Raw genomic sequence first — 57671 nt, 5'->3', positions numbered from 1 at the left:
AGCCGCTCGCTCACCTGCTGCTCCAGGTCGACCTGGTGGTCGTAGGCGTTCGCGAAGTCGGGCGAGGTGTCGACGGCGATGCGGACGAAGTGCTCGCCGCCGTCGGGCGTGTAGTCGACCTGCTGGAGGCCGTCGACCTCCTTGCCGACCACCTCCCGCTTCCAGCCCTTGGGCAGATAGAGGCTGAAGCCGAGCGGGTCGTCGACACGGACCCAGGACGCGGGCACCCCGCCCGCCGGGCCCTGGTCGTCCGTGGCGGAAGGGCTCGGCGAGGGCGAGGGAGGGGGCGTGGTCGTCGAGGCGGACGCGCCGGGGCTGTCCGGCCCCCACTTCTGCAGCACCACCGCGGTGCCCCCGCCGACGATCGCGGCGAGCGCGATGACGAGGGCGAACATGCGCAGCCGACGGCGCTTGGACGGCCGGGCGGCGCCGGTGCCTGTGCCACTGCCGGTGCCAGTCGTGTCGTACGGCCGCCCGAGCGCCGTGGGACCGGCCATCGGGGGATACGGCGTGCCCGTCGGCGTCGCCTGCCCGGTGTACGGCGTTCCTCCGGTGTGCGGTGTCTGCCGCCCGGTGTAGGGCGTTCCCCCGGTGTGCGGCGTCTGCTGCCCGGAGTACGGCGCTCCCCCGGTGTACTCGGGCCCGGTGCGCGCCTCCGGCTCGTACCGGGTGTGCTGTGTGGGCACGTATGCCTGCGCCGTGTTCGGCCTGCGGCCCTCCGCCGCCTCGGCGAGCATCTGCTCGGCCTCGGCCGCGTCGGGCCGGGTGGCCGGATCCTTGCGCAGCAGGGCGGTGATCACGGGCGTGAGCGGGCCGGCGTGCCGCAGCTCGGCGGCGTCCTCCTCGACCACCGCCTGCATGGTGCTCAGCGGCGAGGTCCGGCGGAACGGCGAGCGGCCCTCCACCGCGGTGTACAGCGTCGCGCCGAGCGCCCACAGGTCCGAGGAGGGGCCCGGGTCATGGCCGCGGACGCGCTCGGGGGCGAGGTAGTCGACCGAGCCGACGACCTCTCCGGTGCGGGTGATGGTGGTGTCGCCCTCGATCTGGGCGATGCCGAAGTCGGTCAGCAGGACGCGGCCGTCCTCGGCGGAGATCAGGACGTTGCCGGGCTTGATGTCGCGGTGCAGGACGCCGGCGGAGTGCGCGGCGCGCAGGGCCCGCAGTACCCACAGGCCGATGCGGGCGGCCTCGGTCGGCTCGATCCGCCCGCGCTCCTTGACCGCGTCGGCGAGCGAGTACCCCTCGACCAGCTCCATCACGATCCACGGCCGGCCGTCGTGCTCCAGCACGTCGTGCACGGTGACCACGGCGGAGTGGTTGATGCGCGCGGCGGCGCGCGCCTCGGCGCGGGTGCGGGCGAGCAGCCGCTCCTGGTCGCTCTCGGAGACGTAGAGCGCGGCGGTCAGTTCCTTGATGGCGACGGCCCGATGCAGCACCTCGTCGTGCGCACGCCAGACTCGGCCCATACCGCCGCTGCCGATCGCGTCGGCGAGCCGGTAGCGCCCCGAAACGAGCTGGCCCTGCATCTGATTCACGTTGCCCCGCAATGCTCTTGACAGGCTCAGACTAAGGACCGGCCGACGTGACCGGAACCAGGGGGGCACCAAGGAGACCCCACTGTGATGGTTGTCGCTTTCGAGAGAGCGAAGCAACCGTCACGCAGGGTTCGCGCACGGCGCCGGCAGGTGAGGTGACGGCCGCCGAAGGCAAGGAACAGGGCTCGTTGCCCGGGATCAACCGGTGACCTGTCCCCCGTATCACCCGGTGACCTGATAGGTCGTCGAGGCCTGCTCGAACAGCCGCGTCACCTCGTCCCGCTCGGCCTCCGGTCCGCGCAGCTGCACCACGTGGTACCGCCCGTCGATCAGGATCGCGAGATTCCGCACGAACAGCTCGCGTCCCTGGTCGTCGGTCCAGGTGAACTGCCCCTCGGCCATGGTCCGCTCACCGACCTGGATCGTCTTCAGCCCACTGGAGGAGGCCCAGCTGGAGTCGCGGTACGGCTGCAGCTCCCGCTCGTGCTCCCGCTGGTAGACCATCGGGTCGCTGCCGTACTCGTCCGCGGTGTCCCGCCCCGGTACGACGATGAGGTCGAAGTCGCCGTGCGCGTACACGACCTGCCCGCGTCCGTTCTCCGGCGTGCGGTTCCACCCGTTGGCCACGGCGACCTGGAAGCCGGCCGCGTCCTCACGCAGGGTGAACCCGTCGGGGACCTCGGGGTCGTTGGACTGTGCCTCGGTGGAACCGGCCGACTCCGAGGGGCTGTTGCCGGACTCCGGGGAGGTCTGGTCGGGCCGGGGCTCACTGCTCGCATCGGCGGACTGCTCGGGCGCGGTCGGATCGGCCTGGCCCGCGGCGCCGGTGCGATCGGCGTCGGCCGTGGCGCCGCCGCCCTGGTCGGCCTTCGGCATGAACAACATGGCGTACGCGATCGCCGCTGCCATGCCCAGCAGGACGAGCACCAGCAACGTACGCCCGAGCCTGCGTGGCGAAGGCGCCGCCTCCTGCTTGGCCCGCTTGTGCCGCCCGTGATGCGCGGGCAGACCGGCCCGCCGCCGGCGCACCAGCTCGCCCCGCCGCCGGACGATCGGCAGCCGGTTCGGGTCGGCCGGCGGTACGGCGACGACATGCGCACCGGCTTCCGGCTCGGGCGCCGACCGCACGAGGGAGCGCAGCCAGCCCCTCAACTCCTCGTAGTCGAGGCGCTCGGTGGGGTCCTGACGCAGCAGCGACTCCACGACCGGCCTGAGCGGCCCGCACTCCTCGGCGAAGGCGGGCGGCTCCGCGCACACCAGCTGCACCAGCTCGGCAGTCGACTCCTCCGGATACGGCGCATGCCCCTGCACGGCCCGGAAGAGCAACGCCCCCAGCGCCCACAGATCGGTCGCGGGCCCGATCGGCGCGGCCAACTGCCAGTTCTCATGCACCGGCCCGGCCTGCTCCGGCGCCCACCGCTCGGTCACGGGCCCGACCACAGCCATCCGCGCCTGCCGCGCCCGCTCCGCGGCGAGTGCGGTGGTGGGACCGCGGTGCGCGGCGGGGGTGCGGGCGACGAGGTCGTCCCAACGGGTCGGGGGGTGGGAGTTTTGGGCGGGGGGTGGAGTGGGGGTGCCATGGGGGGTGGGGGCGGGGATGCCGGGAGCCGAACCCTGCGTAGGGAAGCTGCCGATGCCGGGAGCGGGCAGGCCGCGGGTGGGGAAGCCGTCGGCGTCGGGAGCGGGCAGACCTCGCGTGGGGAAACCGTCGGTGCCCGGAGCGGGGGCACCCGCAGCCGGGGTCGCCCCGGGGGCGGCAGCGGGAGCGCCGCCGAAGGGGGAGCCACCGGCAGCGGGAGCGCCGCCGAAAAGGGAGCCACCGACGCCCGGTGGGGGCTCTTGGCCGGTGCCCGGTACGCCCGTGTCAGCACGTGGGCCGAGGCCGAGCTGGGCACCCGGGCCCGCCGGCGGAAGTGCCGTACGGTCACGGTCCTCGTCCGTCGGCGCACCGCCGACCGCCCCGCTTCGGGGCGCCGCACCGTGCCAGGGCGTGGCCTGGACGCCGTACGGGTCGGCGATCTGGCCCGAGGGCGTGGCGATGCCGTTGCCGGAGGGGTACGGCTGCTGCGCCGATCCGTTGGCCAGCGGGGCCGGGCCGCCTTCGGGCGCCGAGCGGGCCCCGGGCAACGCCGGCCGTCCGTTCTGCTGGGACTCCTGCACCCGGGCCGCCGCACGGGCCCCCGCCCGATACGCGGCGATCGCTCCGGCCCGCGCGGCCCTGATGTCCCCACCGGTATCGAGGGCATCGCCCGGTGCCGCACCGGACCCTCCAGTACCGTTGCCCGCGTCGGCCCCGGGCACCGGCAACCCTCCGGCTGCACGCGCCTCGATGGCGGCCCGCCGGGCAGCCTCGGGATCCGCGCCACCGGCACCGGACCCGCCGAAGCCGCCACCCGAAACCGGCCCGCCACCGAACGTCCCGGCCTCAGGCCCAGACCCGGCCCCGACCCCGCCGTCACCGTCCTCGACCGGCACCGGGTCATAGCCGCACAGTGCCTCCTCCGCGGCGCCGACCGCGAGCCCGGTGAGCATCACCCGGCCGTCGTCACAGATGAGCACCGTGCGCGCGGTGATGTTCCGGTGGACCCAGCCATGGGCGTGCAGCACCCGGAGCGCCATGAGGACGTCGGAGGCCACCTCGGCCGCCCGGTACGCCGTCAACGGCGCCTCGGCAAGCAACGCGGCCAGCGGACGCGCGCCCACCAACTCGCTCACTATCCACAGCGACCCGCCGTCGGCGAACACGTCGAAGACCTGGTCCAGCCGAGGATGGTCGGGGATCCGCGCCGCGGCCTGCGCCGCCTCCACCGCGCGCCGCACGGCGGGATCGGTCGGCCGACGCGCACTCGAACGCCCCGTGGGCCGTCGCCCGGCCCCGCGGTCCCGCGTGTCCCGTGCGGTGAACCCGTCGGGCAGCCCCTCGGCGTCGAGCACTTCGGCCTCGACGACCTCCGGCAACGGCACCTGCCGGACGAGGACTTCCTGCCCGCTGTATGTGTCGAAGGCCCGGGTCTCGGTGAGTTCGTACTCGTCGGAGGGCGGCAGCGGCAGGCGGTAGCGGTCGGCGAGCACCCGACCCGCATAGTCGTCCACGTTGCCTCCCCCGGCCGCCCGGTTGGTCATTCCCGTTCGCCTTGCGCCGTATTCCGAACGCACGACTGGATGCGTACGGTCCGCAATCATTCACGATACGTGCCAGAGGCAACCCGCAAAGAGGGTTGCCGGATCTCACGGCTCAAACCCGGCTGTCGCAACCCCCGGCCGTCACCACCCCGGACCGGGACCAGCTCACTTCACGACTTCGGCCGGAAGGAATCCGCCAGCGTCCGCCACGTCTCCTTGCGCAGCTCGCTGCCCCAGTTCGCGCCCTTCGCGGTGTACATCAGCGCATATCCGAGTTGGTCGTTCACGACGAACCCCCGGTCGATCGTCCGGTACTTCGTCCCGTTCTCGACATAGGTGAACTCCCAGTCGGCCGTGTTCCAGCTGCGGTAGTCCACCTTCTCTATGCGGATCTTCTTGTACTGGGAGCGCGTCATGTACTGCTCCTGGTCCTTCCAGTCCGCCACCGGGTCGCCCTTCGGCGTGGTCGTCCAGGCGACGAGCAGCTTCTGCCCGTCGGGCCCGGTGAACCGGTCCCCCGCCGACCCCGCGGTCTGGAACTTCCATCCCTCGGGCAGCCCGATCGAGTACCCCTGGCTCCCCTTGTGGGTCGACGCGACCCCGCTGTCGCTCCCGGATCCCGCCTCGGCCCCGCTCCCACCGGTCGCGCTCGCCCCGGCACTCGGCGTACTCCCGGCCTCCGCCCCGGAACCGGACCCCTTCTCCGTGCTCCCGGACTCAGCACCGTCCGTATGCGTACCGCTGCCCTTGTCCTGCTTGGTGTCGGCACTCGCGTCGGCCGAAGCCTTGGCGGAGCCGCCACCGCTCGCCGACGCCTTCGAGCCGTCATCACCGTTGAAGGCAACGGCCAGCACCACTCCGATCACGGCGAGCACCACGACCACCGCGATGATCACCAACGTCCGCTTCGGCACCACATCGGTCAGCGGCGCCCTCGGCGCGGGGCGCGGTGGCAGATCCGGCGGCGTCATCACGGGCCACCCCGAACTCCGCCCCTCTGCCTGCCCGTTCGCCGCCTTGCCATCCCGCCCACCGCCACCGGCACTACCGCCGCCACCCGCACTCACAGCAGCGCCAGCACCGGCACCGGCACCGGCACTTGCAGCGGACCCGGCAGCCGACTTGGCCCCGGCCTCGGACGACCGGCCCGAAGCCCCCGCCCCCGAAGACGTCGTGGCCCCGCCCACTCCCGTGGACGACCCACCGGCCGCCCCCTCGCGGCCACCCTGCGCGCCCGCCCCCGAAGCAGCCGTCTCACTCCCGGACTTGGCACGAGCCGCAGCCGCCCCGGCCGCACCCGCACTCACCGCGGCCTTCCGCACGGACCTCAGCGCCCCGCGCAACCGCTCCCCGGCCTCCTCGCCCCGCTTGCCACCGGCCCCGGAGCCAGACCCAGATCCGGTACCCGCACCCGAACGCCTCTTGCCCTCAGGCCCATCGGGCTGCGGCGGCAACGGCACGACCTTCGTCGCGTCCAGCGGCTCCGGCTCGTCCTTGGGCTCGGGCGCATGGATGACGGCGTTGAGCATCGCGCGCGCACCGGCGTCGTCGAGCCGCTTGGCGGGGTCCTTGGTGAGCAGGCCGTAGATGACGTCCTTCAGCGGTCCCGCGTTCTTCGGCTCCTCCAGCGGCTCGGTCATCACCGCCGTGAGCGTGGCGATCGCGGAGCCCTTGTCGTACGGCGGCGCACCCTCGACCGACGCGTACAACAGCCCGCCCAGCGACCAGAGGTCGGCCGCCGGGCCCGGCTTGTGGCCGCGGGCCCGTTCCGGGGAGATGTAGGAGGGCGCGCCGACGAGCATGCCGGTCGAGGTGATGGACGGGTCGCCCTCGACCTGCGCGATGCCGAAGTCGGTGAGCACGACCCGGTCGGTGTCGGACTCCAGCAGGACGTTCGACGGCTTCACGTCGCGGTGCAGGATGCCCTCACGGTGCGCGGACCGCAGCACGTCGAGGATGGCCAGGCCGACCTCTGCCGCCCGCTTGGGCTCCAGGAGGCCGTCCTCACGGATGACCTCGGCGAGCGACTTGCCCTCGACGAGCTCCATCACGATCCACGGCCGGTCGTCCTCCTCGACGACGTCGAACACCGTCACCGCACTGTTGTTGCGGATCCGCGCGATCGCCTTGGCCTCACGCAACGTGCGCGTGATCAGCCGCCGCTTCTCGTCCTCGTCGATGTTCGACGGGAACCGCAGCTCCTTGACCGCGACCGTCCGCCCCAGGGTCTCGTCCTCGGCACGCCACACCGTGCCCATGCCGCCCCGGCCGAGCACACCGCCCAGCCGATACCGCCCCGCGAGGAGACGCTCGTGGTTGTCCTGACGAGTGTCCTGACGAGATGTCCCCGCCCGCTCCGCCTCCGACATGCGTCCCCTCATACAACCCGCCCTGACAGAGCCTCCATTGTCTCTCACCCGACAAGTGCCCCACGCCCAGGGTGCCCCTGGCCCCGCAACGCCACCGCACCACCCGACCCTCCCGTCCCCCGGTGCACCCGAGCCCCGCTGAATCGCACATTCCGCCGACCGGCATGATGGGCCACGGCAAGGGAAGGAACCCGCATGGCACGACCGGCGACACCCCTGTTTCGGACGCTTCTGAGCAGCTCTTTCGTGTCCGTGTCCCTCCTTAGTCTGGTGTCCGCGGCACTCCTCGGTCTGGCCCCGCTCGCCTCGTCGGCGCCTTCGCCCCGGCCGTCGGGCGCTCTCCTCCCGCAACTCGTCACCAAGGGCAAGGCCCCCGCCGCGGCCCTGCTGGCCCGCGACCAGACCGGCACCCGCTATGCCCAGGCCGGACAGGGCATCGCGCTCACCGACCACTTCCGCGCCGGCAGCCTCACGAAGAGCTTCATCGCGACGGTCGTCCTGCAACTGGCCGCCGAAGGACAGCTGTCCCTCTCCGACACGGTGGAGCGGTATCTACCGGGCCTGGTGCGCGGAGCGGGCAACGACGGGCGCGCGCTGACCCTTCGTTCCCTGCTGACCCACACCAGCGGCCTGTACGAATTCACCGCCGAGACCGGGGGCACCGTCCCCGTCACCCCGCTTCAGGCCGTACGCATCGCACTCACCCACCCCCCTGCCGAACGCGGCAGCTACTCCTACTCGAACACCAACTACGTACTGCTCGGCCTGGTCGTCGAGCAGGTCACCGGCCGCTCCTACGCCGCCGAGGCCGAGCGCCGCATCATCGCTCCGCTGGGTCTGACCGGCACCTCCTTCCCTGGATCCCGCACGTCTCTTCCCTTCCCGCACGGCCGTGCCTACGCCACCGACGGGACCGATGTCACCGAGCTCGACCCACGGGTGGCCGGGGCCGCGGGCGAGCTGGTGACCACGCTCACCGACCTCGACCGCTTCTACTCCGCGCTGCTCGCCGGCCGGCTGCTGCCCCCGCACTGGCTGCGCGAGATGCTCGACACCCGTGCCGCACATGGCGCGTACGGCATGGGGCTCTTTCCCGTGAAGTTGCCGTGCGGCACCGTCGTATGGGGGCACAACGGGCGCATCTCCGGCAGCTACGTGCGCTCCGCGGCCGCCGTCGGCGGTCGTCGCGTCCTGACCTTCCGGGTGAACACGACGGCGATCGCAGATCCCGGTCTCGAACCCCGGCTGCTCGCCGCCGAGTTCTGCCCTCGCACCAGATAGAACGGCCGAGGTCCGAGCAGAGATCCCCACTCCCGTCACCCATCCGAGTGACGTTCGCCCCGCGAGCCTCCAGCTCGGACCTACAGCGTCACGTCAGATTCACAGCGGCACCTCAGGCCTACAACGGCACGATGTCCGGCGCCCCCAACCGCGCCGCGTCCGCCGTCAGGTCGTCCGGCTGCCGCTGCGACTCCCGCTCGGCCTCCACCCGCTTCTCGTAGTGCTGGATCTCGCGCTCGATGTGGTCCTTGTCCCAGCCCAGCACCGGCGCCATCAGCTCGGCCGCCTCGCGGGCGCACCGCGTCCCCCGGTCGAAGGTCTCGATCGAGATGCGTGTCCGCCGCGTCAGCACGTCGTCCAGATGCCGCGCCCCTTCGTGCGAGGCGGCGTACACGATCTCGGCGCGCAGATAGTCGTCGGCGGACTGCAGGGGTTCGCCCAGTGCGGCATCGGCGGCGATGAGTTCGAGCACCTCCTCGGCCAGCGCTCCGTACCGGTTCAACAGGTGCTCCACCCGCACCACATGAATCCCCGTCCGCGCCGCGATCCGCGCCCGCGCGTTCCACAGCGCGCGGTACCCCTCGGCGCCCACCAGCGGAATGTCCTCCGTCACGCACTCGGCGACCCGCATGTCGAGACCGTGCACGGCCGCGTCCACCGCGTCCTTGGCCATCACCCGGTACGTCGTGTACTTGCCGCCGGCCACGACGACGAGCCCCGGCACTGGGTGCGCCACGGTGTGCTCGCGCGACAGTTGGCTGGTGGCGTCCGACTCACCGGCGAGCAGGGGCCGCAGCCCGGCGTACACCCCCTCCACGTCGTCGCGGGTCAGGGGCACCGCGAGCACCGAGTTGACGTGTTCCAGCAGGTAGTCGATGTCGGCGCTGGACGCGGCCGGGTGGGCCTTGTCGAGGTCCCAGTCGGTGTCGGTCGTGCCGACGATCCAGTGCCGGCCCCAGGGGATGACGAACAGCACGGACTTCTCGGTGCGCAGGATCAGGCCCGTCGTGGAGTGGATGCGGTCCTTGGGGACGACCAGGTGGATGCCCTTGGAGGCGCGGACGTGGAACTGCCCGCGCTCCCCCACCATCGACTGGGTGTCGTCGGTCCACACACCGGTCGCGTTGACGATCTGCTGGGCCCTGATCTCGTACTCCCCGCCCGCCTCGACGTCCTGCACCCGGGCCCCGACGACGCGTTCGCCCTCGCGCAGGAACCCGGTCACGCGCGCGCGGTTGGCGACCTTCGCGCCGTAGGCCGCCGCCGTACGGACGAGGGTGGCCACATAGCGGGCGTCGTCCATCTGCGCGTCGTAGTACTGCAGGGCACCGACCAGCGCCTCCTTCTTCAGGGCGGGGGCGACCTGCAGGGCGTGACGGCGGCTCAGGTGGCGGTGCAGGGGCAGGCCCCGGCCATGGGTGCGGGCCATCGACATGGCGTCGTAGAGCAGGACACCGCACCCCGCGTACAGCCGCTCCCAGCCCTTGTACTGCAGGGGATACAGGAAGGGGACCGGCTTCACCAGATGGGGAGCCAGCCGCTCCAGCAGGAGTCCGCGCTCCTTCAGCGCCTCCCGCACGAGCGCGAAGTCGAGCATCTCCAGATAGCGCAGGCCGCCATGGATCAGCTTGCTGGACCTGCTGGACGTGCCCGAGGCCCAGTCACGGGCCTCGACCAGGCCGGTGGACAGTCCTCGGGTCGCCGCGTCGAGGGCGGTGCCCGCACCCACGACGCCACCGCCCACGACCAGTAGGTCCAGCTCGCGCTCGGCCATTGCCGCCAGTGACTCGGCGCGCTCCGCCGGCCCCAGTGTCGCTGTCCTCACCGCTGCCTCCCGCTCATCGGTCGCGTAGGCCGCACCCGTCGGGCGAAGCCCGGTTCGTACCCCCCATGCCCAAATTCTGACCGGGTTGCCCGACTTCAGCCACCACTCACCCCCAGCCTGTGGACAACACACAAGGAAACGCGATCATTCAATCCCGCAAATCGGTCATATTTACTCCTAGTCTGACATTGCGGCCCCTCGTTCTGTCCACAGGGCTTGCGCACCTGCCCCGCTTCGGTTATTGGGAAGGACGGCCCACGCCATGCCCTCAGATCTCGCCGTCATCGGACTGGGCCCGTACGGCCTGCCGCTGGCCAAGGCCGCCGTCGCCGCCGGCATCCCCACGCTCGGTTACCGGATCGGGCCCGAGTCCGTCTCCCTCAGCCCCGCCGAACTGCGCCGGATGCTCTCGGGGGGCTTCCGGCACGCCACCAACCCCGCCGAGCTCGGCCGCGTACGCACCGCCGTCATCTGCCCGCCGACCCCGCGCGGCGCCGACGGCGGGCTCGATCTGAGCCAGCTGGAGACGGCCGCCCGCACCCTGGCCGAAAGACTCCGCCCGCACACCACCGTCATCCTGGAGTCGCCCGTACCCCCGGGCACGACCGAGGACGTCCTGCGCCCGCTCCTCGAAGAGGGCTCGGGGCTGCGCGCCGGCCGCGACTTCCACCTGGCCTACTCCCCCAGCCGCGTCGACCCCGGCAACCGTGACTTCACGCCCGCCAACACCCCCAAGGTCATCGGCGGCCTCACCCCCGCGTGCACCGAGTCGGCGGCGGCCTTCTACGGCCGTCTCACCGACAAGGTGGTACGCGCGCGTGGAGTGCGCGAGGCGGAGACCGTGCAGGTACTGGAGACCAACTTCCGGCACGTCAACATCGCCCTCGTCAACGAAATGGCCGTCCTCTGCCACGACTTGGGCATCGACGTGTGGGACGTCATCCGCTGCTCGGAGACCAAACCGTTCGGTTTCCAGGCCTTCCGTCCCGGGCCCGGCGTCGGCGGCCACGCCGTCCCCCAGGACCTCACCGGCCCCGCCGGCCGCACCCTGCGCATGGTCGAGCTGGCCCAGCAGGTCAACGGCCAGATGCCCCGCTACGTCATCCAGCGCGCCGCCACCCTCCTCAACGAGCACGGCAAGTCCGTGCGCGGCGCCCGCATCCTCCTCCTCGGCGTCACCTACAAGCCCGACGTCGCCGACCAGCAGTCCACCCCCGCCCACGAGGTCGCCACGCGCCTGCTGGAGCTGGGCGCCTGCATCAGCTTCCACGACCCCTACGTCGCCTCCTGGAGCGTCCTGGACCGCCCGGTACCGCGCGCGGACGCGCTGTACGAAGCCGTCGCGGAGGCCGACCTCACGATCCTGCTTCAGCAGCATCGGACGTATGACCTTCAGGGGCTGTCGGTGAAGGCGCAGCTGCTGCTGGACACGCGGGGGGCGGCGCCTACGGGGGCGGCGCATCGGTTGTGAAGGGGGGCGCGTGGGGTGCGCGAGCCTCCGGGGTTGGTGGCGTGGGGCATGCTGCGCCGGTACCGTGTGGAGAGGTGGAGCCCAAAGCAGCCGGTAATGCAGTACTGCTCAGGCTCCCGGGCGATTCACGAAGTGTCCGCCCCTAGCTTTCATAGGGGCGGCCGCTCACCGGCCCACCAAAGGGTGGAGCCCACCACAGTGGCCACTGCGATGGGCTCCGAACGGGTTACGGGTGTCCGCCCCTAGCTGTTATAGGGGCGGCCGCTCACCGTCCGTAGTACCACAAGATGCACCTCCTCCGGAACTTCACCAGCCGAAGCCAAGTGCGGTCCCAGCGGGTGGGCTTGCGGTGACGACCCATGGGTGCGCCCCCTTCCATGACGCCGCCCAGTGGCCCGGTGAACGGTTCATTGGATTTCGGTCCGGGCCCCGAGGGCGGGGTCCGGACCATGTCCTTGGAAGGGGGCGCCCCGAGAGCCGGGTCGCCGATCACCGACACTACCGCCCCCCTTCGCCCGTTCAGCCCACATTCGCCCCAAACGCAACCACGCGCCCCCTCCGGCACAACACGCCCCCGCCCAAGCCCACTTGGGCACACAAAAGGGCCGGTCACCCCACCCGGAGTGACCGGCCCTTCCCTGACGCAGACGCCGCAGAAGCAGCGGCGTAACCGCGTAACGCCTACCGCATGTGCTGCGAGTCCGCGACCGTCACCTCGACCCGCTGGAACTCCTTCAGCTCGCTGTACCCGGTCGTCGCCATGGCCCGCCGCAGGGCGCCGAAGAAGTTCATCGAGCCGTCGGGAGTGTGCGACGGACCCGTCAGCACCTCCTCGATCGTGCCGACCGTGCCCAGGTCGACCTTCTTGCCGCGCGGCAGATCCTCGTTGACCGCCTCCATGCCCCAGTGGTTCCCCTTGCCCGGCGCGTCCGTGGCGCGGGCGAGCGGGGAGCCCATCATCACGGAGTCGGCGCCGCAGGCGATCGCCTTGGGCAGGTCGCCGGACCAGCCGACGCCGCCGTCCGCGATCACGTGCACGTACCGGCCGCCGGACTCGTCCATGTAGTCGCGGCGGGCCGCGGCCACATCCGCGACGGCCGTGGCCATCGGGACGCGGATGCCGAGCACGTTGCGCGTGGTGTGCGCCGCGCCGCCGCCGAAGCCGACCAGGACGCCCGCCGCGCCGGTGCGCATCAGGTGCAGGGCGGCGGTGTACGTGGCGCAGCCGCCGACGATCACCGGGACGTCGAGCTCGTAGATGAACTGCTTCAGGTTCAGCGGCTCGTGCGCACCGGAGACGTGCTCCGCCGAGACCGTCGTACCGCGGATGACGAAGATGTCCACGCCGGCGTCGACGACCGCCTTGGAGAACTGGGCCGTGCGCTGCGGGGAGAGCGCGGCGGCCGTGACCACGCCCGAGTCGCGCACCTCCTTGATGCGCTGCCCGATCAGCTCCTCCTTGATGGGAGCGGCGTAGATCTCCTGGAGGCGGCGCGTGGCGGCCTCGGTGGGCAGCGCGGCGATCTCGTCGAGCAGCGGCTGCGGGTCCTCGTACCGCGTCCACAGGCCTTCGAGGTTCAGCACGCCGAGGCCGCCGAGCTCGCCGATGCGGATCGCGGTGGCCGGGGAGACGACCGAGTCCATGGGGGCGGCCAGGAAGGGCAGCTCGAAGCGGTAGGCGTCGATCTGCCAGGCGATCGAGACCTCCTTCGGGTCCCGCGTACGGCGGCTGGGGACGACGGCGATGTCGTCGAAGGCGTACGCCCGGCGGCCGCGCTTGCCGCGCCCGATCTCGATCTCAGTCACGTCTGTGGCCTTTCCCTGATGCGTTCAGCGTCTTCCAGTATCGCCGACGGGCACGGCAAGGGCGGCCCCGGTGCTTCCGGGACCGCCCTTCGCGACGCCTGGCGACTACTTGCTGCGGCTGTAGTTCGGCGCCTCGACCGTCATCTGGATGTCGTGCGGGTGGCTCTCCTTGAGGCCCGCGGAGGTGATCCGCACGAAGCGGCCCTTGGTCTCCATCTCGCCGATGGTCGCCGCGCCCACGTAGCCCATGGTCTGGCGCAGCCCGCCGACGAGCTGGTGCAGCACGTTGGCCAGCGGGCCGCGGTAGGGCACCTGGCCCTCGATGCCCTCGGGCACGAGCTTGTCGTCGGAGGCGACCTCGGCCTGGAAGTAGCGGTCCTTGGAGTACGACCGGCCCTGGCCGCGGGACTGCATGGCGCCCAGGGAGCCCATGCCGCGGTACGACTTGAACTGCTTGCCGTTGATGAAGAGCAGCTCGCCCGGGGACTCCTCGCAGCCCGCGAGCAGCGAGCCCAGCATCACGGTGTCGGCACCGGCGGCGAGCGCCTTGCCGATGTCGCCGGAGTACTGCAGGCCGCCGTCGCCGATCAGCGGGATGCCCGCGGGGCGGGCGGCGAGGGAGGCCTCGTAGATGGCGGTGACCTGCGGGACGCCGATGCCGGCGACCACGCGGGTGGTACAGATGGAGCCCGGTCCGACACCGACCTTGATGCCGTCGACACCGGCGTCGATCAGCGCCTGGGCGCCGTCACGGGTGGCGACGTTGCCGCCGATCACGTCGACGCCGACGCTGGACTTGATCTTCGACATCCAGCTGAGGGCGTTGCTGCTGTGGCCGTGCGAGGTGTCGACGACCAGGAAGTCCACCCCGGCCTCGGCGAGCGCCTGGGCCCGCTCCAGGGCCTCGGGGCTGGCGCCGACGGCGGCACCGACGAGGAGGCGGCCCTCGGAGTCCTTGGCGGCGTTGGGGTACTTCTCCGCCTTGACGAAGTCCTTGACCGTGATGAGGCCCTTGAGGACGCCCGCCTCGTCGACCAGGGGAAGCTTCTCGATCTTGTGGCGGCGCAGCAGCTCCATCGCGTCGCTGCCCGAGATGCCGACCTGGCCGGTGACCAGCGGCATCGGCGTCATGACCTCGCGCACCTGACGGCTGCGGTCGCTCTCGAAGGCCATGTCCCGGTTGGTGACGATGCCGAGCAGCTTGCCGGCCGGGTCGGTGACGGGGACGCCGCTGATCCGGAACTTGGCGCACAGGGCGTCGGCCTCGGCGAGGGTCGCCTCCGGGTGCACCGTGATCGGGTCGGTGACCATGCCGGACTCGGACCGCTTCACCAGATCGACCTGGTTGACCTGGTCCTCGACGGAGAGGTTGCGGTGCAGCACGCCGACGCCGCCGAGGCGGGCCATCGCGATCGCCATGCGGGACTCGGTCACCTTGTCCATGGCGGCCGAGAGGAGGGGGATGTTCACCCGGACGTTGCGGGAGATACGGGACGAGGTGTCGACCGCGTTGGGGAGCACCTCGGATGCGCCCGGCAGCAGCAGCACGTCGTCGTAGGTCAGCCCGAGTGTCGCGAATTTACCGGGCACTCCGTCGACGTTTGCAGTCATGACACCTTCCCCAAATGGCCTTGATCGGTGCGGATGTCCATGCTAACGGGAAGCACGGCTCGCAAATTCCACGGTTCTGTATGGCTCCGGGCTTCGTATGTTCGTACGGAACCGAGGAGAAGCCTGTTCATTTGGGGGCGCACGCAAGGGAGCGCTACCGGGAGCGCTACTGCTCGGCCAGCGCTCGCAGCCTGCTCAGCGCCCTGTGCTGGGCCACCCGGACCGCGCCGGGTGACATTCCCAACATCTGACCCGTCTCTTCCGCGGTCAACCCCACCGCGATCCTCAGCAGCAACAGCTCCCGCTGGTTCTCGGGGAGGTTGGCCAGCAGCTTCTTGGCCCACTCGGCGTCGCTGCTCAGCAGCGCCCGCTCCTCCGGGCCGAGGGAGTCGTCCGGGCGTTCCGGCATCTCGTCGGACGGAACCGCCGTCGAGCCGGGGTGTCGCATCGCCGCCCGCTGCAGGTCGGCCACCTTGTGCGCGGCGATCGCGAAGACGAACGCCTCGAAGGGGCGGCCGGTGTCCCGGTAGCGCGGCAGCGCGAGCAGGACGGCGACGCAGACCTCCTGCGCGAGGTCCTCCACGAAGTGCCGCGCGTCGCCCGGCAGGCGGGACAGCCGGGTGCGGCAGTAGCGCAACGCCAGGGGGTGGACATGGGCGAGCAGGTCGTGTGTGGCCTGCTCGTCTCCGTCGACGGCGCGATGGACGAGTGCACCGATCGCCCCTGCGGCACTCGCCGCCTCGTCGTCGCGCATCGGTCCATGGTGCCTTGCGGCCGTACGGTCCGCGGCATCGTGTCCGTTGTTGTGCACCGAAGCGTTATGAGCAAGTGCGCCGGAACTCATCCCCTGCGCCCTCCCCTTCCGCTCGACCGACTCGTCCCCGAGAGACTCCACATCTCAAGGATGCGGCATCCGCGCCGAAACGAGCACCGGGCACCGACAGAGCCACTTTGACCGACCCCGCAACCGCGCCCCCAAAGGGGCGCGGGGAACTGCGCGACCAGCCACATACGACCCGGACACAGCAACGGTCTGCAGGACCGAGCTCTCAGCGAACCAGACCCCAACGGAACCCGAGCGCCACCGCGTGGGCCCGGTCCGAAGCGCCGAGCTTCTTGAACAGCCGCCGCGCGTGCGTCTTCACGGTGTCCTCCGAGAGGAACAGCTCCCGACCGATCTCCGCGTTGGATCGACCATGGCTCATACCCTCGAGCACCTGGATCTCACGCGCCGTAAGCGTCGGCGCCGCACCCATCTCGGCGGACCGCAGCCGCCGCGGGGCCAGCCGCCAGGTCGGATCGGCAAGGGCCTGCGTGACGGTCGCCCGCAACTCCGCTCGCGAGGCGTCCTTGTGAAGGTAGCCCCGCGCGCCCGCGGCGACCGCGAGGGCCACGCCGTCCAGGTCCTCGGCGACGGTGAGCATGATGATGCGCGCACCGGGGTCGGCGGACAGCAGCCGCCGCACGGTCTCGACGCCGCCCAGACCGGGCATGCGTACGTCCATCAGGATCAGGTCCGAGCGGTCGGCGCCCCAGCGGCGGAGGACTTCCTCGCCGTTGGCCGCCGTCGTCACGCGCTCGACGCCGGGCACGGTCGCGACCGCGCGGCGGAGCGCCTCTCGGGCAAGCGGGGAGTCGTCGCAGACGAGGACGGATGTCATGGCCGCCCTCCGCAGCTGATGCACGTCACCTTGAGCCTCCAGGCTGGTACGAAATCGTCACCTGTGCGGTCGACCGTCTCGGACGCCTGCCCGAGCGTGTATTCCTTCGACCGCCTCCGCCCTCTCAACGACGGTCACTCGAAAGAGTTACGGGGCCGTGTGCCATCTTCGGCACTCTACGTGAGGGGGCGGACACGGTGCAGACATGCACGACGGACCCACAACGTTTCATCACAACCCATGCCCCATTCAGCCCTTTTTCTTCCCATTTGTTGGCGTCTGAGGCTAGATTCGCAATGAGTCATATTTTCATCTCCTTAGATCGTAGATGTACGGTCGTGGACACCGTATCCGCCCAGAACGGCTACAAGGGGTCACGCAATGGCAGATTTCTCCCGCCTTCCCGGACCGAACGCGGACCTGTGGGACTGGCAGCTCCTGGCTGCCTGTCGCGGGGTGGACAGCTCGCTCTTCTTCCATCCGGAGGGCGAGCGCGGTGCGGCCCGGAGTGCTCGTGAGAACTCGGCCAAGGAGGTCTGCATGAGGTGCCCGGTGCGCGCGCAGTGCGCGGCGCACGCGTTGGCGGTGCGCGAACCGTACGGCGTCTGGGGCGGCCTGACCGAGGACGAGCGTGAGGAGCTCATGGGGCGGGCGCGCAACCGGCTGGTCTCGGCGGCGACGACCGGCGGGGAGTCCGCCTCCCACAACTGAAGGAACGTTTCTTCAAGAGGGCACGCGCACGTGTGCACCTACGTTCACTAGCGGGTGGCCGCGCGCGCCAGCTGCTCCAGCGTCACCGCCACGGCCGGCACCTGCGCCAGGTCGGGCAGGGTGAGCGCGACGATCTCCCGCCGGACCGCCGGTTCCAGCCGCACCATGCGCGCCCCCCGCGGTCGTACGGACTCGACGGCGAGCTGGGGAAGGACGGCCACGCCCAGGCCGGCGCCCACCAGGCCGACGACCGCCGGATAGTCGTCGGTGGCGAAGTCGATGCGGGGCGTGAAGCCGGCGCTCTCGCACACCTCGATCAACTGGCCCCGACAGCGCGGGCATCCGGCGATCCATGGCTCGGCCGCGAGCTCCCCGATGGCGATGGAACCCGACGGCGCGGTGCGCGCGAGCCGGTGACGTTCGGGTACGAGGGCGACGAGCCGGTCGGTCAGCAGGGGGCGTACGACGAGGTCGTCCCACTCTCCTTCCTGGGCAGCGCCCTCGTACCGGAAGGCGAGGGCCACGTCGCAGTCGCCCTCGCGCAGCAGCTCGACGGACTGCGGCGGCTCGGCCTCCTCCAGCGAGACTCGGGTGCCGGGGTGTGCGGCGCGCAGCGCGGCGAGGGCGGTCGGGACGAGGGTCGAGCTGCCGCTGGGGAAGGAGACGAGGCGGACGCGTCCGGCGCGCAGACCGGCGATGGCGGCGACCTCCTCCTCGGCGGCGGTGAGCCCGGCGAGGATCCCGGCGGCGTGCCGCACCAGCGCCTCACCGGCCTGGGTCAGCCGCATCTCGCGACCGCTGCGGATCAGCAGGGGCGTGCCGACGGACGCCTCCAGGGCCTTCATCTGCTGGCTGACGGCGGGCTGGGTGCAGCCCAGTTCGCGGCCCGCCGCGGAGAAGGAGCCGGTGGCGGCGACGGCGCGCAGCACACGGAGATGACGAGCCTCGATCACAGGTCGAGCATAAGCGGGCCTTGGACATGTCGCCGAAGAGCACATGGGCGCTTTGACTGCCGGTCGCCGGAGGAAAGCGGATGTCCACAGTCCGGGTCACTAATCTTGCGCCATGACAACGGCATTGATTACGGGATCGACCGCGGGCATCGGCGCCGCGTTCGCGCGGCGGCTTGCGGCTGACGGGCACGACCTCGTCCTGGTGGCCCGGGACACCAAGCGGCTGCGCGAGCAGGCGACCGAACTGCACGACCGCCACGGCATCGAGGCGGAGGTGCTGACGGCCGACCTCGCGGAGGACACCGGCATCGAGACCGTCGCCGCCCGCCTCGGCGACCGCCGCAACCCCGTCGACCTGCTGATCAACAACGCCGGCTTCGGCAACAAGGGCCGCTACCTCGACGTCCCCATGGCCGACGAGCTGAAGATGCTCAAGGTGCACTGCGAGGCCGTACTGCGGCTGACGTCGGCGGCGACGGAGGCGATGCGGGAGCGGGGGCGGGGCGGTGTCGTGAACGTCGCCTCAGTGGCGGCCTTCGTGCCGCGCGGGACATACGGCGCGTCCAAGGCGTGGGTCGTGCAGTTCACTCAGGGGGCGGCGAGGGATCTGGCCGGGAGCGGGGTCCGGTTGATGGTGCTGTGCCCGGGGTTCGTGCGCACCGAGTTCCATGAGCGGGCCGGGATGGGGACGGACAACATCCCGGCGTGGATGTGGCTGGATGCGGACAAGCTGGTGGCGGCGGCGCTCGGGGATCTGGCGCGCGGGAAGTCCCTGTCGATTCCGGACCCTCGGTACAAGGTGCTGCTGGGGGCGGCGAAGTTGGTGCCCCGGGGGATGCTCGGGGGGATCAGCTCCAGGACGGGGCGCAAGTACGGGCCGCAGTAGGGGAGCCCGGCAGAGAACCCCGGCAGAGAGCCCGACAGGCACCGCGCCCCTGCCGCGAGGAGAATGGTGCCGTCCAGCGCGCCCATGGCACCGGGAGGCGACGAAGTCATGACCTTCGTGCAGCTCATCGACTGCAGGACCAGCCGCTTCGACGAGATGAACCGGCTGATGGACAGGTGGGTCGAGCAGACCAAGGGGAAGCGGACGGCGACGCACGACATCATCGGGAAGGACCGGTCGGACTCCGCGCACTTCATCGAGATCGTGGAGTTTCCGTCGTACGAGGAGGCGATGCGGAACTCGAATCTGCCCGAGACCGATCGGATCTTCCGGGAGATGATCGCGCTCTGCGAGGAGACTCCGACCTTCACCGATCTCGACGTCGTACGGGACGAGCAGCTGAACGTCCTGGCGGCACGGGGCTTCTTCGAGGCCATGGGGAAGATGACGCCGGAGGGGATCGGGGAGCACCTCACCGACGACTACGTGGATCATGATCCGTCGCACCCGCGGCCCGTGCAGGGGGTCGACGGGATGCGCGAGGTGTACGCGGGCTGGTACGGCGCCTTCGACTTCACGTTCCGGATCGACGACCAGCTGGCCCAGGAGGACCAGGTGTGCACCCGGTGGACGTGGACCGCGCGCCACAAGGGCGAGTTCCTGGGGATTCCGGCGACCGGGCAGGACGTGAGCATGGAGGGCATGGCCTGGCAGCGGTTCCGGGAAGGCCGGATCTGCGAGACCCACTGGATCTACGACCGTGCGGGTCTGTTGGAGCAGCTGGGGGTACTCGGTCAGTGACGCCCGCGAAGGGGAAGGCCCCGCTCCCGCACCTGAGTGCGGAGGCGGGGCCTTCTTGCTGCACGCTACGAGCGGCTGGGCTCAGTGGGAGTGGCCGTGGCCGTGGCCCGCGGCGGCCGGCTCCTCCTCTTCCTTCTTCTCGACGACCAGGGTCTCGGTCGTGAGAAGCAGGGAGGCGATGGAGGCGGCGTTCTCCAGGGCGGAGCGGGTGACCTTGACCGGGTCGATGACGCCCTGCTTGACCAGGTCGCCGTACTCGCCGGTGGCGGCGTTGAAGCCCTGGCCCTTCTCCAGCTCGGCGACCTTGGAGGTGATGACGTAGCCCTCCAGGCCGGCGTTCTCGGCGATCCAGCGCAGCGGCTCGACGGCGGCCTTGCGGACGACCGCGACACCCGTGGCCTCGTCGCCGGTCTTGTCGAGGTTGCCCTCCAGGACCTTCACGGCGTGGACCAGAGCGGAGCCACCACCGGAGACGATGCCCTCCTCGACCGCGGCGCGGGTCGCGGAGATGGCGTCCTCCAGACGGTGCTTCTTCTCCTTCAGCTCCACCTCGGTGGCGGCGCCGACCTTGATCACGCACACGCCGCCGGCCAGCTTGGCGAGGCGCTCCTGGAGCTTCTCGCGGTCCCAGTCGGAGTCGGTGTTCTCGATCTCGGCCTTGATCTGGGCGACGCGGCCCGTGACGTCCGCGGAGTCGCCGGCGCCGTCGACGACCGTGGTGTCGTCCTTGGTGACGGTGACGCGGCGGGCGGAGCCCAGCACGTCCAGGTCGGCCTGGTCGAGCTTGAGGCCGACCTCCTCGGAGATGACCGTGGCGCCGGTGAGGACCGCGAGGTCCTGCAGCATCGCCTTGCGGCGGTCACCGAAGCCGGGGGCCTTGACCGCGACCGCGTTGAAGGTGCCGCGGATCTTGTTGACGACCAGGGTCGACAGGGCCTCGCCGTCGACGTCCTCGGCGATGATCAGCAGCGGCTTGGAGGCACCCGACTGGATGACCTTCTCCAGCAGCGGCAGCAGGTCCTGGATGGAGGAGATCTTGCCCTGGTTGATGAGGATGTACGGGTCCTCCAGGACGGCCTCCATGCGCTCCTGGTCCGTCACGAAGTACGGCGACAGGTAGCCCTTGTCGAAGGCCATGCCCTCGGTGAAGTCCAGCTCCAGACCGAAGGTGTTGGACTCCTCGACGGTGATGACACCGTCCTTGCCGACCTTGTCCATCGCCTCGGCGATGAGCTCGCCGACCTGGCTGTCCTGGGCGGACAGGCCGGCCACGGCGGCGATGTCGGACTTCTCGTCGATCGGGCGGGCGGTCGCGAGGAGCTCCTCGGAGACGGCGGCGACGGCCGCGTCGATGCCCTTCTTCAGGGCGGCCGGGGAGGCACCGGCGGCGACGTTCTTCAGGCCCTCGCGGACCAGCGCCTGGGCCAGCACGGTGGCGGTGGTCGTACCGTCACCCGCGATGTCGTTGGTCTTGGTCGCCACCTCCTTCACCAGCTGGGCGCCGAGGTTCTCGTACGGGTCATCGATCTCGACCTCACGGGCGATCGTGACACCGTCGTTGGTGATGGTGGGCGCGCCGAACTTCTTGTCGATGACGACGTTGCGGCCCTTGGGGCCGATCGTCACCTTGACCGTGTCGGCAAGCTTGTTGACGCCGCGCTCGAGGGCGCGACGGGCGTCCTCGTCGAACTTCAGGATCTTCGCCATGGGAGCGGTTCAGCCCTCTCGGAAAACGTGGGTGAAACGAACTGCGCCCCGGACGCCCGGCTTCATAAGGTCGCGGGGGCCCGGGGCGCAGCTCACAAGCAGAGAATGCTTGAAGTGAATTACTTCTCGATGATCGCGAGCACGTCGCGAGCCGAGAGGACGAGGTACTCCTCGCCGTTGTACTTCACCTCGGTGCCGCCGTACTTGCTGTACAGCACGATGTCGCCGGTCTTGACGTCGAGCGGCAGGCGCTCGCCGTTCTCGAAGCGGCCCGGGCCCACGGCCAGGACGACGCCCTCCTGGGGCTTCTCCTTGGCGGTGTCCGGGATGACCAGGCCAGAGGCGGTGGTCTGCTCGGCGTCGAGCGGCTGGACCACAATGCGGTCCTCGAGCGGCTTGATGGCAACCTTGGAGCTGGTGGTCGTCACGATCCGACCTCCCCCTTCGGAGATCTCACGGGGTTAACTGTCTGAGGTGGCGACCAGGTGGATCCGTCGTCGCGGGTGCCGGACCTGCCCGTCGCGTAGTTGGCACTCTCCAGTGGGGAGTGCCAGAGCCGAGACTATGACCGGGATTAGCACTCGGTCAAGCGGACTGCTAATTCGCGGCGCTGGCCGGGCCGGGTTTCTGGTGGCCGGCGTTGCCGTGGACGCCGTTCTGGGGGCTGTGCCCCCAGACCCCCCTTCGGCCTGAACGGCCTCGTCCTCAAACGCCGGACGGGCTGGATGTCGCTGGCCGGCGCCCAGAAAGATCCGCTAGACGTAGTCCTCCAAACGTCCCACCGCCAATCCCCTCGCCTGGATCTCCCTCAGCAGCCGGGTCGTCCGCTCTCTCAACGTCAAGCCCGCCGGTTCACCCGAAGGGACCGAGACGATGTCGCCGGCGCGCAGGTGGCCGGGGCCGTGGGCGTACGTCAGTTCGCCGTCGCCCTCCATCGCCGTCCGCCACAGCACCACCGCCGTCACCCCGCAGTCGGCCGCCGCGCGGAGGGTGGTGGTGTCGTACGTGCCGTAGGGCGGGCGGAAGAGGTGGGGGCGGATGCCGAAGCGGGCGCGGAGTTTGTTCTGCTGGCCGCAGATCTCGGCGCGCTGGCCGGCGTATGGCAGACCGCGCAGGGCGGCGTGGTCGAGGGTGTGGTTCTGGATCGACGCGCCCACCGAGCGCAGGCGCGCGAAGTGGCCGTAGCCCGGGCCGGCCACGCTGTCCGTGAGGAACATGCTGACGGGCAGCCGCAGTTCGCGGACCATGTCGACGAAGCGGGGGTCCTTCTCGGCGCCGTCGTCGTAGGTGAGGAAGACGACCTTGTCGCGGGTGGGGACGCGGTCCACGACGGGCAGCGGGCCGCCCGCGCGCCGCGGCGGCGGCCGACGGGCGGGCGGGGACGGGGGCGCGGGCAGTGGAGCGGTCAGGCCCCAGCGGCGGTACGGCTGTGCGGCGGGCGTTGCCCTCTTCGCAGCCGTGGGGGTCGGTGCCGTCGCCGGACGCGCGTCGTGCGTCTCCGTGCCGCCTGACCGGCCGCCTCCGCCTCCGCCGGGGTCGACGGGCCCGGCCGACCGGGCGCAGCCGGTGAGCAGGGCGTAGGCCATGACGACGGCCGCCAGTGCCCGCGCCCCCGCGCCCGGTCCCGATCTCACAGGTAGTCCTCCAGCCGGGCCACCGCATACCCCTCGGCCGTCACCTTGTTCAGGAATCGGCGGATCATGTCGGGCATTGTGCCCTTCCAGTCCCCCCTCCCCCGGAAGTGAGTGAGGACGATGTCACCCGGACGGATCTTCTGGTCCCACTCGCGGTACTCCCAGTGGTCGACGAAGACCTCCTCGTTCCACAGGGGGACGTACTCGACGCCGCAGTACTTCGCGGCGCGCAGGGTGTTCCTGTCGTAGTTGCCGAAGGGCGGGCGGAAGAGCAGCGGGCGCCTGCCGTAGCGCTCCTCGATCACCTCCTGCATGCCGCAGATCTCACGCTTCTGGCGGAGGTAGGACAGGGCTGGGAGGTAGGGGTGGTGGAGGGTGTGGTTGTTCAGGGCCACGCCTTCTGCCTGCATCCGCTCGAAGTAGCCGTAGTCGTCCTTGATCAGGTAGTTGCTGAGGAAGGCGGTGTACGGCACCTGCAGGTCGCTCATCATCCGCAGGAACGCCGGGTCCTTCTCGGCGCCGTCGTCGATGGTGAGGAAGACGACCTTCTCCTTGGTGGGGACGGTCGTGAAGACCGGCGGGAGGCCGAGCGCCTCGTGGCCGCGGACCTCGAAGCCCTCGCGCGTGGCGATCGTCGGCTTTCTGGCCGGGGGTGACGGGGGCGTGAGCGGGACGCCTGCCAGACGCCAGCGCCTTGCGGCGGCGACCCGGGCGGCGTGGGCACCTTGGGCGGACCGGAACTTCTTGGGCGGGGAGTCCTTGGCGTGCGGGGCCTGGGCCTGGGGGCCCTGCGCGTGCGGGTCCTTGGTGGCCGCGCCTTGGGTGTCCGGGTCCGACGTGGCGGCCGGCGGCGGTGCCTTGAAGGGCTGTCGGCTCGGGGTGGGGCGTACGGGCTCGGATCCGCCGTCGCCGACCGGAGCGCAGCCCGAGGCGATGGCTGCTACGGCGAGGACGATGATCCCGCCCCGCACCCGCGAACGCACGGCTGCGCGGTGACCGTGCCTTACGACTGCCCCATTGAGGCGACTTTTGTCATTTTGTCCTACTACTCGCATGGAGCCGGATCCTCGCAGCCACCCGCCCCGAACCCGGGCCGACACCGCCACCGGCGACGGACCATCCACCGACTGGCCCACATGAGCGGCGAGCCGCCGACCGGCCGGATGTGGAGCGGGCGGGCAACGGGCACGCCCACGCGGGGCGGGCGAGCGGCCGGCCAGCCCAGGTGGAACGGACGGGCCTCCGACGGCCCCTGCGGAGCGGACGCGCCGCAAGTCAGCCCATGTGGAAGGGCGGGCTACCGACGGCCCACACGGAGCGGACGAGCCACCGACAGGGGCCACGCGGAGCGGACACGCCACCGACCAGCCCAGGTGGAACGGACGGGCAACCGACGGCCCACACGGAGCGGACGCGCCACCGGCCGGCCCACCGTGAACCATGGGCACACGCCCCTCGGCTTCGCCCACGCTGAACCCAGGGGCGCTCGCCCACCGACTTGGCCCACGCCGAACCACGGACGCCCGCCCACAAACTTCGCCCCCGCCGAACCACCGACGCCCCGCCCACCAACTTCGCCCCCGCCGAACCACCGACGCCCGCCCACCAACTTCGCCCCCGCCGACCAGGCAGACCCCCGATCCGACCCACGATGAGCAGGCGCCCCACCGCCTGGCCGACAATGAGTCGGTGAACGACCTCGCCTCCTTCTCCTCCCTCCTCACCCCGGAGGGCCGCGCCCTCCTCGACGTCGTGCGTGACACCGACCCCGCCGGTGAACTCGCCGTCGCCACAAGGCTGCGCCGCGAGCATCCGGCCGAGTTGGTGTCGGCGGCGCTCGGGCAGGCTCGGCTGCGGCAGCGGGCGGTGGCGAAGTTCGGGGCGGTGGACGCGGGGCGGATGTTCTTCACGCCCCACGGGGTCGAGCAGTCGACGCGGGCGAGCGTGGCCGCGTATCGGGCCGGGCGGATGCGGGAGCTGGGGGTGCGCTCGGTCGCCGACCTGTGCTGTGGGATCGGGGGCGACGCGATCGCGCTCGCGCGGGCCGGGGTCCGGGTGCTGGCGGTGGACCGGGATCCGGTGACGGTCGCGGTGGCGCGGGCGAACGTCGAGGCGCTGGGGCTCGGGGAACTGGTGGAGGTGCGGGAGGCGGATGTCGTGGGGGTGGACACGGGTGGCTATGACGCCGTGTTCGTCGACCCCGCGCGACGGGGCGGGCGCGGGAGGATCTTCGATCCCGAGGCGTACTCGCCACCGTTGTCCTGGGCCGTGGAGGCGGCGCGGAAGGCGCCCCGTGCCGCACTGAAGATCGCGCCGGGCATTCCCCATGAGGCGATTCCCGACGACGCCGAAGCCGAGTGGATCTCGGACGGTGGCGATGTGAAGGAGGCGGTGCTGTGGTTCGGGACGGAGCCCGGGGCGGTGCGGGCCACGCTGCTGCCGGGGCCGCGCTCGCTGCTGTCCCGTCATCTCCCCGACCCTGAAGTCCGTTCCGTCGGGCGGTACTTGTACGAGCCCGACGGCGCCGTCATCCGGGCGCATCTGGTCGCGGAGGTGGCTGATCACCTGGACGGCGGACTGATCGACGCGACCATCGCGTACGTCACGGCGGACGAACTGCGGCCGACCGCGTACGCGACGGCGTACGAGATCACCGATCAACTCCCCTTCAACGTCAAGAAGTTGAAGGCGCTGCTGCGCGAGCGGGAGGTCGGCACGCTGACCGTGAAGAAGCGGGGGTCGGCCGTCGAGCCGGAGGAGCTGCGGAAGAAGGTCAGGCCTCAGGGGCCGAACTCGGCGACGGTGTTTCTGACGCGGGTGGCGGGGGCGCCGACGATGCTGGTGGGGCGCCCGGCCTGAGTCACAAGGGCTGCGCCGCAGTCCTGACTCACGAGCTCTCCGCCGCCCGGCGCAGCAGCAGCTCCCTCTCCCGCGCGTTCCGCGTCAGCTCCGCCGCCCGCTCGAACTCCGCCCTCGCCTCCGCCGTACGGCCGAGACGGGCGAGGAGATCGCCGCGCACGCTCGGTAGCAAGTGGTAGGTGCGGAGGGCGGGTTCGGCGGCGATCGTGTCGACGATCCGCAGTGCGGGCTCCGGGCCCTCGGCCATCGAGACGGCGACCGCACGGTTCAACTCGATCACGGGGGAAGGGGATCGGGCGGCGAGGAGGCCGTACAGGGTGGCGATGGTCTTCCAATCCGTCTCCGCGTAGCTGTACGCGTGCGCGTGGCAGGCGGCGATGGCGGCCTGGAGGGCGTACGGGCCGGGGGCGCCGGTGGCCGTGGCGTCGGCGCGGGACAGCGCCTTGATGCCGCGGGCGATGAGCATGCGGTTCCAGCGGGTGCGGTTCTGGTCCTTGAGGAGGACCGGTTCGCCGGACGGGCCGGTGCGGGCCGCCGTGCGGGAGGCCTGGAATTCGAGAAGGGCGGTCAGGGCGTGCGCCTCGGGCTCCTTCGGCATCAGCCCGGACAGTACGCGGGCCAGGCGCAGCGCGTCCTCGCACAGGGCCGGGCGCAGCCAGTCGTCGCCGGCCGTGGCGGCGTAGCCCTCGTTGAAGATCAGGTAGATGACCTCCAGGACCGAGCCGAGGCGGGCCTCGCGGTCGGGGCCGTACGGGACCTCGAAGGCGATGTTCTTCGTGGCGAGCGTGCGCTTGGCGCGGACGATGCGCTGGGCGACCGTCGCTTCCGGGGTCAGGAAGGCCCTGGCGATCTCCGGGGTCGTCAGGCCGCCGAGGAGGCGCAGGGTGAGCGCGATGCGGGCCTCCGGTGACAGGACCGGGTGGCAGGTGGTGAAGACCAGGCGGAGCAGGTCGTCGTCGATGGCGTCGGGGTCGTAGTGGGCGGCGGGCTCCTCGGGCGGTGCGGTCGTCTCCAGGTCGCGGCCGATCTCCGCGAGCTTGCGGGCGTAGTTCTCGCGGCGGCGGATCAGGTCGACGGCACGGTGCTTGGCGGTGGCCATCAGCCAGGCGCCGGGGTTGTCGGGGACGCCGTCCCGGGGCCACTGCTCCAGTGCGGCGACCAGCGCGTCCTGCGCGAGTTCCTCGGCGATGCCGACGTCGCGCACTGTGCGGGCGACGGCGGCGATGACGCGCGGGGACTCGATGCGGAAGACGGTCTCGATGGTCGCTGTCGGGTCGTCCGGGGTACCGGTAGCGCCGGTGTCTGGGGTGGGCTGCGGCTTCACAGCCCACCATGCAACACCTGTACGGCCGTGGATCCAAGGAGGGCGGAGAGAGCGGATCAGCCCTCGGCGATCTCCCGCACCTCACAGGTGACCTGCCATTCCGCCCCGTGGACCTTGAGGAACCGCGAGGCCCACTCCAGCGCCTCGGCCTTGTCCTTGCACTGCATGATCGCGTAGCCGCCGATGACCTCCTTGGACTCGGTGAAGGGCCCGTCGGTGACGGAGGTCTTCGCGCCGTCCCAGTGCACGCGGGTGCCCTGCGCCGACGGGGTGAGCCCGGCGGTGTCGAGCATGACGCCGGCCTTGGTGATCTCCTCCAGCAGTTCACCCATGCGCTGCATCAGCTCGGGGCTGGGGCCCTCGGCGGGCGCGGTGGACTCGTCGATCCGGACGAGGGACAGGTAACGGGGCATGGTGACTCCTCGGGGTCTCAGGGGCCCAGGATCGGTGACCGGGGTCTTCCCGGCCTCTCCTTCCCGGCCTCTCACCCCTGCGTCGAACGGGCGACTCCCGGATCGACACGCTCGCCGTTTTTCTTCGAAGATTCTTCTCCGGCCGGCGTTTGCGCAGGCAGGGCGCCCCTTCCGTACAGGAACCCGGCGGCCGCGGCAGCCACCGCCAGCAGCCCGGTCGCCACCCAGTACGCCGCCGCGTAGCCGTCGACCAGTCCCTGCGCCCCCTCCGCCCCGTCCCCCGCACTCGCCGCCACCGTGACCAGCACCCCGAGCCCCACGGCCCCGCCCACCTGCCGCGAGGTGTTGAGCAGACCCGACGCCACGCCCGTCTCCTCGGGGGTGACCCCGGTCGTGGCCGCCGTGCCCAGCGGTACGAAGCACATGCCGATGCCGACACTGGCGACCGCCGACGGGCCGAGGACGGAGAGCAGGAAGCCGCCGTCCACCGCCATCGCCGCCGCGAACCACGCGAACCCCGCCGCCCCGAGCAGCCCGCCCACCACCAGCAGCGCCCCGGCGCCGTACCGCCCGACCGTGCGCGCCGCGATCACCGAGCCGGCCACGACTCCGGCACAGAACGGCAGGAAGGCGCATCCGGCGGCCGTCGGCCCGTAGTCGAGCACCTGCTGCAGGTACAGGGACGTGAAGTAGAAGGCGGCGAACTGGCCCGCCGACATCAGCAGCGCGAAGACGTTGGCCGCGAGGACCGGCCCACGGGCGAGGATCCCGAGCCGCAGCAGCGGTTGCTTCACCCGGGTCTCCGTCACCGCGAAGGCCGCCAGCAGTACGGCGGCCGCGCCCAGCACGCCGAGGCTCTGCCAGGCCGTCCAGCCGTAGGTCTCGGTGCGTACCAGTCCCAGGACGAGCAGCGACGTCCCGGCGGTGACGAGCAGTGCACCGAGGGCGTCGAGTCGCGGCCGGCCACCGGCCCCCCGCTGGTCGGCGGGCACTGCGGGCCGTACGGCGACCAGGACCGCGGCCACCACCGGCACGTTGACCAGCATCACCGACCGCCAGCCGAACCAGTCGGTGAGCAGCCCGCCCGCGAGCACGCCGACGGCCCCGCCGGCCGCGCCCGCGGCGCCCCACATCCCCAGAGCGCGCGAACGGGCCGTACCAGCCGGGTAGTTGACGGTGATGAGCGCGAGCGCGACCGGCGACAGCAGGGCCGCGCCGACGCCTTGCACGGCCCGTGCCGCGACCAACTGGCCCGGCGCCTGGGCGAGTCCGCCGGCGAGGCTCGCCACGCCGAAGACGACGAAGCCGGCGATCAGGATCCGCCGCCGGCCCACGACGTCGGCGAGCCGTCCGCCGAGCATGAGCAGTCCGCCGAAGGTGAGCGCGTAGGCGTTGACGACCCAGGCCAGCGAACCGGCGTCGAAACCGAGGCCGGTGCGGATGTCCGGCAGGGCGACGTTGACGACGGACATGTCGAGGGAGACGAGGAACTGCACGGTGAGCAGGACCGGCAGTAACCAACGGGAAGTGCGTGTCTGCGTGTTGACCGTATCCACCATGCGAAGCAGATTAATATACGCGTATAGAAATTAACCAGAGAGAATGGCCCCCGTGGCAGAGAAACCGAGCTCAGAGGGCCGGGCGGAGGGCATGACGGAGGGCATGACGGAGGGCCGTAAGCGCACCGCCGGCCGCCCGCCCCGCATCGCCGCGGAGCAGATCGTCGACGTGGCCCGGCGGATCATCCAGGAGGAGGGCGTCGAGGCGGTCTCCATGCGCCGGGTGGCCAAGGAGGTGGGCGCGACGCCGATGGCGCTCTACCACCACGTACGCGACAAGGACGAGTTGCTGCTGCTCACCCTGCGGGGCATGGCGGCGACATTCCCGCGCCCGGCCCTGCCCGCCGACCCCCGCGACCGCATCCTCATCACCGCCGTCCACATGCACGCGATCCTCAGCGAGGTGGACTGGGTCATCGACGTGCTGAGCCTCGGCGACCTCACCGACAAGGACGCGCTGTGGATGCCCGAGGAGATCATCGACTCGGCGATCGCCTGCGGCCTGACCCCGGAACAGGCGCTGCACGCCTACCGCACGATCTGGTACGTCGTCTACGGCGCCCTGGTCTTCCAGCGGGCCGATGCCCGCCGGGCGGCCGCCCCCGAGCGTCGGCCGTTCTTTCCTGCCTTCCTCACGGAGGAGGACGCGGATGCGTTGCCGCGCATGAGTGCGTTGTCGGGGGCGTGGGAGGAGATGAAGGGGGGGTACGACATCGCTGAGCAGTTGGGGGCGGTGGTGGATGGGTTGCTGGCGCGGAAGTAGCGCGCGGTGTCACATGCCGGGGGGCCGCTTCGATGCTACGTGCGGTAGCTGACCTTCCACAGGCGAACAGTCTCGTCGTAGCTGCTCGTTGCCAGTAGGCGGCCGTCCGAGCTGAAGTCCATGGAGTCGACCCACGACATGTGTCCGTGGAGGGTTCTCAATGGCTTCGGCTTCGCCGCGATCGACAAGAGCTCGATCGTTCCGTCGGCACCCGAGTTGAAGGCCAGCACGGGGTCCCTCGGATGGAAGGCGGCGCTAAACATGGCGGGGAGCATCGCGACAGGTGTCCACGTTTCGTTCGATACCAGCTGCCACAACTCACTGGCCTCGCCACTTCTCACCAGCAGACGGTCACCCTGCCGACTCGTGGTCAAGGTGAGCCCGGCACCACGGGCACTTACCTCCTTCTTCACCTTGAAAAGCTGCCGCCCCTGGCCGAATCCTGGCACGGGGTACGTCCGGAGGTGCTTCCCGGCCAGGACCCCCAGCTCACCTCCGTCGAGGAAGGCAACCTCATCGGCCGCCGTCTCGCGCCACTTCTTCCGGTGCTCGGTCCACTCGAGCCGGCCCTGGGCGTCGACACTCCTGAGGAAGACGGTGGACAAGTCGTCGTCCGGGTCGCCGTAGCTCAGCCCGGCGAGGTACTCACCATCCTGGCTGAAGGTCAGCTTGCCGACCGCGCCGTTCCCCCCGGCAGGCAGCCGCCGCGGCGGCTGTTGCCCCACATCCCAGAGCTGCATCTCTCCGGCACGGTAGACGGCGAGGATCTTGCCGTCCGGATGGAAGGCCATGGACGTGACTGCCCGGTCCTTCGGTTCACCTGTCTTGCTGTCACGAACCAGACGAGGTGGTTCCAGCAGCCGGTCATGTCCCGTGGGAACACTGCCCCACCAGACCGCACCCTCCCAATCTCCCCAGAACACCTCGTTCGTCTTCGGATGGAAGACCACCGGGCCCACTGACGTGTCCACCGCCCTCGAAAACGTCACCAGGCTTTCGTCCTCATGGTGCCGGACCACCGCCCCCGCCCCCGTGACCGCCACCGCCGCCCCCGCCACCAGCACCACCCGGCGCCGCACGACCGCCGAGTCGGGCCGCCCGGGCGTGAGCCGGGGTTCCTCGTACGTCGGACGAGCGGCCAGCGCCTCCTGGAGGCGGATGTGGCGGAACTGGTATGCCCCGCCCGATTGCCGGAGGATCTCCCGACGCCGGGCGTCGGCGAGGAAGGCCATCAGCCGCCAAGGCAACTTGCCGCTCGCGGCGAGCCAGAGACGGGCCAGGACGAAGCGGGGCCATGCGCGGGACAGCAGAACGAGGAGGGCGAAGAGCGTCCCGGGCAGCACGTACGGCACGCCGTAGCCAAAGTGCCCCGAGCCGAATGACCCTCCCGAACTCCGCCACACATACGTGGCGAAGTCCCGGGTCTCGCCGTCCCTGGGCCACCCCGGCCACCCGTTGGCCATGCGAAAGACGAGGCCTCCGCCCAGCAGCCCCGCCTGCAGCCCAAGCAGCCCGGTCGCGCCGAAGACCAAGCCGCTCATCAGCGCTCCGGACACAGCCGACCCTCGGTCCTGGGCCAGGGAGTTCGCGGGGCTCACCTGAGTCGACCGGGACGGGGGCGCGTTGAGCCAGCCGTGCGTGGCCAGGGACAGCCCCGTGACAACGCTCAGCGCGAGGCAGATCGTCAGCCACGCGGCGACCGCCTCGGCGCCTTGCAGCGTCCCCGGTCCCAGCGTGGAACCGAGAATATGGACGAGGGTGACAGCCCCGCCCACCGGAAGGACAACGGCGAGGCACAGCACCACACCGCTGCGGAAACCTCGCCGCAGCCGCTTCCGCGAGCCTCGGAGCGACCAGTACAGCCGTCCCGGCAGCGGATCGCCCACCGCGTACCAGACGACGGATCCGCCCACTGCGAACCCCCCGCCGATCGCCAGCGTCAGAGCGGCCACCGAGCCGGTCTCATGGGCGCGATCCAGCCCCTCGGTCACAGCCACCCACACCGCAGCCCCGAGCGCGACCAGCAGCCCCAACACCAGCCCGGCGACAGGCCCGGCCCAGGTCGGCAGCAGCCGCCCGCCCATCAGCCACCAGTTCAGGTCCCGTTCGCGGTGGTCGTGCAGATAGCCCGCCAGGTACGTCAGCCAGCGCCGCGCCTGCTCGGGGCGCCAGCGCTGCGGCGCCTCCGCGTCCTCGGGGAGCCGTGTGTCGGGGGCGTACACCGCGTCGACCACCCGGTGGGTGAGGTGGTCCTCGACCGCGTACCGGCAGTCGAACGCCTCTCGGTCGAGGAGTTCTTCGGGTGTGCCACCGCGCTGGTACACCAGCCGGGCCGTGGTCACCATCAGCGGTGTGGACAGTGCCTCCGCCAGCGGCCCGTCCGGCTCCGTGCGCAGGCGGGCCACGACCCCGTCCCACACGACGCCCTGAGGCCACTCCGTGTCCCGGAGATATCCGACGACGTCCTCGGGAGGCACCGGCAACGCCTCCACCACCGGCGCCTGACGCAGCCTCGGGGCGCCGCCGCGGATGAGTTCCTCGTACTCCACGGCGCGGCAGGTGACCACGACGGGCCGCTCGCCGCCGATGGCGTGGTTGATGCCACGAATGGCACCGCGCCGGGCGGACTCGGGGATCTCGTCGAGACCGTCGAGTACGGGGAGCAGCAGGCCATGGGCCAGCAGGCTGCGCGGGATCTCCTCACGGCCGCTGTAGTGCGGGACGGCGAGGGAGCGCACGATCCAGTCGTCGAGGCGCTCACGCAAGGGGTCCCAGGAGGACACCGGGAGCAGGACGGGGACGGGGGTTCCCGGCGCGCGGGTGTCGAGGAGTCCCAGGGTCAGCAGCATCGCGAGTACGGTCTTGCCCGCGCCGGGCTCACCGATGACGACCAGCCTGCGTTGAGCCAACTGGCCGTAGCCCCTGGCGAGTTGGGAGGTCACCTCCTCGAATCGCCCGGTGAGCCGACCGTCGAGATGAACCCGCACCACTCTGCCGCCCACCGACCCGGGTGCGCGTGTACGCGACTCGTCGGCGACCTCTCGGGCCGTCGCCGTCCAGGCGAGGGGCAGTACCCGGGGGTCGCGCAGCCGCCTGGCCTCCGCCTCCTCCAGCCACTGCGCCCTGAGCGTGCGCGCGAGGTCGTCGGCGTACGCCGCCGGGTCGGGCGCCGTCGGCTCCTGGCGGAAGAAGTCCGCGAGGGCCATCAGCAGCGAGGCGAGGCCCACGGGCAGCCCGGCCACCGTGGCCAGAGTCTCGGCCTTCCCACTCAGGATCATCCCCACGGCGAGGCCGGTCGCCCCCAGTCCGACGCCGGCGAAGAGGCCGTCGCGGACGAGGCGCCGGCGCGCACGCGCTCTTCTCAACGGCCCCCGAAGCACACCTGAATCATGGCCGTGCGGAACTCGCCGCGCCCCTCCCCGCACAGGAGGTGAACGTGCTCATGGTGGGCGCGCGGAGTCACCTCAGGCGTACGCGAACCCACGCACTCCTACCGGAGCGACTCCCACAACTCCCCCGCCTCCGGCTCCTCCGCCACCACCCGGTTGGGATCCGACGCCGCCGGCACCACCGGCATCGTCACCGTGCGCACCGCGTCCGACGACAGCGCGCTCAGGCTCTGCCCGAGGCTCATCAGCTCGCTCAGCGAGTCCAGCCCGGTGTCCGTCGTGAGGCTGCCCGTCACCGCGTCGGCGACCTGGTAGAGCCGGGCCGGGTCGGTGAGGAGGCCGGCGGTGGAGATCTGGTCCAGGAGGGCCTTGACCAGTTTCTGTTGCAGGCCGATGCGGCCCAGGTCGCTGCCGTCGCCGATGCCGTGCCGGGTGCGGGCCAGGGCCAGTGCCTGCGCGCCGTCCAGGTGATGGGTGCCCGCCTCCAGTTGGAGGTGGCTGTCCTCGTCGTCGATGTCCTCGTCCGTCGTGACCGTGACGCCGCCCAGTGCGTCCACCAGCTTGGCGAAGCCCGAGAAGTCGATCTCGATGTAGTGGTCCATGCGGATGCCGGTGAGGGACTCGACCGTTGCCACCGCGCAGACGGGTCCGCCGATCGCGTACGCGCTGTTGAACATCGTGCGGTACGCCACCTCCGTCGAACCGCCCGACGACAGGGGGCAGGACGGGCGGGTGACCAGGGTGTCGCGCGGGATGCTGACGACCGTCGCCTCCGTGCGGCCGGCGTCGATGTGGACCACCATCGCGGTGTCGGAGCGGGCGCCGGTGCTGCTGCCGCCGCCCAGCTCCTGGTTCTCCTCGCCACTGCGCGAGTCCGAGCCCAGGGCCAGGATGTTCAGCGACCCCGTGGGCAGGGGGGACTCGGTCGCCGAGGGCGCCGGTGTCGTCATCGCCCGCTGCGGGCGGTTGTCGCCGAGGGCGCTGTCGATGTCGACGCTCGTGATGTTGTCGTTCAGGTGCCAGTAGGCCCAGCCCGCCGTCCCCAGGCCCAGCACCAGGGCGCCCGCGAGGATCAGGCCGGCGGTCTTGAGCACCCGCGACCGCCGGCCCGCTCGTCTGCCGTCGTCCCCGTTCTCGTTCCCGTTCGAGTCTCGTCCAGTCACGGAGGGAACGTAAGTCCGAATTATTACGGGCAGGAACGCCAGACCCGGTTTTCTTCGGAAAATCTCAGACTTCTCAGCCCAGGATCAGCCCGGGATCAGCCCAGCGTCACCGTCGGCACCGGATTGCTTCCGCTCCACGACCCGTTGAACCCGAAGGTCACCGAACCGCCGTCGGGAACCGTCCCGTTGTACGAGGCGTTGGAACAGGTGACCGTCGCCCCCGACTGTGTGCAGCTCGCGTTCCAGGCCTGCGTGAGCTGCTGCCCCGCGCCGAAGGTCCAGCTCACCTTCCAGGACGACAGGGCCGCCCCCGAGCAGGCGATCCGGACCTGCCCGGTGAAGCCGGTGTTCCACTGGTTGCCGACGCTGTAGGTCGCCGTGCACGCGCCCGTGGGCGGTGGTGTCGTCGTGCCGCCCCCGAGCGACTCGGCGATCGCGTAGTACGCCGGTTTCGGCGCGTAGTTCTCGTCGTACGGCGTCGCCGCGCCCTGCCCCGGGAAGGTGCCCGGGATCCAGGAGTCGGAGTCGGTGAAGCCCCAGACCGTGACGCCGACGCAGCGGGACACGGCGAGGCAGGCGTTCATGACCGCCTTGTAGTCGGCGGCCTGCTGCGTCAGCTTGGCGCTGTCCGAGGGCAGTTGCATACGGATGTCCAGCTCCGTGATCGCCACGTCGACGCCGAGATCGGCGAACCGCTGGATGTTCTGCTGCAGGGTGGACGGCACCTGGCCGAGGATCAGGTGGGCCTGGAGCCCGACCCCGTCGATCGGTATGCCCCGCTCCTTCAGCGACCTGACCAGGTTGTACAGGGCGGTGCTCTTCGCGTTCACGCCCTCGACGTTGTAGTCGTTGATGTAGAGCTTGGCGCTCGGGTCGGCGGCGCGGGCGGCGGTCAGGGCCTGGGCGATGTAGTCGGCGCCGAGGCCGTCGTACCAGAGGGTCTGACGGTAGGTGCCGTCCTCGTTGAAGGGCTCGTTCACCACGTCCCAGGTGGCCAACCTGCCCTTGTAGCGGCCGACTTCGAGGGCGATGTGGTCGTTCATCAACTGGCTCAGCTCGGCCGAGGTCCAGCTGCCGTTCGTCAGCCAGCTCGGGTTCTGGCTGTGCCAGACCAGGGTGTGACCGCGCACCTGCTGGCCGTGCGCCTCGGCGAAGTCGACGATCTGGTCGGCCTCGGCCCAGTTGAAGGAGCCGCGGGTCGGCTCGACCGAGCCCCACTTCATGGCGTTGCCGGGGGTCAGCGCGTTGAACTCGCGACCCGCGATGTCGCCGTAGGTGCCGGTGAGTTTGGAGCCGGTGACGGCCGTTCCGATGACCTTTCCCTTGGCGGCGGCCAGGTCGCGCAAGGGCGTGTCGGCGGCGTGCGCCGCGGGCGCCGTGAGCAGCGCGACGAGGCAGGTGACCAGTGCCGCCAGGGATAAGCCGGTTCTCAGAGATCTCATTGCGGGTGCCTCCGAAAGTTTCGGTTGAACAACCGATTGGCTTCGGTGCAGTGTGAGGCGCCGGGAAACACCCGTCAATACAGCAACACGCCTCTCCCGCGATACAGCGACACGCCTCCCCGCTAAACCGCCGGAGGCTCCCCCGTGCTGCTGCGCACCACCAGACTCGTCGCCAGCTCCACCCGCGTCGCCGCCGGCGTCCCCTCCTCGCGCGCCAGGTCGAGGACCAGCTTGGCCGCCGCCTCCGCCATCTCCGTCAGCGGCTGCCGTACGGTCGTCAGCGGCGGCCCCACCAGGCGTGCGACCGGCAGATCGTCGAAGCCGACCACGCTCAGGTCCTCCGGGATCCGCAGCCCCAGCTCACGCGCGGCCTCGTACAGCCCGAGCGCCTGGAGGTCGTTGCCGGCGAAGACGGCGGTCGGCCGGTCCGGGCGGCGCAGCAGCTCCAGGCCCTGCCGGTAGCCGGTCTCGTGGTGGAAGTCGCCGGGCCGGATCAGGTCCTGATCGACCGGGAGCCCGGCCGTCTCCAGGGCCGCGCGGTAGCCGTCGATGCGGGCGCGGCTGCACATCATCCGGGACGGTCCGGTGATCGCGCCGATCCTGCGGTGCCCCAGCTCGACCAGATGCCGGGTGGCGGCGAGGCCGCCCTGCCAGTTGGTCGCCCCGATGGACGGCACGTCGGCGCCCGGGTCGCCCGCCGGGTCCATCACCACGAACGGGATCGACCGGCTGGTGAGCAGGGCGCGCTGGGACTCGTCGAGGCCGGACAGCACGAGGATCACGCCGTGCGGGCGGCGGGCGGCCACCTGGTCGGCCCAGGTACGCCCGGGCGTGAGCCGCCCCGCGCTCTCGCTCAGCACCACGCTCAGCCCGGCGTCCCTGGCGACGTTCTCCACACCCCGGATGACCTCCATCGCCCACGCGCTCTCCAGCTCGTGGAAGACCAGGTCGATCAGGGGCGAGCGGCTCGCCTCGGCACGCCGGCGCCGGTAGCCGTGGGCGCGCAGCAGCCCCTCCACGCGGGTGCGGGTGGCCGGGGCGACGTCGGCACGTCCGTTGAGCACCTTCGAAACAGTCGGCGCGGAGACGCCGGCCTCGCGGGCGATCTCGGCGAGCGTCGCGGTCTGTGTGGACCGGCCGGCCGTCGGCGCCGCGGTGGTGGCCGTGCGGGTTTCCGACGGTGTCGACCGGCTTTCCGACTCTGTCATCCGGGTTTCAGCGGGCTCACGGGCAGTCATGGCGGCGATCGTATCCCTGCCCGGCCTCTTGACGAACCCTTCTCGCCGCACCTAAGTTCCCGGAACATTCGAGGTGAAGAACGAAACATTCGCGAGTGGGCCATCGCCCCGACAGGAGTTTCATGACCACCGCCCCCTGGCGCGACCCCGCCCTGTCCGCCGCCGCACGCGTCGACGACCTCCTCTCCCGGATGACCCTTCAGGAGAAGACCGCCCAGCTGTACGGCGTGTGGGTGGGCGCCGCCTCGGACGGCGAGGGCGTCGCCCCGCACCAGCACGACATGACCGCCGACTACGACTGGGCTGAGCTGATCACCCACGGCCTCGGCCAGCTCACCCGCTCCTTCGGCACCGCCCCCGTGGACCCGGCGCTGGGCGCGCAGGCACTGGCCCGCGCCCAGCGCCGTATCGCCGAGTCGGGCCGCTTCGGCATCCCCGCGGTGGCCCACGAGGAGTGCCTGGCGGGCTTCACGGCCTGGCAGGCCACCGCCTACCCGGTACCGCTGGCCTGGGGGGCCAGCTTCGACCCGCCGCTCGTCGAGGAGATGGCCCGGCGCATCGGCGCCGACCTGCGCGCGGCCGGCGTCCACCAGGGCCTCGCGCCGGTCCTGGACGTCGTACGCGATCCGCGCTGGGGCCGGGTCGAGGAGACCATCGGCGAGGACCCGTACCTGACCGGCACGATCGGCGCGGCCTACGTACGGGGTCTGGAGTCGGCCGGCGTCATCGCGACGCTCAAGCACTTCGCCGGGTACGCGTCCTCGGCGGGCGCACGCAACCTGGCACCGGTACGGGCCGGCGTCCGGGAGTTCGCGGACGTCACCCTCCCCCCGTTCGAGATGGCGCTGCGCGAGGGCGGGGCGCGCTCGGTGATGGCGGCGTACAACGAGACGGACGGGGTGCCGGCGTCGGCGGACCCGGCGCTGCTGAGCGAACTCCTCCGCTCGGAATGGGGTTTCACGGGCACGGTGGTCTCCGACTACTTCGGCATCGGCTTCCTTCAGACGCTGCACCGCGTGGCGGGCTCACCTGCCGAGGCCGCGCACGCGGCGCTGGCAGCCGGTATCGACGTAGAGCTTCCGACCCTCAAGTGCTACGGGAAACCGCTGGTGGAGGCGGTGCGAGCGGGCGAGATCCCGGAGGAGCTGGTGGACCGGGCGGCCCGCCGGGTGCTGCTGCAGAAGTGCGAACTCGGCCTCCTGGACGAGGGCTGGACCCCGGAGCCGCAGACGACGCACCTCGACCTGGACTCCCCCGCGAACCGCGCCCTGGCCCGCCGGGTGGCCGAGGAGTCGGTGGTGCTGCTGGACAACCCGGACGGCGTCCTGCCCTTGCCCCCCGATGCCCGGATCGCGGTCGTCGGCCCGCGCGCGGCGGACTCCCTGGCCATGCTGGGCTGCTACTCCTTCCCCTCCCACGTCCTCACGCACCACCCCGAGGTGCCGATGGGCATCGAGATCCCGACCCTCCTGGAGGCCCTGCGCACCGAACTCCCCGACGCCAAGGTGACCTTCGCCGAGGGCTGCGACGTCGCCGACCCGGACCCGGCGGGCTTCGAGGAGGCGGTGGCGCGGGCGTCGGAGGCGGACGTGTGCCTGGCGGTGCTGGGCGACCGGGCCGGGCTGTTCGGACGGGGCACGTCCGGCGAGGGCTGCGACGTGTCGGACCTCCGACTGCCGGGCGCACAGGGCGAGTTGCTCGACGCGTTGGTGGCGACCGGCGTCCCGGTGGTCCTGGTCCTCCTCACCGGCCGACCGTACGCGCTGGGCCGCTGGCAGGGGCGGCTGGCGGCGGTCGTCCAGGCGTTCTTCCCCGGGGAGGAGGGTGGCCCGGCGGTGGCGGGAGTGCTGTCGGGCCGCGTGAACCCGTCAGGGCGGCTGCCGGTGAGTGTGCCGCGGGAGCCCGGGGGGCAGCCGTGGACGTACCTTCAGCCGCCGCTGGGCCTGGCCGGGGAGGTCAGCAACCTGGATCCGACGCCGTTGTACGCGTTCGGGCACGGACGGTCGTACACGACGTTCGAGTGGGCGGACTTCACCGGCGGCGAGGCCCTCACGGAGATCGGCACGGACGGCTCGTACGACGTGTCGGTGACGGTCCGCAACACGGGCGACCGCGAGGGGGCGGAGGTCGTGCAGCTGTACCTGCACGATCCGGTGGCGTCGGTGACGCGGCCGGATGTGCGGCTGGTCGGGTACCAGCGGGTGGAGTTGGCGCCGGGTGAGGCGAGCCGGGTGACGTTCCGGTTCCACGCGGACCTGTCGTCGTTCACCGACCGCTCGGGGCGCAGGGTGGTCGAACCGGGTGCGCTGGAGCTGCGGGTGGCGGCGTCGAGTGCGGACGTACGGCATAGCGCGCGGCTGAAACTCACGGGTTCCGTGCGGGAGTTGGGGCCGGACCGGCGGTTGCGGTGCGAGGCGGACGTGTCGGCGCCGGGGTGACCGGGACCCCTCCCACGCCCACCCCGCTACACAGAGCGGGTGACCACTGTGACGCGCACCCGCCCCGGAGCAGTCGCGGCCATCACCGCGCTGCTCGTCCTACTGCTGGCGTCCTGCGGATCCCCGGAACCGGAGACGTCGCCCGAGAAACTGTTCAGGGAGTACACAAGGTCGACCGACGTCAAGAACGACATGTTTCCCAGTGACGTTGGCTCCAGCGAGGACCGGATCGCGAACTTCGCCTCCAAGGGAACCGCCGAAGAGCTGTTGGGTACTCTCCTGTCGGCGACCCCTTGCGACCTGGAATCCGACGCCGGCACCGACTACGACTACGAATCCAACACCGGCTGTCCGCCGAACGGGTCGGTGCGCGCGGCGGCGCAGGACTTCGCCGGGTCCGAGGGCGAGCTCTTCAGGCGCTCCGTCCTGGTCCAGCGCGAGGACGGGTCGCTCGAACTGATCACCCTCTACGTGGCACAGAAACCGGACAAGTCCGAGTCCGCCGTTCTGATCGACTCAAACGGCGAGACCTACACCGGCGGCCTGGAGGACTTCCGGGAGAACAACGACCTGCTCAGCACGGACGATGTGATCCTCACGCCCCGCGCCCTCACCTCGGTACCGGGCGAGGGAGGAATCGTCACCGTCTTCGGGCACGCCCCGCCGAGCTGGCGGCTGTGGTTCATCGGCGGAGTCGTCACCGTGCTGGTGCTCGGTCTCTGGCTCACCCTGTCCAAACGTCGACGGACTCGAACCGCCACCGATGAACCGCCCGAGTGACCAACTCCCCGTCCGGCTCCGGCAGTTCGGGAAGCTCGGCGTCGTAGGCAGCGTCCCACCACGTCATGACGAGCACGCGATCCTGCGGCGCCCGCAAGGTCTCCCGGCGCAGGGGCCGTACCGCCAACTCCTGCGCCCGAGCCCAGGCGAGCAGTTCCTCGCCCCGCCCGGGAACCGCCCGCGCCTCCCACATGAGCGCGACCGTCACGAGTAGAGGTTCTCCTTGCTGACCTCGTGCACATGGTCATGGTCATGGTGGTGGCCGGGAACGTGCGGATCCGTCACCGGCAGCGAGGAGTCCGCCGACAGGTCCCAGCTGGAGGCCGGCCGGTTGCGCGCGACCATCTCCGCGCCCAGCGCGGCCACCATCGCCCCGTTGTCCGTGCACAGCTTCGGCCGGGGCACCCGCAGCCGGATGCCGGCCGCCTCGCAGCGCTCCTGGGCCAGGGCCCGCAGGCGGGAGTTGGCGGCGACACCGCCGCCGATCATCAGGTGGTCGACGCCCTCGTCCTTGCAGGCGCGGACGGCCTTGCGGGTCAGCACGTCGACGACCGCCTCCTGGAAGGAGGCCGAGACGTCCCGCACGGGAACCTCCTCGCCCGCCGCCCGCTTGGCCTCGATCCAGCGGGCGACCGCCGTCTTCAGACCGGAGAAGGAGAAGTCGTACGCGGGGTCGCGCGGCCCCGTCAGACCGCGCGGGAACGCGATCGCGTTCGGGTCGCCCTCGCGGGCGTAGCGGTCGATGACCGGACCGCCGGGGAAGCCGAGGTTCAGCACGCGGGCGATCTTGTCGAAGGCCTCGCCCGCCGCGTCGTCGATGGTCGCGCCCAGCGGGCGGACGTCCGAGGTGATGTCCGACGACAGCAGCAGCGACGAGTGGCCGCCGCTCACCAGCAGCGCCATCGTCGGCTCCGGCAGCGCGCCGTGCTCCAGCTGGTCCACGCAGATGTGGGAGGCCAGGTGGTTGACGCCGTAGAGCGGCTTGCCCAGCGCGTAGGCGTACGCCTTCGCCGCCGACACGCCGACCAGCAGCGCGCCCGCGAGCCCGGGGCCGGCGGTGACGGCGATCCCGTCCAGATCCCGCGCGCTCACCCCCGCCTCCTTCAGCGCGCGCTCGATGGTCGGGACCATCGCCTCCAGGTGCGCCCGGGAGGCGACCTCCGGCACGACACCGCCGAAGCGGGCGTGCTCGTCGACGCTGGAGGCGACGGCGTCGGCGAGCAGGGTGGTGCCGCGGACGATGCCGACGCCGGTCTCGTCACAGGAGGTCTCGATGCCGAGGACGAGGGGTTCGTCGCGCGAGTCAGCCATTGATCTCGGTTCCTTGTACGGAGTCTTCGCCCGCGGCGGTGCCGCTCTCGGGCGTTGTGGTCAGGCGCATCACCAGCGCGTCGACGTTCCCCGGCTGGTAGTAGCCGCGCCTGAAGCCGATCGCCTCGAAGCCGTAGCGCTCGTAGAGCTTCTGCGCGCGGACGTTGTCCACACGGCACTCCAGCATCACTTCGGCACATTCGAAGTCGGTCGCGGCGCGCAGCAGTTCGGTGAGGAGACGGCCGCCGAGCCCGGTACCCCAGTGGTCACGGGCGACGGCGATGGTCTGGATGTCGGCGACCGCGGTGAAGCCGCTGTCGGATCCGGTCCCGGAGGCGGCGAGGCCGGCGTATCCCACCAGCCGTTCGGTCTCCTCGGCGACGACATAGCGCCGCGTCGCCTCGGGCCCGCGCGCGTGGGCCAGCTCGGACCAGAACATGCCCCGGGACCAGGCGTCCTCGGGGAACAGGTCCTTCTCCAGCTCCAGCACGCGGTCGATGTCCCACCAGCGCATCTCGCGCAGCGCGGGACCGGAGGGAGCGGCGGAAGGGGTCACGGGCTCGGTCACTTGGGGGTGACCACCTTGTAGTTCTTGGGGACCTGGGCGTCGGGCCGGCGCAGGTACAGCGGCCGGGGCTCGGGGAGTTCCTCGCCCGCCGTCAACTTCTCGGCGGCCAGGGCCGCGAGCGCCGCCGCCGACACGTGCTCGGGCTCGTGGGCGCTGGGGAAGGTGTCGGGGTAGAGCAGCGCGCCCGCACCTACGGCGGGGAGTCCGGCGACCTGGTCGGCGATGTCGGCGGGCCGGTCGACGGCCGGGTCGGTGAGGCGGGTGCGGGAGTCGGCGTACCGCGCCCAGTAGACCTCCTTGCGCCGGGCGTCGGTCGCGACGACGAACGGGCCCTTCTCGATGTCGGCGGCGTAGGCGAGGCCGTCCAGCGTGCACACGCCGTGCACGGGGACGCCGAGGACGAGTCCGAAGGTGTCGGCGGTCATCAGACCGACGCGCAGTCCGGTGTAGGGGCCGGGTCCGATGCCTACGACGATGCCGGTGACGGCGTCGAGCTTCAGGTCGGCCTCGGCGAGGACCCGGTCGACGGCCGGCAGCAGCAGCTCGCCGTGCCGGCGTGCGTCCACCTGGCTCGACGAGGCGATGACGTCCGTGCCGTCGTGCAGCGCGACGGTGACGGCGGGGGTGGCGGTATCCAGAGCGAGCAAGAGCACGCAAACAGCCTACGGCGCTCACGCCCCGGGAACCGCCGCAGCGGATTCATGGCTCGTTCGCCCGCCCGCTCGACACCGGCGCGCCCCTTCGGCTCACTCGCGAGTGGGGCGCCCGACGGCTGCTACGGTCGAGCGAAAGCGCGACGTACGAGCGAACAACCGAGGTGGGCGACGGTGGCAGGCAGCAGCGCCGGATTCGTGGCGGGGCTCACCGCGGTGGCCCTCGCGACCATCGGCTTCCTCGGCTTCCAGGCCTCGGCGAGCGTCCCGGCGGGCCTCGGCAAGCCACACGCGAAAAGCTCACCCGACGTGGGTACGGCCAAGACGGCCCGCGACCCCAAGGACCCCACCGCGCTGCCCGCCGGGTCCGGTACGGGTGTGCGGGTCGTGTACTCGGTGGGCGACGAGCGGGTGTGGCTGGTCGGCGCGGGCGACACGGTCAAGCGCACGTTCCGCGTCTCACCCGGAACGGTCGACCCCGCGCCGGGCGTCTACGCGGTCACGTCCCGCTCGAACTCGGTCACCGGTAGCGACGGCACCCCCGTCGAGCACGTCGTCCGCTTCGCCACCGTGGAGGACGTCACCATCGGCTTCAGCGCGGCCGTGGACGGCTCGATGCCCGTACCCGACCCAGCCGTGCAGACGGGCGGCATCCGCGGATCACGCGCGGACGGCAACGCGATGTGGGAGTTCGCGACGATCGGGCGACTCGTCGCGGTGATCCCTTAAGCCGCTTCGCGGTGGCTGTGATCCTCTAAGCCGCTTCGCGGCGGCCGTGCCCTTCGCGGTGCCCGTGCTCGGCCGACGGCCGGGTCGTCTCCGGCTCGGGGACGTGCGGCGGGGTCGAGATCAGGTTCGCGGCGGCGCCGGCCGCCAGCAGATCGCGCATGGACACCCCGGCAACCACGTGCGGCCGCTGCTGGACCTTGTTCTCCGAAGCCGACATGGACGCCTCCTGGGGCCGGGAGGGACGTAGTTAGGTACACCTAACTACGGACTGGATACCATGTGACCACGCGCAAGACCGCAAACGCAATATTTTGCCGACGTCTTGTCGGAATGTTCATGCGGCTCAGGCGGAGAGCACGCTCAGATCCGCCGCCGCCCAGCGCTCGCCGAGCCCGGTCACGGTCACGTGCCGCACCTCGTCGGTGGTGTCCCCGACCGCCCGGTGGATCACGACCTGCAACCGCTCCTCGGTCAGCTCCTCGACCTTGCCCTCGCCCCACTCCACGACGATCACCGACTCGGGAAGCGAGACGTCGAGGTCGAGGTCCTCCATCTCGTCCAGGCCGCCGGACAGCCGGTAGGCGTCGACGTGGACGAGCGGTGGACCGTCGCCGAGGGAGGGGTGCACGCGGCCGATCACGAAGGTCGGGGAGGTGACCGCGCCCCTGACCCCCAGGCCCTCGCCGAGCCCTCTGGCCAGCGTCGTCTTGCCCGCGCCGAGCTCCCCGCTGAGCATCAGGAGGTCGCCCGCGCGCAGCAACTTGGCGAGGCGGCGGCCAAGCTCCCGCATCTGCTCGGGAGAAGTGACGGTCAGCTCGATGTCACCCGCGTTGCGCGGTGCTGCTGGTGCTTCCATAGCCACTTACGGTAGCCCCTGCCGGCACGGCACCCGCGCGGGTGAGCAGGTCGGCGAGACGGTCGGTGACCACTTCCGGGTGCTCCAGCATCACCAGGTGCCCGGCGTCCGGCACCAGGACCAGTTCGGCGTCCGGCAGATGGTCGGCGATCGCCTCGCTGTGCTCGCTGGGCGTGACGAGGTCGCCCACCCCGGCCAGCACGAGCACCGGCATGTCCGTGAAGTGGGCGAGCGCCTCGGTCTTGTCGTGATCGGCGAAGGCCGGGTAGAACTCCGCGACCACGTCGATCGGCGTGCCCTCGATCATCCGCTCGGCGAACCGGGCGACGGCCGGGTCGACGTCCCGGGACGAGAACGAGTACCGCTTGATGATCCCCGCGAACAGGTCGGCGGTGGCCCGGCGCCCCTTCTCGACCAGCTCGGCCCGCTGCCCCAGCGCCTTGAGCACGCCCGGCAGAATGCGCCGCACGGCGTTCACTCCCGCGACGGGCAGCCCGAAGTTGACCTCGCCGAGCCGCCCGGACGACGTACCGACGAGGGCGGTGGCGACGACCCGGTCACGGATCAGCTCGGGGTACTGGTCCGCGAGGGCCATGACCGTCATGCCGCCCATGGAGTGCCCGACCAGCACCAGCGGCCCCTCGGGCGCGGCGGCGTCGATGACGGCCTTCAGGTCGCGCCCGAGCTGCTCGATGTCGACGTGCCGGCCGTCCTCGGTCTGGGCCACACCCCGCCCGGACCGGCCGTGGCTGCGCTGGTCCCAGTGGACGGTGCGGACGACGCCCCGCAGCGCGGCGCGCTGGAAGTGCCAGGAGTCCTGGTTGAGGCAGTAGCCGTGACTGAAGACGACGGTGACCGGGGCGGGGGCCTTGCGGCCGAAGAGCCGTCGGCGGCGCGGGGTGAGGGCGGGGGCGGCCTCGGGGTCGATGTCGTCGACCTCGTAGTACAGCTCCGTGCCGTCGTCGGCCTGCGCCTTGCCGGGTGTGCCGCGCAGCGAGCCGTACGGTCCCGCCGAGTCCAGGGCGAGGCGGGCCTTCTGCCGCATGCCCCGGCCCACCGTCATCCGCTCTATGGCCACGCCGGCGGCCGCGCCCGCCGCGATCACGCCTATCGCCGCTCCGGCGAAGCCGGTCGCCCGGCGCCAGTTCGCGGCCGCCCCCGTGGCGGAGGCGACGGCCGCGATGGCCTCCGCACTGCTCTCGCTCACGTACCGCTCCTCTGGTTACCCGTTTGGTTCCACGTTCATATGAACGCATGCCCATGAACGCATGCCCATGGACTCATTCCTAGGACCACCGTCACGTAGCCGCATCACATGACCGCATCGCACGACCGCATCGCACGGCCACGGCGCACGGCCACATCACTGGGGCCCATCCCTATAGACGCGAGGAACGCGCGTTCCGATCCGGGTGACGATTTCGTACGCGATGGTGCCCGCGGCCTGCGCCCAGTCCTCGGCGGTGGGCTCGCCGCGGTCGCCGGGCCCGAACAGCACGGCCTCCGCGCCCGGCTCGGGTTCGTCCCCGCCCAGGTCGACGACGAACTGGTCCATCGCGATCCGTCCCGCGACCGTGCGCCACTTGCCGCCGACCAGGACCGGCCCGGCGCCGGAGGCATGCCGCGGGATGCCGTCGGCGTAGCCGAGGGGGACGAGGCCGAGGGTGGTCTCGCCGGGGGTGGTGTAGCGGTGCCCGTAGCTGACGCCGTGGCCCCCCGGTACGTGCTTGACCAGCGCGAGGGACGCCGACAGCGTCATCACGGGCCGCAGCCCGAAGTCGGCGGGGCTGCCGAGCTCGGGGCTGGGTGAGATGCCGTAGGTCGCGATGCCGGTGCGCACCAGGTCGAAGTGGCTGTCCGGGAGGGTGAGTGTGGCGGGCGAGTTGGCGATGTGCCGCACCTCGGGGCGCGCGCCCCGCGTCTCGGCGTACGCGGTCATCTCCCGGAAGCGGGAGAGCTGGGCGGCGATGGACGGATGGCCGGGCTCGTCGGCGCAGGCGAAGTGCGACCAGAGCCCGGTGATCCGGATCAGCCCGTCGGCCTCGGCCCGCAGGGCCTCGCGGACCAGCTCGGCCCAGTCGTCCCCCGGCTGGCAGCCGCCCCGGCCGAGCCCGGTGTCGGCCTTGAGCTGCACGCGCGCGGGGGCGCCGGCCTGCCGGGCGGCCTCGGTGACCTCCCGCAGGGCCCACATCCCGCTCACGGAGACGTCGAGGTCGGCCTCGATGGCCTCCCGCCAGGGCCCGCCCGGCGTCCACAGCCAGCACATGATCCGTACGCCGTCCACCCCGGCGGCCCGCAGCACGAGGGCCTCCTCGGGCGTGGCCGTACCCAGCCATTCGGCGCCCGCCTCGACGGCCGCGCGGGCGCATCGCACCGCACCGTGGCCGTACGCGTCCGACTTCACGACGGCCATCAGGGCCGCGCCCGGCGCGAGGGCGCGCAGGGTCCGCACATTGGCCCGCAGGGCGGCCAGATCGATCTCGGCGCGGGCCCGCAGGGGCGCGGTCCGCAGGGCTGTTGTCTCTGTCATCGCGCCCCCAGTGTCTCAGAGGGGTCCGACAACGCCGCCGGGCCGGGAGCCACGCCCTACTCCTCCACCTCCTCCAGCCGGTGTCCCCACACGTACAACCGGTCGCCCTTCTTCAGCACCCCCCACAGCGCCCGGGCGTCGTCCAGGGTCATGTTGACGCAGCCCCTCGAACCGATGGGAGTGAAGAGGCCGCCGTAGACGCCGTGGAAGGCCTGGCCGCCGTTGAAGAACTGCGAGTAGGGCATGGGGCTGTGGTACAGCGACGACACGTGGTTCTTGTGCCGCCAGTAGACCGCGTGCCACCCGGTCCGCGTCCCGTACCCCTCCCGTCCGCTCCGGATGGAAGCGGGCCCGAACACGACCCGCCTGCCGTCCTGCACCCACATCAGCTGCCGGTCGAGATCGACACAGGCGACCCGGTACGCCCGCACCGGGCACTTCCTCTGGGCGTTCGGGTTCTTGCGGGCGGAGAGGAGCTGCATGGTTCCCCAGGTCACGGGCCCCGCGAACCCGGTGGCGGGCTCGATCTTGTGCTCGGTCTGGAAGGCGCGGATGGCCCGGCAGTCGGCGACCGACTGCTCCCCGTCCACCTCCAGCTTCAGCCACCGCTCGACCTGCCGCTGCTGAGGGCCCGTCCGCTCGCTGCACTCCACGTCCTCGACGGCGTCCTCGCGGGGGACGTACTCCACGCGGTCGTACATCCCCTCCGCCGCGTCCTGCGGCTCGACGGCCTCCTCCTCGGCGCTGGGCGTGTACACCTTCGGCGGCAAGGCCTGGTCGGGCGTGTCGGTCTGCCAGAGCGGGAGCGAGTTCAGGGGGACGCCCGGCACGAGTTCGGGCTGCGGCCCGGAAACCGGGGGGACTGGTCCGGACTGCGGGCTGGAAGGCGAGGGTGCGGGTTCGGACGGCGATCCCGAGGGCGAGGGAGCCGGGAGTGCGAGTTCGGGCCGCAGGTCGGAAGGCGAGGGAGCCGGGGGTGCCAGTTCGGGCCGCAGCTCGGAAGGCGAGGGAGCCGGGGGCGCGAGTTCGGGCCGTAGCCCGGAAGGCGAGGGAACGAGTTCGGACTGCGGCCCGGAAACCGGGGGCACGGGGTCGTCGGCCGACGCGCTGCCGACGGGCAGCAAGGTGGCCGCGGTGAGCACCACTGCGATGCTCCGACATGCGATACGTCCGCTGATCATGCGCTCACAGAATCGTGAGGGCCTGCCGTGGGGGAGGCGCCGCGCGGCGGGGTCACTCTTTTGAGGACCGTCCGAGGAGCGTCGTTCGAGGACTCATAGGGTGCTCGGCATGAGCATCATCGGGGTCGGAATCGACGTGGCCGAGATCGACAGGTTCGGGGCGGCGCTGGAGCGCACCCCCGGACTGGCCGAACGGCTCTTCCTGGAGGCCGAGTTGCTGCTGCCGAGCGGCGAACGCCGGGGCGTCGCCTCGCTCGCGGCCCGGTTCGCGGCGAAGGAGGCCCTCGCGAAGGCGCTGGGCGCACCGGCGGGCCTGCTCTGGACGGACGCGGAGGTCTTCGTCGAGGACAGCGGCCGGCCACGCCTGCGGGTCACGGGGACGGTGGCGGCCCGGGCGGCCGAACTGGGCGTGCGGTCCTGGCATGTGTCGCTGAGCCATGACGCCGGGGTGGCGTCGGCGGTGGTGGTGGCGGAGGGCTGAGCCTCCGCCACCCTGAGGCCCGCGTCAGCAGATGGACTGACCGGTGTTCACCCGCGTGATGTTCCGGAACGTGGTGTTCTCACCGCAGGGGCTCTCCCTGATGGCCGAGTTGGTCACGGTCAGGTTCTGCACGGTGATGTCCCGGTTGTTCGCGAACTCCGAGCGCGCCGCCAGCCGCAGTTCGCCGCCCCCGGTGATGGTCCCGCTCTGGGCGGCCAGGTTGACGTTGTAGCAGTTCTCGATCAGCACCGAGTTGTTGCCGGTGTTGCTGATGCTGACCCGGTCGATGACGGCCCCGCCGCTCTCGGACACGCAGAACACCCCGCGCCCGCCGCCGCGCGCGATGACCTCGCCGACCCGGATGTTGGTCGGGTAGGAGCTGCCGACCCGCCCGTTGCGGTTGGCCATGCGGAAGGCGGCGTACCCGGTGCCGGTGCCGGCGTTCTCGGCGTCGACCTTGCCGACGGTGGCGTTGATGGTCTGGTTGAGCAACAGCCCCGACTCGCCCACGTTCCGAGCGGTCACCGTCCCGATGGTGATGCCGTCGACGCCGTAGGTCTCCACGGCATGGCTGGAGGCGCCGGAGACGTACACGTTGTCGATCCGGACGTTGCGCGTCCACTGGCTGGTGTTGCCGCGGTTGTCGATCCGCACACCCAGCCCGGCCGACAGCCGCATGTCGATCTGCCCGAGGACAACGTTCTCGACGTTCCGCATGAAGATGCCGTACAACGGGCTGCCGGTCAGGTTCAGATGCTGCACCTCGACGTCCCGCGTGCCCCGCGAGTAGACGGGCGCCTGGTCGCCGGAGCCGCTGCCGGTGACGTTGATGGTGCCGCAGACGTCGAGCACGGTGTAGCTGGGCAGGGAGATGCGCGACCCGGCGGACACAGATCCCGAACCCCGCACCACCACCCGCTCCTTGGCGGTACGCCCGGAGGTCAGGCTGTTCACGGCCGCCTGGACGGCCGCCCGCATGTCACCGCCCGTGTAGACGGTGCTGCCGCCGCGCCGCGCGGTCCAGGTGCTGCCGCTGAGGGTGGCTTCGGCCTGGTAGGAGCCCTCACCGCAGGCGGCGGCCGCGGCCGGGGTGGGGGCGGTGAGGGTGCCGACGGCGGTGAGGAGGGCGGTGGCGCCGATGGCGGCGGCGAGCAGGGGGGCTCTGCGTCCTCTGCGTCCCATGGGGGTTTCCTCTCATCGAACCGATGTCGCCGAACCGATGTCGTCGATCAGGCGCCGTCGAGCGGATGCCGTCGAACGAATTCGACTGAATCGATTCACGCTGTGGGGGCCGGAGAGTTTGGCAAAGGCACGGCAAAGCGTCAATGGATGCGACGCGCTTCGCCCGGTACGGGAGACTCGATCGCATGCGGACTGCGTACGGCGTGGAGACGGTAAGGGCGGCCGAACGGGAGCTGATGGCCCGGCTTCCGGACGGCGCGCTGATGCAGCGGGCGGCGGCCGGACTCGCCGCCGCCTGCGCGGATCTGCTGGGCCGGGTGTACGGCAGCCGGGTCGTCCTGCTGATCGGCAGCGGCGACAACGGCGGCGACGCCCTGTACGCCGGGGCCCGACTGGCCAGGCGCGGGGCGGGGGTCACGGCGGTGCTGCTGACGCCGGAGCGGGCGCATGCCGGGGGGCTGGCGGCGCTGCGCCGAGTGGGCGGCAAGGTCACCGGGGTCGATGCCGCCGAGGAGTTGATCGAGCGCGCGGACCTGGTGCTGGACGGCATCGTCGGGATCGGCGGCAAGGGCGGGCTACGTCCGCAGGCGGCACCGCTGGCCGACGCGGCGGCGCGGTCGAGGGCCGCCGTGATCGCCGTGGACCTGCCGAGCGGCGTGGACGTGGACACGGGCGAGGTGCGCGGCCCGGCGATGCGCGCCGACCTGACGGTCACCTTCGGCACACACAAGCCGGGGCTGCTGATCGACCCGGCACGGGAGTACGCCGGGGTGGTGCGGCTGGTGGACATCGGACTCGCGCTGCCGGCCGACGCGGCGGAGCTGGAGGCGCTGCAACACGCGGACGTGGCAAGGCTGTTGCCGCTGCCGGCGGCGGAGACGGACAAGTACCGGCGCGGGGTCGTGGGCATCGCGGCGGGTTCGTCGCGCTACCCGGGCGCGGCCGTGCTGGCCGTGGCGGGGGCGTTGCGGGGCGGGGCGGGAGCCGTACGGTACGTCGGTCCGGCCGGGGACGCGGTGATCGCCCGGTTCCCGGAGACGCTGGTGTCGGACCGGGGACCGAAGAAGGCGGGCCGCGTGCAGGCATGGGTGGTCGGCCCGGGAGCCGGTGACGACGCGGCGACGGTGGCGGAGGTGCTGGCGACGGACGTAGCGGTCCTGCTCGACGCGGACGGGCTGCGCCTGGCGGACCCGGAGGCGGTACGGAACCGTAGGGCACCGACCTTGATGACCCCGCACGCCGGGGAGGCGGCGGCGCTGCTCGGGGTCGCGCGGGAGGAGGTCGAGGGGGCCCGGCTGGCTTCGGTACGGGAGTTGGCGGGGCGGTATGCGGCGACCGTGCTGTTGAAGGGGTCGACGACGTTGGTGGCCGACGCCGGGGGCGCGGGCCCGGTCCGGGTGAATCCCACGGGAACCGGGTGGCTGGCCACGGCCGGCAGCGGGGACGTGCTGTCGGGACTGGCGGGATCGCTGCTGGCGGCGGGGCTGTCGGCGCTGGATGCCGCGAGCGTCGCGGCGTATCTCCACGGCCTGTCGGCGAGATTCGCGGCGGACGGGGCGCCGGTGGGGGCGCATGACGTGGCCGAGGGGATTCCGGGGGCTTGGCGGGATGTGCGGGGCTGACGTCCGGGTGATGGGCGGGAGGCGCGGGGTTGGGAGGCGTGAGGTTGGGGGGAGCGGTGCCGTCGGCGGCGGTCCGCCTCACCGCGCCGACGCTGCGCCGAGATCGTCGTGTGTGGGTGACCGGTCCGCGCAAGGCAGATCGTCGTGTGTGGGCGACCGGGTCGCACAGGGGCGACCGTAGGCGGACGGCCGGCCCGAGGGCGACAGCCGCATCGCGGCCCTCGACACGATGCCGGCCGGCCGGCTGGCGCGACGCGCGGGTTGACCGACGCTCTCGTACTCGGCCAGGTTGACCGTCAGGACGCAGGACGTACGAGGCGGGCAAGTCCGACAAAGTGAGGTCGAGGCATGCGAGCGATCGTCGTGGGGGCGGGCATCGGAGGGCTGACGGCGACACTGAGCCTGCGCCGGGCGGGGTGGGAGGTCACGCTCGTCGAGCAGACATCCCGCTTCACCGAGGTCGGCGCCGGAATCCAACTGGCGCCCAACGCCACGCGGGAGCTGCGCCGACTGGACGTGCTGGACGCGGTCGCCGCACAGGCCGCCCGCCCTGCCCACGTGAGCTTCCACACCTGGTCGGACGGGTCGGAGATCTGCCGCTACGCGCTGGGCCGCGAGGCGGAGGAGGAGTTCGGGGCGCCGTACCTGGTGGTGCATCGAGCGGATCTGCACAGCGCCCTGGCCGCTGCGGTGCCACCGGAGTCGGTACGCCTGAACACGCCGGTCATCGCCGTCGGCCAGGACGACGACCGCGCCCACGTGACGACGGCGACCGGCGAGCGCCTGGTCGCGGACCTGGTCGTGGCGGCCGACGGGATCCGCTCCTCGGCCCGGCAGTGGCTCTTCGGCGAGGACGAGGCGGTGTTCTCGGGAACGGCCGCCTACCGGGCCCTGCTCCCGGCCGACGAGGTCACCGACCTGGCCCTGCCACCCCTCGCCGCCTGGCTCGGCCCGGACCGCCATTTCGTCCACTACTGGGTGCGGCGCGGCGAACTGCTCAACGTGGTGGCCGTGTTCAGCACGGAGGAAGCAACACAGGAGTCCTGGACCGCCAAGGCGGAACCCGGAGAGCAGCTACGCCAGTTCGCCGACTGGGACCCCCGGGTACTGAACGTCCTCGAACGCGCGGGCCAGGTCTACCGCTACGGCATCTACACCCGCACCCCGCTCACCCGCTGGAACGTCGGCCGAGTGACCCTCCTCGGCGACAGCGCCCACGCGATGGTGCCGTTCCAGGCGCAGGGGGCGGCACAGGCGATCCTGGACGCGGCGGTACTGGGCGACGCCGTGGCGGACGCGACTCCGGCCGAGGTTCCCGACGCCCTCGACCACTACGTACGCCGCCGCCTGACCGACGCCACCGGCATGCAGTCCCGCTCCGCCCAGGCGGGCAGCGAATTCCACTTGCCGGACGGCCCGCTGGCCGAGGCGCGGAACGCGCGCATGGCGGCGTACGCGGCCGATCACAGGTTCATGCCTCAGGCGACGGCGTGGCCGGAGGTGCCTCGCGGAACAGGTCCTCAGGGTCGGTGATCTCGTAAGCGCGATCACGCCACTTGCCTCTCCCGGATGCCCTCCTCAATACCCATCCCTGCCGCGTTTTCAGCACGGACCGCCCGCTTGAACCAGGTGTCGAGCAGATCGAGATCGGAGCAGCCCTCGACTTGCTCACGCACCGCCGCCGGGACCGGGATACCGCGCAGGTCGAGGAGTTCGAGGACCTTTGCCGCGCGTTCCTGAGCAACGCCCTCTTCGCGCACCTGCTGCGCCAGCGGGTGCCGCCAGAAGTAGTTGATCGCCGTCATCAGGCCTCTTCAGAACCGGCACCCGGAAGCCCCGGGTCCTCGGCGAACAGATCCTCCGCCCGCTCGACCGTACGGGAACGCTCCAGCCAGGCATCCATGCGATCGAGGTCGGTGCAGCTGGTGATGCACTCACGCACACTGTCCGGTACGGCGATGCCGCGTGCCTCCAGCACGAACAGGATGCCCTTGGCCTCACCTTCGGCCTTTCCTTCGGCCTTGCCCTCCAGGTAAGCCGTCTCACGGACCGTCCCCCGGCCGGGGAAGTAGCTGACGAACGTCGACATGATTGCCTTCCATTTCTCTCCGGCTGGAGTCTTACCCAGGGTGACTTCCAGGAAGTCGAAGAAGTACTTGGCGGTGTCAGGATCGGTTTTCTGGAGTTCCTGGAGGGCGTTGCTGATGGCCTCCAGTATGGCGCCGCACTCAGGGGTGCGGGCGTGTGCCAAGGCAGAGAGCGCCGCCAGCGGGAGGTTTTTCGCCGCGGTCCGGGCGTCGGTGATCACCGGTAGGTTGTCCGGCCCGGCGACCAGCGGATACATCCGCAGAGCCGTCCAGCCGCTCGTGCCGCAGTCGAAGGGACCGGCCGCCCACTTGGCCGTGGCTCTGTCCTGACAGACGACGAGAAGCAACACGGGTAGGCCGTACTTCGCCTGGAGGTAGCCGATGTAGTACGCCCAACTCCACTCCTTGCCCGCGACCTTCCCCGACTGCGCCTCGACGGCAAGCAGAAAGTCCTCGCCGTCGGACGGGCCGATGCGCAGCACGGTGTCCACGCGACGTTCCAGCGGCCGGGTCTCCGTCACGTCCGTGGTGACGGCGTCCACAGTCGCCTTCGCGGATAACGGGACCCCCAGCACCCCGAACACGGGAGCCAGGATCTCGGGCCGCTCCTGAAAGATGCGGTGCATGCCCTCGTGAGCTGATGTGACCATGTGTGCAACCTTGATGGCGCGATGGGCCGAAGATCCAGATGATTGGGATACGTTCACTCCTTCGAGCGGCGACCAAACGTTCACGCCGCCGAAGTCAGCTCGCACCACACGCACTTGCCCCAATTCCCGTCCCTGGTCAGCGGCTGCCACCCCCACAGATCCGAACAGGCCCGCACCAACGCCAGCCCACGCCCTTGCTCCGCCTCACCCAACTCACCCAGCACGCACAAAGGACTACGCCCGCTCGATCTTCTCCGACCGAATTCCCGAACCCTCCGACAGTGAGCTGGAGTTGCGAAGGACCCGACCCGACCACCCCTCACCTTCCACACCGCAACCCTCACCCTCTTCATACAAGCCGTCGCCACCCCAGAGATCATCACAACCCCCCTCCCCGAGTAATCTCCCGGTGACCAGCGCTCCACGTCCCAACGCGGAGCGCTACGCACACAACGGGAGAACACAGCCTTGAAGTTCAAGTCTCTGGGCACCGCGCTGACCACCGCGGCCCTCATAGCGACGGCCCTCACCGGCACCGTCGCCACCGCCGGCACCGCCTCCGCGGCGACGCCGCCGGAATGCAGCAGCTCGCTCGTCAACGTCAAGCCCAAGCAGTCCGTCAAGCTCCGCAGCCTGCCCAAGACGAGCGCCACGGCCCTCGGTGTCTGGGGCAAGGGCAAGCCGGGCGGCGTCTGCTTCGACGAGCGCCACCCCTACACCGGCGGCCGGTACACGGCCTGCGGTGAGACGAGCGACCAGTGGTGGTACGGCGGCCCCAACAGCAGCGGCGTGGAGGGCTGGGTCCCGGCAACCTGCCTGCCCATCTGACCGGCTCACCGGCTGATCAAGAAAGGGCGAACGGCACCCAGCCGTTCGCCCTTTTCATGCGCTCAAGCCTGAGCGCAGCTCACTTCCTCACTCGCTCACTCCACCGTCACCGACTTCGCCAAGTTCCGAGGCTGATCCACCTCGTTGCCACGAGCCGTCGCCAACTCACAAGCGAACACCTGCAAGGGAACCGTCGCGACAAGCGGCTGAAGCAAGGTCGGAGTCGCCGGAATCCAGATCAGGTGATCCGCATACGGCACCACCGCCTCGTCCCCCTCCTCCGCGATCACGATCGTCCGCGCACCCCGAGCCCGGATCTCCTGGATGTTGGACACGATCTTGTCGTGCAGGACGGACCGCCCCCGAGGCGATGGCACGACCACAACCACCGGCAGATCGTCCTCGATCAGGGCGATGGGCCCGTGTTTCAACTCCCCCGCCGCAAACCCCTCGGCATGCATATAGGCGAGCTCCTTCAGCTTCAGCGCGCCCTCCAGTGCCACCGGATACCCCACATGCCGCCCCAGGAACAGCACCGTGTTCTTGTGGGCCAGCGAACGCGCCAGCTCCCGTACCGGCTCCATGGTCTCCAGCACCCGCTCGACCTCACCGGAGATGTGCGACAGATCCCGGATGACGACGTGGATCTCGTCCCCCCACTTGGTGCCCCGCACCTGCCCCAGATACAGGGCGACCAAGTAGCACGCCACCAGCTGCGTCAGAAACGCCTTGGTCGAGGCAACGGCGACCTCCGGCCCGGCATGCGTGTACAGCACCGCATCCGACTCACGCGGGATCGTCGACCCGTTGGTGTTGCAGATCGCCAGCACCTTGGAGCCCTGCTCGCGGGCGTGCCGTAGCGCCATGAGCGTGTCCATCGTCTCGCCGGACTGGGAGATGGCGATGACCAGCGAACGGGCGTCCAGAATCGGATCCCGGTACCGGAATTCGCTCGCCAGCTCGACCTCGCACGGGATGCGCGTCCAGTGCTCGATGGCGTACTTGGCGATCAGCCCGGCGTGGAAGGCCGTACCGCAGGCGACGATGACGACCTTGTCGATCTCCCGCAGCTCGGAGGCGCTGATCCGCACCTCGTCCAGCGTCAGCGAGCCGGCCGCGTCGATGCGCCCCAGCAACGTATCGGCGACCGCCTTGGGCTGTTCGGCGATCTCCTTGAGCATGAAGTAGTCATAGCCCCCCTTTTCGGCCGCCGACGCGTCCCAGTCGACGTGATACGACCGCACATCCGCCGGCCGCCCGTCGAACCCGGTGACGGACACCCCGTCCCGCCGCAGCTCGACGACCTGGTCCTGACCCAGCTCGATCGCCGACCGCGTGTGGGCGATGAACGCGGCGACGTCCGAGGCGAGAAAGGCCTCACCCTCCCCAACGCCCACCACGAGCGGCGAGTTCCGCCGCGCACCGACGACCACATCGGGCTCATCGGCATGCACCGCGACCAGCGTGAAGGCCCCCTCCAGCCGCCGGCACACCAGCCGCATGGCCTCGGCGAGATCGGCACAGGCGGAGAACTCCTCGGCGAGCAGATGAGCCACGACCTCGGTGTCCGTCTCAGACTCCAGCTCATGCCCCCGCTCGGCCAACTCGGCGCGCAGCGCGGCGAAGTTCTCGATGATCCCGTTGTGCACGACGGCAACGCGCCCGGCGTTGTCGAGATGCGGATGAGCATTGGCATCGGTGGGCCCCCCATGCGTGGCCCACCGCGTGTGCCCGATCCCGGTGGTCCCCGTCGGCAGGGGCCGCTCGGTCAGCTCCTTCTCCAGATTGACGAGCTTCCCCGCCTTCTTGGCGCCCGCCAGCCCCCCATCCGCCAGGACGGCGACTCCCGCCGAGTCGTACCCCCGGTACTCCAGCCGCTTCAGTCCGGCCATCACGATCTCAAGCGCCGACTGCGACCCCACGTATCCCACGATTCCGCACATGCGCGGCAGCCTACGACCGAATCGGCGCCCGAAAGGGCCTTCGCGTGCCCGAATTCGGAAATTCCCACGGCAGAACGAAGCCTCTCAGGGCCCCCCATGGAGAAGTCAGGGCCCTCATCGAGAAGTCAGGACTCCCATGGAGAAGGTTGACCCTGTTTCAGGTCTTCGCCCGATAAGCCCGCATAGCCAACGGATAGAACACCACCGCAATCCCCGCAGCCCACACCAACGACCACAACACCGGCTCCGCCACCGCCCCACCCAGCAGCAACCCCCGGAACGCGTCCGACAGATGCGTCACCGGATTG

At 71.1% G+C, this 57671-nt stretch carries 48 protein-coding genes and 1 pseudogene (2 of these 49 cut by a window edge); 14 read left to right on the top strand and 35 right to left on the bottom strand.

Features of this window, described 5'->3' with window-relative positions; genetic code table 11:
- From ACIA8X_RS24145 to ACIA8X_RS24135, 3 genes are all read right to left on the bottom strand, one after another.
- Window positions 1–1526 carry the 5' portion of a serine/threonine-protein kinase gene (locus ACIA8X_RS24145; protein WP_393453422.1) on the bottom strand. 253 nt of this gene lie to the left of the window's left edge, so the window shows 1526 of its 1779 coding nt (coding positions 1–1526); it begins with the start codon at window positions 1524–1526; its stop codon lies beyond the left edge, outside the window.
- Window positions 1527–1757: 231 nt separating this feature from the next.
- Window positions 1758–4658, bottom strand: coding sequence for a protein kinase (locus tag ACIA8X_RS24140; protein WP_399459062.1), 2901 nt, complete (start codon window positions 4656–4658; stop codon window positions 1758–1760).
- A gap of 170 nt (window positions 4659–4828) precedes the next feature.
- On the bottom strand, window positions 4829–7027 hold the full coding sequence (locus tag ACIA8X_RS24135) for a serine/threonine-protein kinase (RefSeq protein ID WP_399459061.1): 2199 nt from the start codon (window positions 7025–7027) through the stop codon (window positions 4829–4831).
- A gap of 195 nt (window positions 7028–7222) precedes the next feature.
- Between ACIA8X_RS24135 and ACIA8X_RS24130 the strand changes: the two genes are divergently transcribed.
- Complete coding sequence (locus ACIA8X_RS24130) at window positions 7223–8308, top strand: serine hydrolase domain-containing protein (RefSeq protein ID WP_399459060.1); 1086 nt, start codon at window positions 7223–7225, stop codon at window positions 8306–8308.
- Window positions 8309–8426: 118 nt separating this feature from the next.
- Here the strand turns inward: ACIA8X_RS24130 and ACIA8X_RS24125 are convergent, their stop codons facing one another.
- Window positions 8427–10133 carry a glycerol-3-phosphate dehydrogenase/oxidase gene (locus ACIA8X_RS24125; RefSeq protein WP_393453410.1) on the bottom strand — a complete coding sequence of 569 codons (1707 nt, stop codon included), beginning with the start codon at window positions 10131–10133 and terminating at the stop codon, window positions 8427–8429.
- A 262-nt stretch (window positions 10134–10395) separates the two neighbouring features.
- Here ACIA8X_RS24125 and ACIA8X_RS24120 point away from each other — a divergent pair, with 262 nt between their 5' ends.
- Entirely contained in the window at window positions 10396–11604 is a 1209-nt protein-coding gene (locus ACIA8X_RS24120; protein WP_393453407.1) for a nucleotide sugar dehydrogenase, read from the top strand.
- Between the two features lie 681 nt (window positions 11605–12285).
- On the opposite strand, the gene ACIA8X_RS24115 is transcribed toward ACIA8X_RS24120, so the two are convergent.
- The 4 genes from ACIA8X_RS24115 to ACIA8X_RS24100 all read right to left on the bottom strand — a co-directional run bounded on the left by ACIA8X_RS24115 (window position 12286) and on the right by ACIA8X_RS24100 (window position 16682).
- Entirely contained in the window at window positions 12286–13410 is a 1125-nt protein-coding gene (locus tag ACIA8X_RS24115) for a GuaB3 family IMP dehydrogenase-related protein (RefSeq protein WP_393453404.1), read from the bottom strand.
- A 105-nt stretch (window positions 13411–13515) separates the two neighbouring features.
- Window positions 13516–15021, bottom strand: coding sequence for an IMP dehydrogenase (gene guaB, locus ACIA8X_RS24110; RefSeq protein WP_393453401.1), 1506 nt, complete (start codon window positions 15019–15021; stop codon window positions 13516–13518).
- 166 nt (window positions 15022–15187) lie between these two features.
- Window positions 15188–15775, bottom strand: coding sequence for a sigma-70 family RNA polymerase sigma factor (locus ACIA8X_RS24105; RefSeq protein ID WP_093905211.1), 588 nt, complete (start codon window positions 15773–15775; stop codon window positions 15188–15190).
- Between the two features lie 295 nt (window positions 15776–16070).
- Window positions 16071–16682, bottom strand: a complete 612-nt coding sequence (locus tag ACIA8X_RS24100; protein WP_003948568.1) for a response regulator transcription factor — start codon at window positions 16680–16682, stop codon at window positions 16071–16073.
- A 381-nt stretch (window positions 16683–17063) separates the two neighbouring features.
- Between ACIA8X_RS24100 and ACIA8X_RS24095 the strand changes: the two genes are divergently transcribed.
- The gene (locus tag ACIA8X_RS24095; RefSeq protein WP_393453399.1) at window positions 17064–17393 is read left to right on the top strand and encodes a WhiB family transcriptional regulator; all 330 of its coding nucleotides are present in this window, start codon (window positions 17064–17066) and stop codon (window positions 17391–17393) included.
- 47 nt (window positions 17394–17440) lie between these two features.
- Here the strand turns inward: ACIA8X_RS24095 and ACIA8X_RS24090 are convergent, their stop codons facing one another.
- Window positions 17441–18346 carry a LysR family transcriptional regulator gene (locus ACIA8X_RS24090; protein ID WP_393453396.1) on the bottom strand — a complete coding sequence of 302 codons (906 nt, stop codon included), beginning with the start codon at window positions 18344–18346 and terminating at the stop codon, window positions 17441–17443.
- A gap of 112 nt (window positions 18347–18458) precedes the next feature.
- Here ACIA8X_RS24090 and ACIA8X_RS24085 point away from each other — a divergent pair, with 112 nt between their 5' ends.
- Complete coding sequence (locus ACIA8X_RS24085) at window positions 18459–19232, top strand: SDR family NAD(P)-dependent oxidoreductase (RefSeq protein ID WP_393453393.1); 774 nt, start codon at window positions 18459–18461, stop codon at window positions 19230–19232.
- 108 nt (window positions 19233–19340) lie between these two features.
- Entirely contained in the window at window positions 19341–20033 is a 693-nt protein-coding gene (locus ACIA8X_RS24080) for an ester cyclase (protein WP_393453390.1), read from the top strand.
- 81 nt (window positions 20034–20114) lie between these two features.
- Here ACIA8X_RS24080 and groL read toward each other — a convergent pair whose 3' ends face one another.
- From groL to ACIA8X_RS24060, 4 genes are all read right to left on the bottom strand, one after another.
- Window positions 20115–21740 (bottom strand): chaperonin GroEL, encoded by a 1626-nt coding sequence (gene groL / locus ACIA8X_RS24075; RefSeq protein WP_393453387.1) that lies wholly within the window; start codon window positions 21738–21740, stop codon window positions 20115–20117.
- A 119-nt stretch (window positions 21741–21859) separates the two neighbouring features.
- The gene (gene groES / locus ACIA8X_RS24070) at window positions 21860–22168 is read right to left on the bottom strand and encodes a co-chaperone GroES (RefSeq protein ID WP_003998759.1); all 309 of its coding nucleotides are present in this window, start codon (window positions 22166–22168) and stop codon (window positions 21860–21862) included.
- Window positions 22169–22495: 327 nt separating this feature from the next.
- The gene (locus tag ACIA8X_RS24065) at window positions 22496–23326 is read right to left on the bottom strand and encodes a polysaccharide deacetylase family protein (RefSeq protein ID WP_399459147.1); all 831 of its coding nucleotides are present in this window, start codon (window positions 23324–23326) and stop codon (window positions 22496–22498) included.
- A 44-nt stretch (window positions 23327–23370) separates the two neighbouring features.
- Window positions 23371–24429: a polysaccharide deacetylase family protein gene (locus ACIA8X_RS24060; RefSeq protein ID WP_399459059.1), complete on the bottom strand. Its 1059-nt coding sequence runs from the start codon at window positions 24427–24429 to the stop codon at window positions 23371–23373.
- A gap of 634 nt (window positions 24430–25063) precedes the next feature.
- On the opposite strand from ACIA8X_RS24060, the gene ACIA8X_RS24055 reads away from it, so the two are divergent.
- A complete protein-coding gene (locus ACIA8X_RS24055; protein ID WP_399459058.1) occupies window positions 25064–26233 on the top strand; it encodes a methyltransferase domain-containing protein in 1170 nt (389 codons plus the stop codon).
- Window positions 26234–26261: 28 nt separating this feature from the next.
- Here ACIA8X_RS24055 and ACIA8X_RS24050 read toward each other — a convergent pair whose 3' ends face one another.
- The 3 genes from ACIA8X_RS24050 to ACIA8X_RS24040 form a co-directional block, all read right to left on the bottom strand.
- The gene (locus ACIA8X_RS24050) at window positions 26262–27557 is read right to left on the bottom strand and encodes an RNA polymerase sigma factor (RefSeq protein ID WP_393453378.1); all 1296 of its coding nucleotides are present in this window, start codon (window positions 27555–27557) and stop codon (window positions 26262–26264) included.
- A 56-nt stretch (window positions 27558–27613) separates the two neighbouring features.
- Window positions 27614–27970, bottom strand: a complete 357-nt coding sequence (locus ACIA8X_RS24045) for a YciI family protein (RefSeq protein ID WP_393453375.1) — start codon at window positions 27968–27970, stop codon at window positions 27614–27616.
- Window positions 27971–28041: 71 nt separating this feature from the next.
- On the bottom strand, window positions 28042–29529 hold the full coding sequence (locus ACIA8X_RS24040) for an MFS transporter (protein ID WP_399459057.1): 1488 nt from the start codon (window positions 29527–29529) through the stop codon (window positions 28042–28044).
- Between the two features lie 43 nt (window positions 29530–29572).
- Here ACIA8X_RS24040 and ACIA8X_RS24035 point away from each other — a divergent pair, with 43 nt between their 5' ends.
- Window positions 29573–30292: a TetR/AcrR family transcriptional regulator gene (locus ACIA8X_RS24035; protein ID WP_399459056.1), complete on the top strand. Its 720-nt coding sequence runs from the start codon at window positions 29573–29575 to the stop codon at window positions 30290–30292.
- Between the two features lie 35 nt (window positions 30293–30327).
- On the opposite strand, the gene ACIA8X_RS24030 is transcribed toward ACIA8X_RS24035, so the two are convergent.
- From ACIA8X_RS24030 to ACIA8X_RS24015, 4 genes are all read right to left on the bottom strand, one after another.
- Window positions 30328–33657 (bottom strand): NACHT and WD40 repeat domain-containing protein, encoded by a 3330-nt coding sequence (locus tag ACIA8X_RS24030; RefSeq protein WP_399459055.1) that lies wholly within the window; start codon window positions 33655–33657, stop codon window positions 30328–30330.
- A gap of 125 nt (window positions 33658–33782) precedes the next feature.
- Window positions 33783–34844, bottom strand: coding sequence for an LCP family protein (locus tag ACIA8X_RS24025; RefSeq protein ID WP_399459054.1), 1062 nt, complete (start codon window positions 34842–34844; stop codon window positions 33783–33785).
- Between the two features lie 95 nt (window positions 34845–34939).
- Window positions 34940–36286 carry an endo-1,4-beta-xylanase gene (locus ACIA8X_RS24020; protein WP_399459053.1) on the bottom strand — a complete coding sequence of 449 codons (1347 nt, stop codon included), beginning with the start codon at window positions 36284–36286 and terminating at the stop codon, window positions 34940–34942.
- A gap of 122 nt (window positions 36287–36408) precedes the next feature.
- Window positions 36409–37524: a LacI family DNA-binding transcriptional regulator gene (locus ACIA8X_RS24015; protein ID WP_399459052.1), complete on the bottom strand. Its 1116-nt coding sequence runs from the start codon at window positions 37522–37524 to the stop codon at window positions 36409–36411.
- Between the two features lie 122 nt (window positions 37525–37646).
- On the opposite strand from ACIA8X_RS24015, the gene ACIA8X_RS24010 reads away from it, so the two are divergent.
- Together ACIA8X_RS24010 and ACIA8X_RS24005 are read left to right on the top strand one after the other, a co-directional pair.
- Window positions 37647–39962, top strand: a complete 2316-nt coding sequence (locus tag ACIA8X_RS24010; RefSeq protein WP_399459051.1) for a glycoside hydrolase family 3 N-terminal domain-containing protein — start codon at window positions 37647–37649, stop codon at window positions 39960–39962.
- 39 nt (window positions 39963–40001) lie between these two features.
- Window positions 40002–40742 (top strand): hypothetical protein, encoded by a 741-nt coding sequence (locus ACIA8X_RS24005; protein ID WP_399459050.1) that lies wholly within the window; start codon window positions 40002–40004, stop codon window positions 40740–40742.
- Here ACIA8X_RS24005 and ACIA8X_RS24000 read toward each other — a convergent pair.
- Genes ACIA8X_RS24000 through tsaB form a run of 4 tightly spaced genes read right to left on the bottom strand, consistent with a single transcriptional unit; the run spans window position 40687 to window position 43274 of the window.
- Window positions 40687–40950, bottom strand: a complete 264-nt coding sequence (locus ACIA8X_RS24000; protein ID WP_399459049.1) for a hypothetical protein — start codon at window positions 40948–40950, stop codon at window positions 40687–40689. The two genes, ACIA8X_RS24005 and ACIA8X_RS24000, sit on opposite strands and share 56 nt — an antisense overlap.
- On the bottom strand, window positions 40947–42053 hold the full coding sequence (gene tsaD / locus ACIA8X_RS23995) for a tRNA (adenosine(37)-N6)-threonylcarbamoyltransferase complex transferase subunit TsaD (protein ID WP_393453345.1): 1107 nt from the start codon (window positions 42051–42053) through the stop codon (window positions 40947–40949). The genes ACIA8X_RS24000 and tsaD overlap by 4 nt, the downstream gene beginning before the upstream one ends.
- Window positions 42046–42567: a ribosomal protein S18-alanine N-acetyltransferase gene (rimI, locus tag ACIA8X_RS23990; protein ID WP_399459146.1), complete on the bottom strand. Its 522-nt coding sequence runs from the start codon at window positions 42565–42567 to the stop codon at window positions 42046–42048. Before rimI ends, tsaD begins: the two co-directional genes overlap by 8 nt.
- Before the next feature lie 50 nt (window positions 42568–42617).
- Window positions 42618–43274, bottom strand: a complete 657-nt coding sequence (tsaB, locus tag ACIA8X_RS23985) for a tRNA (adenosine(37)-N6)-threonylcarbamoyltransferase complex dimerization subunit type 1 TsaB (RefSeq protein ID WP_393453342.1) — start codon at window positions 43272–43274, stop codon at window positions 42618–42620.
- A gap of 174 nt (window positions 43275–43448) precedes the next feature.
- Here tsaB and ACIA8X_RS23980 point away from each other — a divergent pair, with 174 nt between their 5' ends.
- The gene (locus ACIA8X_RS23980; protein ID WP_393453339.1) at window positions 43449–44003 is read left to right on the top strand and encodes a hypothetical protein; all 555 of its coding nucleotides are present in this window, start codon (window positions 43449–43451) and stop codon (window positions 44001–44003) included.
- A gap of 25 nt (window positions 44004–44028) precedes the next feature.
- On the opposite strand, the gene ACIA8X_RS23975 is transcribed toward ACIA8X_RS23980, so the two are convergent.
- The 5 genes from ACIA8X_RS23975 to ACIA8X_RS23955 form a co-directional block, all read right to left on the bottom strand.
- Window positions 44029–44220, bottom strand: coding sequence for a hypothetical protein (locus ACIA8X_RS23975; RefSeq protein ID WP_393453336.1), 192 nt, complete (start codon window positions 44218–44220; stop codon window positions 44029–44031).
- A gap of 126 nt (window positions 44221–44346) precedes the next feature.
- A complete protein-coding gene (gene tsaE, locus ACIA8X_RS23970; protein WP_399459048.1) occupies window positions 44347–44859 on the bottom strand; it encodes a tRNA (adenosine(37)-N6)-threonylcarbamoyltransferase complex ATPase subunit type 1 TsaE in 513 nt (170 codons plus the stop codon).
- Complete coding sequence (locus tag ACIA8X_RS23965) at window positions 44825–46066, bottom strand: alpha/beta fold hydrolase (RefSeq protein WP_393453330.1); 1242 nt, start codon at window positions 46064–46066, stop codon at window positions 44825–44827. The genes tsaE and ACIA8X_RS23965 overlap by 35 nt, the downstream gene beginning before the upstream one ends.
- Window positions 46067–46222: 156 nt before the next feature.
- Complete coding sequence (gene alr, locus ACIA8X_RS23960; RefSeq protein ID WP_393453327.1) at window positions 46223–47389, bottom strand: alanine racemase; 1167 nt, start codon at window positions 47387–47389, stop codon at window positions 46223–46225.
- Window positions 47390–47445: 56 nt separating this feature from the next.
- Window positions 47446–48219 (bottom strand): L,D-transpeptidase family protein, encoded by a 774-nt coding sequence (locus ACIA8X_RS23955; protein WP_393453321.1) that lies wholly within the window; start codon window positions 48217–48219, stop codon window positions 47446–47448.
- 460 nt (window positions 48220–48679) lie between these two features.
- Here ACIA8X_RS23955 and ACIA8X_RS23950 point away from each other — a divergent pair, with 460 nt between their 5' ends.
- The gene (locus ACIA8X_RS23950; protein WP_393453318.1) at window positions 48680–49051 is read left to right on the top strand and encodes a holo-ACP synthase; all 372 of its coding nucleotides are present in this window, start codon (window positions 48680–48682) and stop codon (window positions 49049–49051) included.
- A gap of 24 nt (window positions 49052–49075) precedes the next feature.
- Here ACIA8X_RS23950 and ACIA8X_RS23945 read toward each other — a convergent pair whose 3' ends face one another.
- Window positions 49076–50233 carry a hypothetical protein gene (locus tag ACIA8X_RS23945; RefSeq protein ID WP_399459047.1) on the bottom strand — a complete coding sequence of 386 codons (1158 nt, stop codon included), beginning with the start codon at window positions 50231–50233 and terminating at the stop codon, window positions 49076–49078.
- Window positions 50234–50418: 185 nt separating this feature from the next.
- Here ACIA8X_RS23945 and ACIA8X_RS23940 point away from each other — a divergent pair, with 185 nt between their 5' ends.
- Together ACIA8X_RS23940 and ACIA8X_RS23935 are read left to right on the top strand one after the other, a co-directional pair.
- Window positions 50419–51855, top strand: a complete 1437-nt coding sequence (locus ACIA8X_RS23940; protein WP_399459046.1) for an NAD(P)H-hydrate dehydratase — start codon at window positions 50419–50421, stop codon at window positions 51853–51855.
- 348 nt (window positions 51856–52203) lie between these two features.
- Window positions 52204–53388, top strand: coding sequence for an FAD-dependent monooxygenase (locus ACIA8X_RS23935; RefSeq protein ID WP_393453309.1), 1185 nt, complete (start codon window positions 52204–52206; stop codon window positions 53386–53388).
- A 14-nt stretch (window positions 53389–53402) separates the two neighbouring features.
- On the opposite strand, the gene ACIA8X_RS23930 is transcribed toward ACIA8X_RS23935, so the two are convergent.
- From ACIA8X_RS23930 to ACIA8X_RS23920, 3 genes and pseudogenes are all read right to left on the bottom strand, one after another.
- On the bottom strand, window positions 53403–53660 hold the full coding sequence (locus ACIA8X_RS23930; RefSeq protein ID WP_393453306.1) for a hypothetical protein: 258 nt from the start codon (window positions 53658–53660) through the stop codon (window positions 53403–53405).
- On the bottom strand, window positions 53660–54592 hold the full coding sequence (locus ACIA8X_RS23925; protein WP_399459045.1) for a hypothetical protein: 933 nt from the start codon (window positions 54590–54592) through the stop codon (window positions 53660–53662). Before ACIA8X_RS23925 ends, ACIA8X_RS23930 begins: the two co-directional genes overlap by 1 nt.
- Before the next feature lie 80 nt (window positions 54593–54672).
- A pseudogene (locus tag ACIA8X_RS23920) lies at window positions 54673–54813 on the bottom strand (ATP-binding protein); the annotation flags it as partial.
- Window positions 54814–55060: 247 nt separating this feature from the next.
- Between ACIA8X_RS23920 and ACIA8X_RS23915 the strand changes: the two are divergent.
- Window positions 55061–55420 (top strand): hypothetical protein, encoded by a 360-nt coding sequence (locus ACIA8X_RS23915; protein WP_393453304.1) that lies wholly within the window; start codon window positions 55061–55063, stop codon window positions 55418–55420.
- 95 nt (window positions 55421–55515) lie between these two features.
- On the opposite strand, the gene glmS is transcribed toward ACIA8X_RS23915, so the two are convergent.
- Complete coding sequence (gene glmS, locus ACIA8X_RS23910) at window positions 55516–57363, bottom strand: glutamine--fructose-6-phosphate transaminase (isomerizing) (RefSeq protein WP_393453301.1); 1848 nt, start codon at window positions 57361–57363, stop codon at window positions 55516–55518.
- A 157-nt stretch (window positions 57364–57520) separates the two neighbouring features.
- Window positions 57521–57671 carry the final stretch of an ABC transporter permease gene (locus ACIA8X_RS23905; RefSeq protein WP_393453298.1) on the bottom strand. Its footprint extends 665 nt past the window's final position, so only the last 151 of its 816 coding nucleotides appear in the window; the start codon falls outside the window, past its right edge; it ends in the stop codon at window positions 57521–57523.

Origin of the sequence: Streptomyces sp. NPDC051738 (assembly GCF_044453205.1) — a bacterium.
Classification (GTDB): Bacteria; Actinomycetota; Actinomycetes; order Streptomycetales; family Streptomycetaceae; genus Streptomyces.
The sequence above is the reverse complement of the archived record's forward strand: the minus strand, read 5'-3'. Positions and strand labels throughout refer to the sequence as shown.

Coding starts and splice junctions, on each gene's coding strand:
- ACIA8X_RS24140 (WP_399459062.1), bottom strand. CDS start 4,658: ATGACCAACCGGGCGGCCGGGGGAGGCAACGTGGACGACTATGCGGGT.
- ACIA8X_RS24135 (WP_399459061.1), bottom strand. CDS start 7,027: ATGTCGGAGGCGGAGCGGGCGGGGACATCTCGTCAGGACACTCGTCAG.
- ACIA8X_RS24130 (WP_399459060.1), top strand. CDS start 7,223: ATGGCACGACCGGCGACACCCCTGTTTCGGACGCTTCTGAGCAGCTCT.
- ACIA8X_RS24120 (WP_393453407.1), top strand. CDS start 10,396: ATGCCCTCAGATCTCGCCGTCATCGGACTGGGCCCGTACGGCCTGCCG.
- guaB (WP_393453401.1), bottom strand. CDS start 15,021: ATGACTGCAAACGTCGACGGAGTGCCCGGTAAATTCGCGACACTCGGG.
- ACIA8X_RS24105 (WP_093905211.1), bottom strand. CDS start 15,775: ATGCGCGACGACGAGGCGGCGAGTGCCGCAGGGGCGATCGGTGCACTC.
- ACIA8X_RS24100 (WP_003948568.1), bottom strand. CDS start 16,682: ATGACATCCGTCCTCGTCTGCGACGACTCCCCGCTTGCCCGAGAGGCG.
- ACIA8X_RS24095 (WP_393453399.1), top strand. CDS start 17,064: ATGGCAGATTTCTCCCGCCTTCCCGGACCGAACGCGGACCTGTGGGAC.
- ACIA8X_RS24085 (WP_393453393.1), top strand. CDS start 18,459: ATGACAACGGCATTGATTACGGGATCGACCGCGGGCATCGGCGCCGCG.
- ACIA8X_RS24080 (WP_393453390.1), top strand. CDS start 19,341: ATGACCTTCGTGCAGCTCATCGACTGCAGGACCAGCCGCTTCGACGAG.
- groL (WP_393453387.1), bottom strand. CDS start 21,740: ATGGCGAAGATCCTGAAGTTCGACGAGGACGCCCGTCGCGCCCTCGAG.
- ACIA8X_RS24065 (WP_399459147.1), bottom strand. CDS start 23,326: ATGGCCTACGCCCTGCTCACCGGCTGCGCCCGGTCGGCCGGGCCCGTC.
- ACIA8X_RS24060 (WP_399459059.1), bottom strand. CDS start 24,429: ATGCGAGTAGTAGGACAAAATGACAAAAGTCGCCTCAATGGGGCAGTC.
- ACIA8X_RS24045 (WP_393453375.1), bottom strand. CDS start 27,970: ATGCCCCGTTACCTGTCCCTCGTCCGGATCGACGAGTCCACCGCGCCC.
- ACIA8X_RS24040 (WP_399459057.1), bottom strand. CDS start 29,529: ATGGTGGATACGGTCAACACGCAGACACGCACTTCCCGTTGGTTACTG.
- ACIA8X_RS24035 (WP_399459056.1), top strand. CDS start 29,573: ATGGCCCCCGTGGCAGAGAAACCGAGCTCAGAGGGCCGGGCGGAGGGC.
- ACIA8X_RS24020 (WP_399459053.1), bottom strand. CDS start 36,286: ATGAGATCTCTGAGAACCGGCTTATCCCTGGCGGCACTGGTCACCTGC.
- ACIA8X_RS24015 (WP_399459052.1), bottom strand. CDS start 37,524: ATGACTGCCCGTGAGCCCGCTGAAACCCGGATGACAGAGTCGGAAAGC.
- ACIA8X_RS24010 (WP_399459051.1), top strand. CDS start 37,647: ATGACCACCGCCCCCTGGCGCGACCCCGCCCTGTCCGCCGCCGCACGC.
- tsaD (WP_393453345.1), bottom strand. CDS start 42,053: ATGGCTGACTCGCGCGACGAACCCCTCGTCCTCGGCATCGAGACCTCC.
- rimI (WP_399459146.1), bottom strand. CDS start 42,567: ATGCGCTGGTGGGACATCGACCGCGTGCTGGAGCTGGAGAAGGACCTG.
- ACIA8X_RS23975 (WP_393453336.1), bottom strand. CDS start 44,220: ATGTCGGCTTCGGAGAACAAGGTCCAGCAGCGGCCGCACGTGGTTGCC.
- tsaE (WP_399459048.1), bottom strand. CDS start 44,859: ATGGAAGCACCAGCAGCACCGCGCAACGCGGGTGACATCGAGCTGACC.
- alr (WP_393453327.1), bottom strand. CDS start 47,389: ATGACAGAGACAACAGCCCTGCGGACCGCGCCCCTGCGGGCCCGCGCC.
- ACIA8X_RS23950 (WP_393453318.1), top strand. CDS start 48,680: ATGAGCATCATCGGGGTCGGAATCGACGTGGCCGAGATCGACAGGTTC.
- ACIA8X_RS23945 (WP_399459047.1), bottom strand. CDS start 50,233: ATGGGACGCAGAGGACGCAGAGCCCCCCTGCTCGCCGCCGCCATCGGC.
- ACIA8X_RS23940 (WP_399459046.1), top strand. CDS start 50,419: ATGCGGACTGCGTACGGCGTGGAGACGGTAAGGGCGGCCGAACGGGAG.
- ACIA8X_RS23935 (WP_393453309.1), top strand. CDS start 52,204: ATGCGAGCGATCGTCGTGGGGGCGGGCATCGGAGGGCTGACGGCGACA.
- ACIA8X_RS23930 (WP_393453306.1), bottom strand. CDS start 53,660: ATGACGGCGATCAACTACTTCTGGCGGCACCCGCTGGCGCAGCAGGTG.
- ACIA8X_RS23925 (WP_399459045.1), bottom strand. CDS start 54,592: ATGGTCACATCAGCTCACGAGGGCATGCACCGCATCTTTCAGGAGCGG.
- glmS (WP_393453301.1), bottom strand. CDS start 57,363: ATGTGCGGAATCGTGGGATACGTGGGGTCGCAGTCGGCGCTTGAGATC.